We start from the raw sequence: 57,177 nt of genomic DNA on the forward strand, positions 1-57,177 counted from the left end.
CGCGGACGACGAGCGTCTTGCCTTCGCCCAGGTGCACGGTCGCCTTCTCGAACAGCGGCGAGCCGAGCGCGTAACGCGGGCTCCCGACGGCCAGGGGGTAGAAGCCGAGCGCGCTGAACAGCCACCACGCGGACATCTCGCCGTTGTCCTCGTCGCCGGGGTAGCCCTGCCCCAGTTCGCTGCCGAGGTAGAGGCGCCGGAGGACTTCGCGCACGACGCGCTGGGCTTTCGCGGACGCGCCGGCGTAGTTGTAGATGTACGGGATGTGGTGCGAGGGCTGGTTGGAGTGGCCGTACTGGCCCATGCGGACGTCGCGGGCTTCGGTCATCTCGTGGATCAGGCCGCCGTACGCGCCGGGGCGCCGGCCGGTCTCCGGGGTCGCGAAGAACTCGTCGAGCTTGGCTTCGAGGCCGGCGTTGCCGCCGTGCAGGGCCGCGAGGCCGGGACCGTCGTGGGGTGCGGTGAAGGCGGTGTTCCACGCGTTGGTCTCGACGAAGTCGCCGCCCCACGCGGCCGGGTCGTAGCCCTCGGGGGCGAACTTGCGGCTGCCGTCGCGGTTGCGGCCCTGGAAGAAGCCGATCTTCGGGTCGAAGTGGTGGACGTAGTGCTTCGCGCGCTCGCGGAAGTAGGCGGCGTAGTCCGCGTACATCCGGGCGCGCCGGCCGGAGCTTTCACGTGAAAGCTCCGCGGAGAGGTTGGCGAGGCCGAAGTCGTTGATGCAGCCTTCGAGCGCCCAGGACAGTCCTTCGTGGACCGACGTCGGGGTGTAGCCGAGGAAGATCGACCGGTCGAGACCCTTGCGGCCGACCGAGCGGTGCGGCGGGGTGACGGTGGCGTTCTTCAGCGCCGCGTCGTAGGCGGCCTCGACGTCGAAGTTCCGGACGCCCTTGAGGTAGGCGTCGGCGAAGGCGACGTCGGAGCTGGTGCCGGTCATCAGGTCCGCGTAGCCGGGGGAGGACCAGCGGGAGATCCAGCCGCCTTCGCGGTACTGCTGGACGAACCCGTCGACCATCCGGCCGCAGTGCGCCGGGCTGAGCAGCGCGTAGGCGGGCCAGGTGGTGCGGTAGGTGTCCCAGAAGCCGTTGTTGACGTACAGCTCGCCGTCGATGACTTTCGCGCCGGTCCGCCGGCGGGTGCTCGGCCACCGCCGGCGCACCACGGGGCTCGCGTGCCGGATGCCCTTCGGGGTGTTCTCGTGCGCGACGTTCGGGTACAGGAACAACCGGTACAGGTTCGAGTAGAGCGTGGTGCGCTGGTCCTCGGTGGCGCCTTCGACCTCGACCCGGCCCAGCTGCTCCTGCCAGTGCTCCCGCGCCTGGTCGCGGACCTGCTCGAACGTCGTCCCGGCCGGGATCTCCAGCTCGAGGTTGCGCTTGGCCTGCGCGAGGCTGATCAGCGACGTCGCGATCCGCAGCGTCGCTTCGGGACCGTCGAACTCGAAGTAGCCCGAGACGCGCCGCCACGGCGGGAACCGGACCTTGGCGCCGCGGGTGGCCGGAGCGTCGGTGACGCCGTAGACGAACATGCGTCGCGCGCCGGCCGAAAGGCGGCTGCGGACCCGCGTGTACCCGCTGATCACGCCGGTGTCGGCGTTCAGGCGGAGACGGCCGCGGTTGGCGGCGTTGTCGAACAGCAGCCAGCCGTGCTTGTCGGGAAAGGTGAACCGCATGATCGCGGCGTGGGACGTCGGCGCGAGGTCGGCGGTCATGCCGTTGGCGAACCGGACGCCGTAGTGGTGCGGCGAGTCGGTCTCGTCGTCGTGGGAGAAGGCCAGCGCGCGCTTGCGGCGGTCGCGCTCGACCGGGCCCGTGCCGGGCATGACGTGGAAGGTGTGCCGGTCGCCCATCCACGGGCTCGGCTGGTGGCTCAAGGCGAGGGCCTGCAGCGCCGGGCGGTTCTCGGCGTTGTTGTGGCGGTGGTAGGAGTAGATCCAATTGGTGACGCCGGCGTCGGTGACCGGGGTCCAGAAGTTGAACCCGTGCGGCACCGCCGTCGCGGGGAAGTTGTTGCCGCGGGAGTAGTCGCCGCTGGAGTGCGTGCCGCGGGTCGTGCGGACGAAGTCGACCGGGTCCCGGGGCGGCTCGGGGCGATCGGCGACGCGGACGTCGTCGATCCAGCCGGTGATCTCGCCCTCCGGAGACGCGGTCAGTAGCACGATCCGGCTGATCCGGCGGCCGGCGAACGCCCCGAGCGGGCGGCGGACGAGGTTCCACTGGTCCACCCAGAGCGTCTTGTCGTCGATCGGGTCCAGCCCGGCCGTGGTGCCGTCGGCGAACTCGACGTCGAGGCTGACCCAGGTGGCGTGGTAGGCGGGGATCTCGCCGTCGGCTTGCGGGAAGACCACATAGGACAGCTCGGTGGCCCCGGTGACGGGCGCGTCGAGTTCGAACAGGACGCTGCGCGGGCGGGCCGTGTAGCGCAGGGCCCTGGCCCCGGTGAAGCCGACGCCGGTCTTGGCCGTGGGGGAGCGGCCCGGGCCGCTGTCGACCGTCAGGGCGGGGTCCGCCGGCTGCGGGTCACCGGTTTCGAACGACGAGAAGAACACGGCGTCGGGCATGCGCCCACCGTATCGGCCGAACGGCGTAGCGTGTGCTCGACGCGGGGGGAGGTGGCCGGTGAGCACGCACACCGTCCGGCACGAGGGTGCCGAGCTGCGTTACGAGCTGCGGGGCGACGGGCCGCTCCTGCTGCTGATCGCCGGCCGCGGCGGCCACAGCGCGCGGTACTCCGGGCTCGCGCAGCGGCTCGCCGGCACCTACGCGGTGCTCACCTACGACCGGCGCGGCCCGGGCACCGACTTCGACATGGGCCAGCAGGCCCGCGACGCGGCCGCGGTCATCCGCGCCGCCCGCCCGGCCCGTCCGCGGGCGGCGGTGTTCGGCCAGGGCGCGGGCGGCTCGGTCGCGTTCGAGCTCGCCGCGCAGGTTCCCGACGTGGTGACCGAGCTGGTGGTCCACGAAGCCCCGGCGATCACGCTCCTGCCGGACGCGCCGAAGTGGCTGGCGATCGCCCGCCGGGTCCGCGCCACGCACGAGAGCGAGGGCCTCGGCGCGGCGCTGGCGCTGGCCGGGCTGAGCTCGACGGACTTCCCGGATCCGGCGGCCGCGGCGCTGTTCCTGGCGCGGGAGTTCCCGGCGGTGGTGCTGCACACCCCGGACCTCGACGCCGTCCGCCGCACCGGGATCCCGGTGGTCACGGCGGCGGGCGAGACCAGCCGCGACACGTGCCTGGAGCAGTCGGCGCGGATCCAGGCGGAGCACCTGGCGTGCCGGTACGCCCGGTTCCCGGGCGGCCACCACGGCTTCGAGTCCGACGTGGACGCCTTCGCCCCGGCGCTGTGCACGACACTGGCGAGACTCCGCCGCCTCTGACCGGACGGGTCGCCAGACCCAGCCGACCGCCCAGGTCGCGAATGACTCATTGGAGACCTCTGACGTCCCGAATGGGTCATTCGCGACACTGCCGCCCGGCCCCGAACGCCGTGAAGGCCTCCTTGCCGGCCATAAGAGCCGGTAAGGAGGCCTTCACGGACCTACCGGTGGGCTAGATCTTCGCGCACTGTCCGGCGGACGGGCCGCGGACGGTGTTCGGCAGGTCGTAGTCCGTCGGGACCGGCGAGTTGGCCGCGCAGGCCAGCGGGCCGCCGATGGTGCTCGACGTCAGCACCGGCCCGTGGTTGGCGGTCAGCGCGACCGGGCCACCGACCGTCGTCAGCTCGATCGACACCTGGCCGGTCGCCCCGGTGATCGCCACCGGGCCGCCGACCTTCGTGCGGTTGAGCACGACCTGACCCGCGCCCGTGGCGGCGAGCGGGCCCTTGATCTCCCCGCCCCGCACGATCAGCGACGCGCCGGGCGAGACGGTCACCGGGCCCGACACCGTCGCGTCCTGCAGGCACACCGTGCCGGACGAGACCGTGAGCGGCCCGGACGACGCGCCCGTGATCGTCTTCGTGCAGGCGGCGTCCGGCTTGCCCAGCAGCTCGAACTCGGCCAGCTGCGCCGGGGCGCCGGCGCTGGTCGCGGTGACTTCGAGCTTGTAGTAGGCGTAGTGCGCCGGGTTGGTCACCTTGAACGCGCGGGTCTGCTGCCGCCAGCTGAACGCCTGGTTCGTCTGCTGGTCGGCCACCGCCCAGGTCTTGCCGTCGTAGGAGCCCTTCAGCGTCCAGCTCTTCGGGTCACCCGCACCGGTCTGGGACGTCAGCGTGTAGTCCGTGACGGCCTCGTCGGTGTTGTTCAGCTGGTACTGCACGGCCCCGGTGACGGCGGCCTGGGTGCGCGAGGTGTTGTCGAGCAGCGCACCGGCGTCGGAACCGTCCGAAGTGGACAGCGTGCCCTTGCCGGCCCCGGTCTCGTCGTGCAGCGGCGCCGGGACGGCGTCGCCCTGGGTGATCGACTTCGGTGCGTCGTTCGGACCGGTACCCCAGTTGGAGGGGTTCGGGCCCATGTCGAAGTCGATGACCCCACCGCGCGCGATGACGTCCTGCGGCAGCGACGTCGAGGAGTACGCCTTGCCGTTGACCTTCACACCCTGGACGTAGACGTTCTTCGCGTTGTTCTTCGGCGCGTTGATCACCAGGTCCTTGCCGCCGGCCAGGTGGATCGTGGCCTTCTTGAACAGCGGCGACCCGATCGCGTAGTTCGGGCTGCCCATCTGCAGCGGGTAGAAGCCCAGCGCGCTGAAGGTCCACCAGGCCGACTGCTCGCCGTTGTCCTCGTCGCCCGCGTAGCCCTGCCCGATCTCACTGCCGGTGTAGAGCCGCGAGAGCGCCTCGCGGACCTTCGCCTGCGTCTTCGACGGCTGACCGGCGTAGTCGTACATGTAGAGCGTGTGGTGCGAGGCCTGGTTGGAGTGGCCGAGCTGGCCCATCCGCACGTCCCGCGCCTCCCGCATCTCGTGGATCACGCCACCGTAGGAGCCCGGGAAGTTCGCGGTCTCCTGGTCGGCGAAGAACCCGTCCAGCTTCTTCGCCAGGCCCGCCTTGCCGCCGTAGAGGTTGGCCAGGCCCTGACCGTCCTGCGGCACGGAGAACGCCATGCCCCAGCCGTCGGTCTCGGTGTAGTCGATGCCCCACACCCGCGGGTCGTATTCCTGCGGGGTGCGGCCGAACTTGCCGGCGGCGTCGCGGCCCTGGAAGAACCCGACGCTCGGGTCGAACACGTTCACGTACTGCTGGGCCCGGCTGGTGAAGTACTCGTAGTTGGCCTGGTACTCCTGCTTGCGCGGGTCGCTCGCGGGAGCTTCGTCGTAGAGCTTCTTCGACAGGTTCGCGATGCCGAAGTCGTTGACGTAACCCTCGATCGACCAGGAGAACCCGTGCTCGGCGGTGTTCGGGGAATAGCCGAGGAAGATGCCCTGGTCGAGACCCTTGCGGCCGACGGCGTTGTTCGGCGGGGTCACCGTCGCGTCCTTCAGCGCCGCGTCGTAGAACGACTTGACGTCGAAGTTCTTCACGCCCTTGAGGTAGGCGTCGGCGAACGCGACGTCCGCGCTGGTGCCGGTCATCAGGTCCGCGTACCCCGGCGACGACCACCGGGAGATCCAGCCGCCGTCCCGGTACTGCTGGACGAAGCCGTCGATCATCTTCCCGGCCATGTCGGGGGTCAGCAGCGAGTACGCCGGCCACGTGGTGCGGTAGGTGTCCCAGAACCCGTTGTTGACGTAGATCTGGCCGTCGACCACCTTCGACCCCGTCTGGGTCACGGTGTCCTGTCCGGTCTTCGGCGACACCGGGCTCGCGTACTTGTAGACCGGCTTGCCGGCGGTGCCGGTGTTCTCGAACGCGGAGTTCGGGTACAGGAACAGCCGGTACAGGTTCGAGTAGAGCGTCGTGAGCTGGTCCTTCGACGCGCCCTCGACCTCGATCACCTTCAGCTGGTCGTCCCACGCCTTCTGCGCGGCGTCACGCACGGAGTCGAAGGTCGCGGCCGGGGCGATCTCCTGCGCGAGGTTCTTTTTCGCCTGCTCGAGGCTGATCAGCGACGTCGCGATCCGCATGTTCACGGTCTTGTCGGCGCCGGCGGCGAACCGCAGGTAACCGGTGACGTTGTCGCGGCCCTGCCCGGTGAGCTTGCCGCCCGCGGTGACCGGCTTGTCGAACGTCGCGTAGACGAACATCCGGCCCGCCCCGGCGTACACGTTGGTCTCGGTGTAGCCCGAGAGCGTGCCGGTGGCCGGGTCGAGCGTCAGCCCGGCCGAGTTGTTGACGCTGTCGAAGATCAGGCTCGAGTCCGCCCCCGGGAAGGAGAACTTCATCATCGCCGCGTGGTCGGTCGGCGCGATCTCGGTCTTGATGCCGTTCTCGAACTGCACGCCGTAGTAGTGCGCGCGGGCGGTTTCGTTGTCGTGCTTGAACGCCAGGGCCCGGTTGGCGCGGTTGGCGTCGGGCACCCCGGTGGCCGCGGACGGCATCACCTGGAAGGACTCCCGGTCGCCCATCCACGGGCTCGGCTCGTGGCTCACGCTGAACGCCTGCAGCTGCGGGAGGTTCTGCGCGTTGTTGTTGGTGCTGTAGTTGTAGAGCCAGCTGCTCGACCCGGCGTCGGTCACCGGGGTCCAGAAGTTGAACCCGTGCGGCACCGCCGTGGCCGGGAAGTTGTTGCCCCGGGAGAACGTGCTGTTGGCCATCGTGCCCCGCGTGGTGAGCACGTTGTCGCTCGGGCGGGTGCTCGACGGCGGCGTCGGCGTGGCCGAGACCTTCACGTCGTCCAGCCAGCCCTGCAGCGAGCCGGGGCCGTCCGGGTTGTCGTAGCCGACGAGGATCCGGTCGATCGTCTTGCCCTTGGCGACCGTGCCGATCGCCGAGCGCACGAGGTTCCACTGGTTGGTGTAGAGGACCTTGCTCTTGCCCTGGCCGTCCGGCGTCAGCGGGAAGCCGTACTGGTCGGTCGCGCCGAGGTTGCGCAGGTAGGTGCCGTCGGTGAAGGCGAGGTCGATCGCGACGTTCGTGCTCTGGTACTTCAGGTCGCCGGTGATGAACTGCGGCTGCACCTTGTAGGAGAGCTCGGTCGAGGCGACGACGGGCACGTCGACGTCGAAGACCTTGTTGTAGGACCAGCCGTGGCCGGCGACGGTCTGGCTGCCGGAGTAGCGGAACGCCTTGAGCCCGGTGTAGCCGACGCGGTTCTTGTTCGTGTAGCCGCTGGTCGGGCCGGAGTCGGTGAAGCTGCGCATGTTCGGCAGCGGCGGCGGGGCCGGGTCGTCGTTGGCCAGCAGCAGCTCCGAGAGCTGCAGGATCGGGCCGCCGTTGTTGGCCGTGATGTCCAGCCGGTAGTACTTGTAGGCCGCGGTCGGCGCGGCCAGCTTGTAGTCCTTCTGCTGGAACCGCGCGGTGAACGCCTGGCCGGTCTGCTTGTCCAGATCGGTCCACGCGCTCGCGTCGTTCGAGCCCTGCAGCGTCCAGTCCTTCGGGTCGCGCTCGTCGAAGTCGTTGGCCGAGGAGAGCGCGTAGTGCGTGATCGAGGTGGCCTCCGACAGCGTGACCTGCGCCGACGCCGTCGGATCCCAGGACAGCCACTTCGTGTCCGTGGTGCCGTCGAAGAGGTTCGAGACCACTTCGCCGCCGTCGGTGTTCTCGCTGCTGCCGCTGCTCTCGGTGACCTTGCCGCGGATGTCGCCGGGGATCGCGGTGCCGTTGGCGCCGTTGATGCCGAACGCCCACGGCTTGCCCGCCGCGTCGGTGTCGACGGTGTCGGTCCACGTCGGCTGGACGTCACCGGCCTCGAAGGAGGACGAGAAATCGGCCGGCAAGGCTTCTTCGGCCGCGGACGCCGTCGCGGGGAGGGCGGCGACCAGGCCGGCGGCGACCACGGCGGCGGTCACCAGGAAAGCGACCGGCGGTCTGGCGCTTCGGGGCATCGTTGCTCCAAGCTCTGGAGGGTGAACTAGGGGACCGACGGACGGGGACCGGCGGTGCCCAGAGAGCGAAACGCGCGGGTGACATCGATGTCAAGACCGGCCGCCAAACCTGGCCAGAACTGGACAACCGAGGGGAAGGGCCCCGATGAGAACAGTCCGGATCTTCACCGCCGTCGTCACACTCACACTCGCCACCGCCGGGTTCACGCCGGTGGCCGCCACCGCCGCGACGGAGTCCCCCGTCCGGCCGATCACCGCCTGCGGCGACCTGGTCCGCGGGTTCGCCCTCCCGGGCGCCACCACCCACGTCACCTCGGCGGCCGTCGTCGCCGCGACCGGCACCGATCCCGAGTACTGCGGGGTGCGGGGCTACGTCGAGCCCGCCGTCCGCTTCGAGCTGCGGCTGCCCACCCGGACCTACGCCGGCCGCTACCTGCAGTACGGCTGCGGCGGCTTCTGCGGCCTGATCACCCCGCCCGCCTTCGCCGACTGCGACCTGCCCCACGGCGGTGACGTCGCGGTCGCGGCCACCGACGACGGGCACGTCGGCACCACCCCCGCCGTCGTCGACGACGGCAGCTGGGGCGCCAACGACCAGGCCGCCCGCAACGACTTCGAGTTCCGCGCACCCCACGTCGTCGCGCGCGCCTCGAAGGCGATCATCCAGGCGTTCTACGGCTCGCCGCCGAAGAAGTCGTACTTCACCGGCTGCTCCGACGGCGGCCGCGAAGGCCTCCAGCTGGCTCAGCGCTACCCGGCCGACTTCGACGGCATCGTCGCCGGCGCCCCCGCCGGCTACTGGGGGCCGTTGCTCGGCGAGTACCAGACGTGGCTCGCGCGGGTGAACACCGCCGCCGACGGCAGCCCGATCCTCACCGCCGCGAAGCTGCCCGCCCTCCACGACGCCGTCCTCGCCGCCTGCGACCGCCTCGACGGGCTCGCCGACGGCCCACGCGCGTGCCGCTTCGACCCGGCGAAACTGACCTGCGCCGGCGCGGACACCCCGGCGTGCCTCACGCGAGCGCAGGTCACCGCGACCCGCAAGCTCTACTCGCCGCCCACCGACGCCCACGGCACGCTGCTCTACCCGGGTGGCCAGCTGCGCGGGTCGGAACTGTCCTGGGCCGGGTGGATCATCGGTGTCCCCGAGACCGGCGGCGTCGCCTTCGCGCGCAGCCTCGCCGACAACTACCTGAAGTACCTCGGCTACCCGATCGGCGCCCCGGCGTCGAAGGTCGATGACTTCGCCTTCACCCGTCGCGAGTTCGACCGGCTCACCCCGGTCGGCGTCCGGTACAACGCGATGAGCCTCGACCTGTCGGCCTTCCAGCGCCGCGGCGGCAAGCTCGTGCTGTGGCACGGCTGGGCCGACGAGGCCATCCCGCCGGCCGGCACGCTCGACTACTACCAGCGCCTCACCCACGGCCGGCCCCAGGATTGGGCGCGGCTGTTCATGGTCCCGTCGCTCTACCACTGCGGCGGCGGCACCACGCTCACCGAGTTCGACCCGCTGCGCGAGCTGGTCGCCTGGGTCGAACGCGGCACCGCGCCCACGAAGGTGACCGCGACCGGCCGCGACGCCACCGGCGCCGTCACCCGTACCCGGCCGGTGTTCACCTACCCGCAGCGCGCGGTCTACGACGGCACCGGCAGCGTCGACGACGCGGCCAACTTCCGCCCGGCACCGCCGTCCTCGCCGCCGCACGACGTCGTCGGCTGGGCCGGCGACCGGCTGTACGCGATCCCCGGCCCGGTCGCCCGGTAAAAGCGGTCACGCGGGCCCGGCGTCGTCGCTAAGGTCACGATCATGACGACGCCGGACCCCGCTGACCGAGTCCTCGCCCGCGCCTCCCTCGCCGAGGGCAACCCGACCGGGTGGTTCGAGCAGCTCTACACCGCCGCCGAACGCGGCGAGGCCGAGGTGCCGTGGACCCGCGGCGCACCCACCGCGGACCTGGCCGCCTGGGTCACCCCCGGGAACGGCCGTCGAGCGCTGGTCGTCGGCAGTGCGCTGGGCGACGACTCGGAACTGCTGGCGTCGGCGGGCTGGACGGTGACGGGCTTCGACGTCGCCCCGACCGCGGTGGCGGCCGCCCGCGCCCGGTTCCCGGAGTCCACAGTGGACTACGTGGTGGCGGACCTGCTGAATCCGCCGGGGGAGTGGCACCAGGCGTTCGACCTGGTCGTGGAGATTATGAACATCCAGGCGATGCCGCGCGACTTCCGGCCCGCCGCGCTGACGTCGCTGGCCGGGTTCCTCGCCCCGGGCGGCACGCTGATCGTGTCCGAGGTCGCGGAGGAGCACTTCGACATGGCGACGTGGCAGAGCCCGCCGTGGCCGTTCTGCCGCGCGGAAGTCGAGTCGGTCGCCCAGGACGGCGTCGAGCCGGTGAGCCTGGAGCGCATCCGGGACGGCGCCCGCCACTGGGCGACGTTCACCCGGTAACGGCGGCCCTCGCGCGGCCGACTCAGAGGGCATGTGGGCCGTTATCGGAGTCTGGGACATCGCGCCGGAGAAGCTCGACGAGCTGCGCGCCCAGGTGCCGCTCATGGCCTCGAGCAAGGTCGGCACGCCGGGTTTCGTCCACGGGACCTGGACCCTCGACGGCCACATGATCCAGGTCTACGCCGACGAGGCCAACGCCCGTCGCTACCACCAGGAGATGCTCGACGGCGGGTTCACCGAGCAGCCCGGCGTGCGGTGCGTCGTCTGGGACGTGGCCGAGGTCGGCGCCGAGTCGCAGGTCTAGCAGTCCGCGAGGAACCTCGACAGCACCCGCGTCCCGAAGTGCAGGCCCTCCACCGGGACCCGCTCGTCCACCCCGTGCGCCATCGCCCGGTACGGGAAGCCCTTGGGCAGCCACAGCGGCGCGAACCCGTAGTTCGCGATCCCCAATTGGGCGAACGCCTTCGCGTCCGTCCCGCCGCCCAGGCAGTACGGCACCACCACGGCCTCCGGGTCCTCCGCGCGCAGCGCGCCGGCCATCGCGGAGAACCACGGCGAGTCCACCGGGGCCTGCACCGGCGGCTGGTGCGCCACGAACTCCCGCGTCACCCCGTCGCCGAGCAGCTCGTCCAAAGCACCGAACAACGACTCCTCGGTGCCCGGCAGCACCCGCACGTCCACCTGCGCGGTCGCCGTCGACGGGATCACGTTCACCTTGTAGCCCGCGTCGAGCATCGTCGGGGTCGTGCTGGTGCGGACCGTCGGCGCCACCAGCCCGCCCGCCGGGCCCAGCGCCGCCACCGCCGCGTCCACCCCGTCCGAAGAGGACAGATCGACCGGCACGCCCAGCGCGGCGCCGGTCCGCTCCAGGAACGCCCGCACCGCCGGGGTCAGCGTCACCGGCCAGCGGTGCGCGGCGATCCGGTGCAGCGCGCCCACCAACCGGGTGACGGCGTTCTCGTCGTTGGGCCGTGACCCGTGCCCGGCGCGGCCGCGCGCGGTCAGGCGCAGGTGCGCCGTCCCGCGCTCGGCCGTCCCGATCGGGTACAGGTGCACGTCACGGCCGTCCGCGGCGGGCACGTGGTAGGTGTAGCCGCCCGACTCGCTGATCGCCGCCTCGCAGCCTTCGAACAGCTCGGGATGCGTGGCCACCAGCCAGTGCGCGCCCCACTCGCCGCGGTCCTCCTCGTCGGCGACGAACGCCAGCACCAGCTCGCGCCGCGGCCGCACCCCGCCGGCCAGCGCGGCGAGCACCATCGCCACGAAGTCCTTCATGTCGGTGGCGCCGCGGCCCCACAGGTAGCCGTCGCGGACCTCGCCGGAGAACGGGTCCACCGACCAGTCCGCGGCATCGGCCGGCACGACGTCGAGGTGCCCCTGCACCAGCAGCGCGGGCAGCGACGGATCGGTGCCGGGCACGCGGGCGATCACGCTGGCCCGGCCGGGCGCGGCTTCCAGGATCTTCGACGGGATGCCGAGGGAGTCCAGGAACGCCGCCACGTACTCCGCGGCCGGCCGCTCGGGAGAAGCGTCGTTGTTCCCGCGGTTGGTCGTGTCGAACCGGATCAGGTCCGCGCACAGCTCGACAGCGTCAGCCCCGTCAGCCCGGTCAGCCATAGATACCCTGCACCGCCCCCGCCGCGATCGCCGTGACGACCTTGAACGCCTTCATCGCCTCGGTCATGTTCACCGCGTCGAAACCGACGCGGCGGGTACCGATCTGCTCCACCGTCGGGATCACCGCCGTCGCCTGCGCCAGGTGGCTCGCGTCGAACTCGACCTCGATCCGGTGCGCCCCGACCTGCCGCTCTTCCCGGCCGGCCCGCGCCATCGCCTCGGCCGCCGCGGCGGTCAGCAGGTCCGCCGTGCGCGCCGGCGGCAGGCAGATCGCCGCGTACCGGCTCACGCACTCCTTCACCTGGACCAGCTCGGCCTCCGGAGCGTAGTCGCGGGCGTCGTCACACGTTTTGTCGTCACCCGAAACGAGCAGGACGGGGACGCCGTACTCCGCGGCCATCGCCGCGTTGAGCCGGCCTTCGCTCGCCGGGACGTCGTCCAGCCACACCCCGGTGATCTGGTTCTCCAGGTAGGTGTGGGAAAGCACCCCGTCGAACCCGGCACCGGCGTGGTAGCCCAGGAACACCACACCGTCCACACCGGAGTCGACGCCCTGCATCATCGACAGCGGCTTGTGCCGCCCGGTCAGCATCCGCGCCCGCGGGTCGAGGTCCTCCAGCAGCAGGTTCCGCTGCGACGAATGCGCCTCGTTGACCAGGACATCACTGGCTCCGGCCTCGTGCAGCCCGGCCAGCACCGCGTTGACGTCGCCGGTGAACAGCCGCCGGAAGCGGTCCCACTGCGGCGAACCGGGCACGACGTCGTCGGTCCAGGTGACGCCGGTGGCGCCCTCCATGTCCGCCGAGACCATGATGCGCATGCCCGGCACTCTAGCCAGGCCGCCGCGGCCCGGGGCACGGCTCCCCGGTGACGGTGGGTCACCGAAGCCGATCGATAACGATCGGACACCTGCCGAGGCGGCAACATATTGCGCGGTTGTCCGGGTATGTGGTTACTTCTCGTCCTTGGGGAGGCTCACAGCGAGAACGATGGGGTGGTTTTTGGTGCATTTCCAACGCAGAATCGGGCGCTTCGGCCGCGTGGGCGCGGTCGTCGCGGCCGCGACGATGGCGGCGCTCCCGCTCGCCGCGCCCGCCCAGGCCCAGCAGGGCAAGGTGCTGCGGGTCGCGCTGACCACCGGCATCGACCACCTGAACCCGTTCACCGCCGTGCTCGCCGCCTCGACGCAGATCGGCCGGTTCACCTACGAGTTCCTCACCGTCCCGAACGCGGAGAAGGCCGAGGCTTCGCCCGCCCTCGCCGAGTCCTGGACCCCGTCACCCGACAAGCTGACCTGGACGTTCAAGATCCGCGGCGGCGTCAAGTGGAGCGACGGGCAGCCGGTGACCGCCAAGGACGCGGCGTTCACCTTCAACCGGATGCTCACCGACGAGAACGCCCGCACCGCCAACGGCAACTACGTGGCCAACTTCGAGACGGTCACCGCGCCCGACGACACCACGCTCGTCATCAAGACCAAGACCGTCCAGGTCAACATGAACCTGCTCGACGTCCCGATCGTGCCGCAGCACATCTGGGAGCCGGTCAAGGACCTCAAGGACCCGAAGACCGACGAACTGGCCATCGCCGGCGTCGCCGACGGTCCGTACCAGGTCACCGAGTACAAGCAGAACGAGTACGTCAAGCTCAAGGCCAACAAGGAGTACTGGCGCGGGGCGCCGAAGGTCGACGAGCTGCAGCTGCTGCAGTTCAAGGACACCGAGGCCGCGGTCAACGCCCTCAAGCAGGGCGAAGTCGACGTCATCAACCGGCTCAACCCCAACCAGTTCGCCGCGCTGCAGGGCCAGGACGGCATCACCACCAACGCCGCCCCCGGCCGCCGCTACGACGAGCTCGCGTTCAACTTCGGCGTCACCGACAGCTCGAACAACCCCATCGGTGACGGCAACCCGGTGCTCAAGGACATCAACGTCCGCAAGGCCATCACCCAGGCCGTCGACACGCAGTCGCTGGTCGACAAGGTGCTCAAGGGCCTCGGCCAGGTCGGCGGCGGCGTCGTGCCGCCGGTCTACAGCGCCTACCACTGGGACCCCAGCGACACCGAGAAGGTCAAGTTCGACCTCGCCGCCGCCAACACGACCCTCGAGCAGGCCGGCTACAAGAAGGGCCCGGACGGCGTCCGCACCGCTCCCGGCGGCGCGAAGCTGGAGCTGCGCCTGACCGGGCACTCCAACCGCAGCTACGACCAGGGCGTCGCCCAGTACGTGTCCGGCTGGCTCAAGGACATCGGCATCACCGTCAAGCAGGACCTGGTCTCCGACGACGAGCTGTCCGACCGCACCTCCACCGGCAAGTACGACCTCGCCATCGGCGGCTACGGCACCAACCCGGACCCGGACTACGCGCTCTCGCTGCACACCTGCGCCGCACGTCCCAGCGCGGACGGCAAGGGCGGCAGCACCGACACGTTCTTCTGCGACGCCCAGTACGACGAGCTCTACAAGAAGCAGCTCACCGAGACCGACGACGCGAAGCGCGCCGGCTACGTCAAGCAGGCCCAGGCCCGGCTCTACGGCCAGTTTCCGACGATCGTGCTCGACTACCAGAACGCGCTCGAGGCCTACCGCTCCGACAAGTTCTCCGGCTTCACGACCCAGCCGCAGCCCAAGGGCGCGATCCTCGAGCAGACCGGCTACTGGGGCGTCTACGGTGCCACCCCGGCCGGCACCGAGGCCACGTCGGCCGACTCCGGCAGCAGCGGCACCGTCGTGTGGATCGTCGTCGGCGCGATCGTCGTGGTGATCATCGTCGTCGGCGGAGTCGTCATCAGCCGCCGGAACAAGGCCTCGGAAGACCGCGAGTAAGAATGACCGCCCCCGAACAAGCCGCGGTGCTCGTCGATCCCGACGAGCGCCGCGGCGGGACCGGCACCGCCCGGTTCGTGCTCAAGAAGATCCTCGAAGCGGTCATCAGCGTCGTGCTGGTGGTCGTGCTGTTCTTCTTCCTCTTCCGCATGCTGCCCGGCGACCCGGTCGCCGCGATGACCCGCGACCGCGTCACCAGCCCCCAGCAGATCGCCGAGCTGCGCGAGAAGATGGGCGTCGACAAGCCCGTCTTCGTCCAGTTCGGCCAGTACTTCTGGAACCTGCTGCACGGTGACCTCGGTGAGTCCCGGCTGCTCAACAACGGCCGCCCGGTCGCCGACATGATCGGCGAGCGGCTCTGGCCGACCATCCTGCTCGTCGGCAGCGCCACCATCCTGGCCGTCGTCATCGGCCTGTGGCTGGGCATCCGCGCCGCCTGGCGCCGCGACAGCCTCTTCGACCGCACCCAGACCGGGATCGCGCTGACCCTCTGGTCGGTCCCGCAGTTCTGGCTCGGCCTGATGCTGCTCGTCGTGACCAACGGCCTGTTCCCCAGCCGCGGCATGCACTCCCCGGACGCCGCGCCCGACGTCCTCTCCCAGACCCTCGACGTCCTGCACCACCTGGTGCTGCCGTGCGTGACGCTGCTGGCGGTGTTCTACGCCCAGTACATGCTGATCATGCGGTCGTCGCTGCTGGGGGAGATGAACGCCGACTACCTCACGACCGCCCGCGCCAAGGGCCTGCGCGAGGACCTCGTGCGTCGCCGCCACGCCGTCCCGAACGCCCTGCTGCCGACCACCACGCTGGTGTTCATGCAGTTCGGCATGGTTGTCTCCGGCGCGGTCACCGTCGAGGCCGTGTTCAGCTGGCCCGGGCTCGGCCAGCTCACCTACGACGCGCTGCACGGACCCGACCTGCCGGTGCTCCAAGGCGTGTTCACCGTGCTGGCGAGCGCGGTGGTGCTGATGAACCTGCTCGCGGAGCTGCTCTACCGCGTGCTCGACCCGAGGGTGCGTACCTCATGACCACCGCCGAGACCCCCCGGCAGATCGCCTGGAGCCGCCGGCGCGCGTCGATCGCCCGGACCTGGCAGGAGTTCGCCGGGCAGCGCGCCGCGCTGGTCGGGCTGATCCTGCTCGGCGCCACCGTCGTCGTCGCGCTGCTGCTGCCGCTGATCAGCGACGAGAGCGGCCTCGACGTCACCAAGGCGACCGGCGAGCCGCTGTCGCCGCCCACCGGCGACTTCTGGCTCGGCACCGACAACTTCGGCCGGTCGGTGCTGCTGATGACCGTCTGGGGCAGCCGGATCTCGCTGCTCGTCGGGTTCTCCGCGGCGCTGCTGTCGGTCGTCATCGGCACCGTCATCGGGATCACCGCCGCGCACTTCGGCGGCTGGGTGTCGGCGACGCTCCTGCGGTTCACCGACTTCTTCCTGGTCCTGCCGTCGCTGATCCTCGCGATCGCCCTCTCGGCGGTGCTGCCCAAGGGCGTCGGCACGATCATCGTCGCCATCGGGCTCACCGCCTGGCCGAGCACCGCCCGGCTCGTCCGGGCACAGACGCTGACCATCGAGAGCCGCCCCTACATCGAGCGGTCCCACGCCCTCGGCGGCGGCCACCTGCACGTCATCGGCAAGCACGTCCTGCCCGGCGTCATGCCCCTGGTCCTGGCCAACACCACGCTCGTGGTCGGCAACGCGGTCATCGCCGACGCGACCCTGTCGTTCCTCGGCGTCGGCGACCCCAACTCCGTCACCTGGGGCCTGGTGCTGGAAAGCGCGCTCAACAACGGCGCCATCAGCCGCGGCGCGTGGTGGAACGTGCTCCCGCCGGGCATCGCGATCGTCCTCGTCGTCCTCTTCTTCACCCTGGTCGGCCGGGGACTGGAGACCGTGCTCAACCCGAGGTTGAAGAAGTGACCACCCCGCTGCTGCAGCTCAAGGACCTCAACGTCACCTACGCGGTCGGCGAGCAGGAGGTACCCGCCGTCCGCGGCGTCGACCTCACCCTCGACCCCGGCGGCACCCTCGGCGTGGCGGGGGAGTCCGGCTCGGGCAAGTCCACCGTCGCGATGAGCGTCCTGCGGCTGCTGCCCTCCACGGCGACGATCACCGGTGAGATCGTCCTCGACGGCGAAGACGTCACCGCCATGAAGTGGGGCCGCCTGCGCGCGGTCCGCTGGGCCGAGGCGTCGGTGGTGTTCCAGGGCGCCATGCACGCCCTCAACCCGGTCCGCAAGATCGGCGACCAGATCGCCGAGCCCCTGCGGCTGCACCCGCCCTCCGGGAAGTCCCTCACCGACGCCGAAGTCGATGCCCGCGTCGCCGAGCTGCTCACCCAGGTCGACCTGCCCCCGGGCCGGGCCGGCGCCTACCCCCACGAGCTCTCGGGCGGGCAGAAGCAGCGCGTCATGATCGCGATGGCCCTGGCCTGCTCGCCCCGGCTGATCATCGCCGACGAGCCCACCACCGCCCTCGACGTCATCGTCCAGGCCCAGGTCCTCGACCTGCTCTCCCGCCTGGTCGCCGAGCAGGACATCGGCCTGATCATGATCAGCCACGACCTCTCGGTCCTCGCCGCCACCTGCAAGCGCATCGCCGTGATGTACGACGGGCAGATCGTCGAAGAAGGCCCCAGCGCCGAGGTCATGGGCTCACCGAAGCACGAGCACACCCGGGCGCTCGCGGCCGCGTTCCCGACGGTCGGCGACCCGGTGTCGCGCTTCGCCCCGGCCACCAGCAACCCCCTGCCGCCCGAGCCTTCGGAAAGGGTGGTGGGGGAGCCGCTGCTGGCCGCGGAGAACCTGCGGGTGTCCTTTCGCGACCGCACCGGCAAGCGGATCGACGCCGTCGCCGGGGTCGACCTCACGGTGTCGCGCGACGAGATCGTCGCGCTGGTCGGCCAGTCCGGCTCCGGCAAGACGACCCTCGCCCGCACCCTGCTCGGCCTGCAGAAACCCGACTCCGGCGTGGTCCGCTACGCCGGGAACCCGGTTCCCTCCGGCGGCGCCGGGCTCAAGGCCTACCGCCGGCAGGTCCAGCTCGTCCTGCAGGACCCGACCAGTGCGCTGAACCCGGCCCACACGGTCTACGAGGCCGTCGCCGAGGGACCACGGATCCACAAGCTGGCCGACGAGCGCGCGGTCGTCCACCGGGCCCTGGAAGCCGCGGAACTGCGGCCGGCGGAGAAGTACGCCGACCGGCTCCCGCACCAGCTCTCCGGCGGCCAGCGCCAGCGCGTCGTGATCGCCGGCGCGCTGGCGCTCGAGCCGTCGGTCGTGGTGGCCGACGAGCCGGTCGCGTCGCTGGACGCGTCCGTGCGCGGCGAGATCCTCGGGCTGCTGCTGCGGCTGCGCCGCGAGCTCGGGCTGGCGGCTCTGGTGATCACCCACGACCTGGGGCTGGCCTGGAACATCGCCGACCGCGTCGCCGTGATGTACCGCGGCGAGCTCGTCGAAACCGGGACGGTGGAACAGGTCCTGCTCGACCCGCGGCACGAGTACACGAAGTCCCTGCTGGCCGCCCTGCCCGGCGGCACCGCCCAGCGCCGCACCGTCCCGAACTGACCCCGCGGTGCCACTCGTCCCGCCCCGCCGCGTCTGCCGGCTGTGGTACCCCGAAACCTGACACTGCGGGAACCTCCCTCGAGCGCAGTGTGTAACCTCCGAACGGAAATGGCGACCACCACCGACCCCGCGCAGAAGCCCTCGACCGGACTGGCCGAGCGGCTCCTCACGCCTTCGCGATTCCCGTACCGCACGATCGCGATGGGCACGGTCGGGAGCACCCTGCTCATGCTCGCCGCCTTCGGCGCCGGCGGCATCCTGATCAAGGACCCCGTGCTCGGCCACGGCCCGCTCTCGTGGATCCGCTACGGCCACGGTCGCATGCTCGCCAACGCCGTCCTCTACACCGGCTTCGGCCTCGTGGTGTGGGCCTGGGTCCGCCTCGGCCGCTACGTCCTGCTCGGCCGCGTCGGCAGCCGCCCGATCCTGATCGCCGCCGGCTGCTGGATGGCGCCGCTGCTCATCTCGCCGCCGCTGTTCACCCGCGACGTCTTCTCCTACCTCGGCCAGGGCGCCCAGCTGCTCTACGGGCTCGACCCGTACGCCAACGGCCCCGCCGAGCTCGACGTGCTGCCGAACGTCGTGCAGAACGTCCACCCGCTCTGGCAGACCACCCCGGCGCCCTACGGGCCGCTGTTCCTGCTGATCTCCAAGGGCGTTGTCGCCACCACCGGCGACAACATGATCCTCGGCGTCATCCTCATGCGCGTCGTGCTGCTCGTCGGCCTGGCCGGGACGCTGTGGGCGCTGCCGCGGCTGGTCAAGCACCTCGGCGGCAAGCTCCCGGTCGCGCTGTGGCTCGCGGTGGCCAGCCCGATGATGGTGATCCACCTCTTCGGCGGCCCGCACAACGACCTGATGATGCTCGCGTTCCTCACCATCGGCGTCCTCGCCGCCCTGGAGCGCAAGCACGTCGCCGCGGTCGTCCTCGTCACGATCGGCATGCTGATCAAGCCCACGGCGGCGATCGCGCTGCCGTTCATCGTCTGGATCTGGGCCAACCACCTCGAGGGCGAGTCGAAGGTCCGCAACTTCCTGCGCGCCGGCGCCGCGTCGGTCGGGCTGTTCCTGCCGGTGTTCGTCGCCGGCACGTGGATCTCGCTCGGCTCGCTCAACATGGGCTGGTGGTCCGGGCTCAAGGCCCCACAGCTCATCGCGAACTGGCTGAACATCCCCACCGGCATCGGCGAGGTGTTCTACAACCTGGTCCACCTGGTCGTGGACGTCCAGGTCTCGCCGTTCGTGACGGTCGCCCGCGCGGCGGGCATGCTCCTGCTGATCGGCATCGGCATCCGCCAGTGGTGGCTCGGCCGCGGCGGCGGCACCGAGGCGGTGTACCGGGCCGGGATCTCGCTGCTCGCGGTGGCGATCCTCATGCCGCCGACCCTGCCGTGGTACCTGACCTGGGGTTTCGTGCTCCTGTCGGCGTTCAAGTGGCAGCCACGCCACTTGGCGCTGGTGGTGGCGGTGTCGGTCTTCGTGACGCTGGTGTACTACCCGACGGGCGAGCAGGCCCTGTACGACTGGTGGTTCATCGCCCTGGTCGTCGTGGCGAGCCTCTACTCGGCGGCGTCGCTGCTGCGCCCGGACCCGCTGGGCCTGATCGACGCGTGGCGGCGCCCGGAGAAGTTCATCCGCGACTGAGTTGGTCTGCTGTCCAGCCGCGCCAGGTGTGGATCTCCGTCGCGACCACCGCGTGCTCCGGCGGCCGCTCGTCGTACTGCTCGTACTTCGCCACCAGCCACGACACCGGCTCGGCGCGCTCGGCGTCGGACAGCACCCGCGCGGAGCCGTCCGCGCGAGCCCACCACAGTTCCGACCAGTCCTCGGCGTAGCCGTCGGCCAGGAAGCACACCGCCGGGTTCTCCGCGATGTTGCGCAGCCGCCGCAACGACGTCGTCGACTTCGGTTTGTGGTCCACCGCGAACACCACCGTGTCGCCGCGCACCGCGAACGTCACCGGCACCAGGTGCGGCACCCCGGAATCCGACACCGTGGCCAGCCGAGCCACCCGCGCCGCGGCGAACCGTTCCCGAGCCTCTTCCGGAGTCATGACAGCGCGGGGGAGTCGAACGTCAGCGTCCCCAGGTCCGCGTCCAGCGCAACCGGCACGCCCAGCGGCAACGTCGGCGACGACGCCACGTGCCCGAACCCGAACTCCGCCACCATCGGCACCCCCAGCGGACCCAGCCGCTCCAGCATCAGCGCCCGCACCTCCGAAGGATCGCCGCACGCCGCCCACGAACCCAGCACGATCCCGCGAACCCCGGCGAACCAGCCGCTGCGCAGCAGCTGCGTCAGCATCCGGTCGAGCCGGTACACGCTCTCGGTGACGTCCTCCAGCAGCACCACCGAATCCCGCGCCGAACCCTGCTCCGGCGTCCCGATCCCCGCCGCCAGCAACGACAGGTTCCCGCCGGTCAACGTCCCCGAAGCCCGGCCCGGTACCAGCGCCGAACCGCCGCGCACCACCAGGTTCCGCTCCGGGTCGAACAGCGAACGCCGCAGGTGCTCCACCGCGAAGTCGTCGAACAGCACGCTCGCCGGCATCGGGGAGAACAAACTGGACAGTCCCAAGTGGACGTCCACCGCCCGGTGCAACGCCGTGATGTCCGAAGACCCGGCCAGCACCTTCGGGCCCGCCTCCCGCAACGCCGCCCAGTCCACCAGGTCCAGCATCCGCTGCACGCCGTAGCCGCCCCGCGCGGCCAGCACGCACCGCACGCCCGGGTCCAGCCACGCCTCGGTGAACTCCGCCGCCCGCGCGGCGTCCGAAGCGGACAGATACGGCGGCGACCCCGGCTCGGCCCGCACGCACGGCCCGATCCGCAGCTCGACACCCCAGCCGCGCAACACCGGGATCGCCTTCTCCAGCAGGTCCGCCGGCACCGGTCCGGCCGGTGCGACCACCGCGATCGTGTCGCCCGCCCGCAGGCGCGGCGGCCTCACTTCGACAGCTCCAGCCGCGCCACGCCCGGCGTGTCGAACCCGAGCACCTGACCGTAGAACGACAGCTCCGCCTCCAGCGCCGCCACGATCGTCGCCGCCTGCCGGAACCCGTGCTGCTCCCCGGGGAACCGCTGGTAGGCGTACGGGATCCCGCGCCCTTCCAGCCCGGCCACGAACCGGTCCGCCTGCTCCGGCGGGCAGATCCGGTCCTCCAGTCCCTGCTGGAACAGCACCGGCCCGGCCAGCGACGCCGAGTTCGCCAGCGGCGAGCGCTCGACGTAGCGCTGCCTCGCCGAGGGCAGCGGGCCGACCAGCCCGTCCAGGTACCGCGACTCGAAGTCGTGCGTGTCGCCCTCGGTGCCGGTCCACCCGGCCAGGTCCAGCACCGGGTACATCACCGTGCCCGCCCGGTAGGTCTTCGTCGTGGTCAGCGACGCCGCCGCGGTGAACCCGCCCGCGCTGCCGCCGCGCACCGCCAGCCGGTCGCCGTCGGCCAGCCCGGCCGCCACCAGCGCCTCGGCCACCGCGACGCAGTCCGCGACGTCCACCACGCCCCACTGCTCGCGCAGCCGTTCTCGGTAAGCCCGGCCGAAGCCGGTCGACCCGCCGTAGTTCACCGCCGCCACCGCGATGCCCCGGCTGGTGAAGTAGGCCAGCTCCAGGTCCAGCATCGGCAGGTACTGCCCGGTCGGCCCGCCGTGGACGTGCACCAGCAGCGGCGGACGCTCGTCCTCCGGCGCCGCGAAGTCCGGGTTCGCCGGCCGGTACAGCACCACCGGCACGGTCTCGCCGTCCGCCGTCGTGAACACCCGCTCTTCGGGCACCGGCAGGAACGCCGCCGGCAGCTCCGGCTGCGGCGTCAGATCCGTCACCGCGCCATCGAGGGCGACGCGCACCACGGCGGACTCGCGCACCGGGCTGCCGGCGACCCCGACGACGCCGTCCCCGGAGACCGCGAGCCCCGTCGACGACCACGCCGTCTGCTCCTCGCCGACCGCGGTCACCGAGCCGTCCGCTTCGTCGAGCACGGCCAGCCGCCCCGACGCCAGCACCGCGTGCCGCCCGCCGCCGAGCGGGACGAACCACCGCGATCCGGCCTTCCACAGCGGCCCGCCCAGCTCCCGCTCGACCGGCGCGAGGTTCGTCAGCGACCCGTCGAGCCCGACCCGGTGCAGGTTCCACCAGCCGTCCGGGTCGAGCAGCGCCAGCAGCGTCGCCGGCGTCTCCCACTCGACCTGGCACACCGAGACGTCCGCACCGCCGGCCAGCACCCGGTGCGGCTCGAAGGATCCGTCTTCGGCGATGGGAGCCACGCACAGCTCGGTCCCGTCCCACGGCATCGCCGGGTGGTCCCAGCCGAACCACGCCGCGTGCCGCCCGTCCGGCGACAGCTTCGGCACGGTCAGGAAGTGGTGGCTCGCGGCGAGCACCCGCTCCGGGCCGCCGTCGAGAGGAATCGCCACGAGCTCCCGCTCGACGTCGGTCGGCCGCGGCCCGACACCGCGTTCGCGGACCGCGAACACCTCGCCCGGCCGGCCGGGCCGCAAGTCGCCGTACCGGACGCTCTGGGGCTCCGGGGGAGCAGGTGTCAGCGGCACCACACCGGTTTCGCTCACCGCGTAAACCCGCTGATCGGCCCAGTGCGTGAACACCACCACGCCATCGGCGACCGCCCACGGCCGTCCGCCGTACTCGTGCAGCCGGTTGCGGACGTTCCACGGCGCCGGCAGCACGTCCTCCGTCCCGCCCGGCACCGCCCGGACCAGGGCGACCCGCCCCTGCTCACCGGGCCGCGCCTCGGCCCACCACACCTCGTCCCCGACGACGTCGAGCCACTGCGGGCCGCCACCGGCGGCGGCCACCTCGGCGGCGGTGATGGGCGAGGACCAGGTTCCGTACGGGGAGATCCGAGACACCCCCAGAGGCTAGCGGCCCGCGAAGGTGGGGCGGCGGATGCCGATCATGCGCCCGTGGCCTAGGGTCGACAGTGCTATGTCTCGCGTAATCCACGTCTTCCGCCAGCCGGATCGGTTCGTCACCGGCACCGTCGGCGAGCCCGGCGATCGCACGTTCTACCTCCAGGCCTCCGAGGACGTGCGCACCATCAGCGTCGCCATCGAAAAACAGCAGGTCGTCGTCCTCGCCGAGCGCCTCAGCTCACTGCTCGAGGAAGTCGCCAGCCGCTTCGGTGCCGACGTGCCCGACGACGTCCCCGACGACCAGCTCGACGTCGACCCCCTCACCGTCCCGGTCGAGGAGGAGTTCCGCGTCGGGACCATGGGTCTCGGCTGGGACGCCGACAGCAGCGCCGTCGTCATCGAGCTGCTCGCCATCACCGAAGGCGAGGTCGACGAGACGGTCGTGCTCGACGACACCGAGGAGGGCCCGGACGCCGTCCGCGTCTTCCTCACCCCGGTCGCCGCCCGCGCCTTCGCCGAGCGGACCGACCGCGTCGTCAACGCCGGCCGCAAGCCGTGCCCGCTGTGCGGCGAGCCGCTCGACCCGGCCGGGCACATCTGCCCCCGGCAGAACGGCTACCGGCGCGAGACCGACGCGGACGAAGACTGACCATGGCCGACACGCCGGCAGTACCGCCGGATCCGGCCGACCCGGCGTCCCGCGAACTCGTCACGCACGGCCGCATCGACGTCGAAGGCCGCCTCGTCGACGCCTCCAACGTCACGCTCTTCTGCGCCATCGAGCTCGACGGCGTCACCGGCCGCGTCGTGTACAAGCCGGTGTCGGGGGAGCGGCCCCTGTGGGACTTCCCCGACGGCACCCTCGCCGGCCGCGAAGTCGCCACCGCGATCATCAGCGAGGCCGCCGGCATCGGTGCGATCCCGCCGACCGTGCTGCGCGACGGGCCGTTCGGCCCCGGCATGGTCCAGCTGTGGATCGAGACCACCGAAGAGGACGTCGTCGAGGTCCTCCCGCCCGACGAAGTACCCGAAGGCTGGCGGGTCGTGCTGCACGCCCACGACCGGCTCGGCGAGCCCGCGGTGCTGGCCCACGCCGACCACCCCGGGCTGCGCGACCTCGCCGTCCTCGACATCGTCGTCAACAACACCGACCGCAAGGGCGGGCACCTGCTGCCCGGCCTCGACGGCCGCGTCTACGGCGTCGACCACGGCATCTGCCTGCACACCGACCCCAAGCTGCGGACCGTGCTCTGGGGCTGGATCGGCGAGCCGGTGCCGCCGGACACCGTCGAGAAGCTCGAGAAGCTGCGCTCGGAGATCGACGGCGGCCTCGGCAAGACGCTGGCCGAGCACATCACCAAGTTCGAGATCCGGGCCCTGGCCGAACGCACCGACCTGCTGCTGGCCGAAGGCATCTTCCCCGAACCCGGCGACGACTGGCGCGCCATCCCGTGGCCGCTGTTCTGATCGATGCGGCCGCCCGCGCGCGGCTGGCCGACCGCTTCGGCGCGGAGCTGGCCGAGCCTTGGTGCGACGCGCTCCCGGACCTGGTCGCCCATTTGACTGCGCGGTGGGGGCTGACCGTCCGCGAAGCCCGGCCCGGCAACACCGGCCGCACCCTGCTGTGCACGGGTCCTCGCGGTGACCTGCGCGTGCTCAAACTGACCCCGGATCCCGAGGTCGCCCGGCTCGAGGCGACCGGGCTGCGGGCCTGGGCGGGCTGCTCCCGCGTCGTCCAGGTGCTCGACGCCGACCTCGACGCCAACGCGATCCTCCTCGAAGGCCTGGTCCCGGGCACGCAGCTGGACGGCGACGTCCCGTGGGCCGAGATCGGCGAAATGCTCGACCAGCTGCACTCCGTTCAACCGGTCGGTGACTTCGGGCGGCTGGCCGACGGCATCGAGTTCATCTTCACCCTCTCCGAACGCCGCCGCCGCGACTCCCCGGTCGCCGCCGAGCACCTGAGCGCCGAAACCCTGCACAAGGGCCGCGAGCGGGCCATGGAGCTGGCCACCAGCGGACCGGTCACGCTGATCCACGGCGACCTCCACCCGGCGAACGTCCTCGACGCCGGACCCGGCCGCGGCGCCGTCGCCATCGACCCGCGCCCCGGCATCGGCGACCCCTCGCTCGACGCCATCGACTGGATGTTCGTCCCGATGGCCAAGGGCGGCACGATCGACGACGGCCTCGCCGCGCTCGCCCCGCACGTGGCGGGCTTCGACGCCGAGCGCGTCCGCGCCTGGTGCGTCGCGATGGCCCCGCTGGTCGCATTGTCGCCTTTGCGCCGCGGCGAGCGGTCACCGTTCACCGACGCCGTGCTGGAGTTGGCGCGCTGACCGGCGTGGCATCACCCGGCCGGGCCTTTCCGGCCACTAGCGTGCCGGGTCGTGCGCTCCCATTCCTATGACGACGTGCTGGCCGGCCGGCGCCGCAAGAAGGTGCCCGAAGTCCCGGCCGAGCCCGGTCTCGTCGTCGAAGACCCGGCCAGCGGCTACTGCGGCGCGGTGGTGAAGATCGAGTACGGCAACGTCGTGCTCGAGGACGCCAAGGGCCGCCACCGCGTCTTCCCGCTCGAACCCGCCGGCTTCCTGCTGGAGGGCAAACCGGTCACGCTGGTGCCGGTCAAGACGGTGAAGGCGCCGGTCAAGCAGGCCTCCGCGTCCGGGTCGGTGAAGGTGCAGGGCCTGCAGGCCCGCGTCGCCCGCGACTCGCGCATCTGGGTCGAAGGCAAGCACGACGCCGAGCTCGTCGAACGCGTCTGGGGCCACGACCTGCGCGTCGAAGGCGTCGTCGTGGAGCCCCTGGACGGTGTCGACGTCCTTTCCGACCGGGTCGCCGAGTTCGGCACCGGTCCCGGTCGGCGGCTCGGCGTGCTCGTCGACCACCTCGTGCCCGGCAGCAAGGAGTCCCGGCTCGTCGAGGCGGTCCACGACGAGAACGTGCTGGTCACCGGGCATCCGTACATCGACGTCTGGGAGGCCGTGCGGCCCGAGGCGGTCGGGATCAGCGCGTGGCCGAAGATCCCGCGCGGCACCGAGTGGAAGCAGGGGATCTGCGACGCGCTCGGCTGGGGGCAACCTTACGAAGGCTGGCAACGTGTCCTGAGCGGGGTGAGCAGTTTCCGTGACCTCGAGACCCCGCTCATCGGGGCCGTGGAGCGGCTCATCGACTTCGTCACCGAGCCGGCAGAAGAGGGCTGAATGTCCGAATTGTCCAAGGTCACGCGTAGGTCACGTCACGTTATCGATCCGGCCAAAGGCAGGCCGGCCCCCAAACGGCACGTAAGCGCTGCTCCGAAGCCATCCGGCCGTGACCGTGGTCGGATTGATAACAACCGGCACAGCACTCTGCCGGTGCGAACCGGCACGATCTGAGAGCATGAAGCCATGGCATGGGCAGTGGTCTGGTTGATCGTCGGCATCGCCCTGATGATCGCGGAAGTCCTCTCCGGGGACTTCGTGCTGATCATGCTGGGCGTCGGCGCGCTGTTCGGCGCCGGAGCCGACGTGCTCACCGGGAACGTCTTCATCGACGTCGCCGTGTTCGCCGTCGCCTCGGTCGGGATGCTCGTGCTGGTCCGGCCCGCGCTGAAGCGGCGCTTCCTCGCCGGTACCGGCCACCGCACCGGCATCGAGGCCCTCATCGGCGCCCGCGCCGTCGTCGTGTCCACAGTGGACTTCGAAGCCGGGCAGGTGAAGCTGGCCGGCGACGTCTGGTCCGCGCGCAGCCTCTCGGAGCACCACGAACCGATCGAGCCCGGCACGTCCGTCACGGTCGTCGAGATCTCGGGCGCCACCGCCGTCGTGTCGGCCGAGCCGTGAGCCTGGGGCTCGTCGTCGTCCCCGAAGGCCGGGCCGCGGTGATCGAACGCGGCGGGCGGTTCCGCGCCGTGCTCGGCCCCGGCCGCCACTTCGTGGTGCCGTTCGCCGACCGCGTCCGGGCGCGCGTCGACCTCGGTGAGCAGATCCTGTCGGCGCCGCCCCGGGCCGTGGAGGCCGGCGACGGACGGGAAGTCCACATCGGATTCGAGGTCATTTTTGCCGTCACCGACCCGAAGCTGGCGACGTACGAAATCAGCAATCCGGCGCTCGCGATCGAACAGCTGACCCGCACGGCGTTGCGGCAGGAAGCGAGCCTGACGACGGCCGAGCGCGCCGTCACCGCACCGGGGGACCTGCACCGTACAGTGTGGACGGTCCTGCACGACACCACGGGCCGCTGGGGCATCGCCGCGAAGGAGCTGAAGCTCGCGGTGACCCCGCCCGCGGCGCCCGGAACACCGTCAACCGCGCAAGAATGGTACTAGGTAAGGGGAAGATCTCTTGACCACCACAGTAGCGATCGTCGTGGTCGTCTTACTGGCTCTCTTCGTGATCATCACGGTAGCCAAGGCGATCATGGTCGTGCCGCAGGCGCAGTCGGCGGTGATCGAGCGGCTGGGCCGGTTCCGCACCGTGGCGTCGCCGGGCCTGACCTTCCTGGTGCCGTTCCTGGACAAGGTGCGCGCCCGGATCGACCTGCGCGAGCAGGTCGTCTCGTTCCCGCCGCAGCCGGTCATCACCGAGGACAACCTGACGGTGTCGATCGACACCGTCGTGTACTTCCAGGTCACCGACTCCCGCGCCGCGGTGTACGAGATCTCGAACTACATCGTCGGTGTCGAGCAGCTGACCACCACCACGCTCCGCAACGTGGTCGGTGGCATGAGCCTCGAGCAGACGCTGACCTCGCGCGACTCGATCAACACGCAGCTGCGCGGCGTGCTCGACGAGGCGACCGGCCGCTGGGGCATCCGCGTCGGCCGCGTCGAGCTGAAGGCGATCGACCCGCCGCCCTCCATCCAGGACTCGATGGAGAAGCAGATGCGTGCCGACCGTGAGAAGCGCGCCATGATCCTCACCGCGGAAGGTCAGCGGGAGTCCGCGATCAAGACCGCGGAAGGCCAGAAGCAGAGCCAGATCCTCTTAGCCGAAGGTGGCCGCCAGGCCACCATCCTCGGCGCCGAGGCCGAGCGGCAGTCCCGCATCCTGCGGGCCCAGGGTGAACGCGCCGCGCGGTACCTGCAGGCGCAGGGCCAGGCGAAGGCGATCGAGAAGGTGTTCGCCGCGATCAAGGCCGGTCGCCCGACGCCGGAGGTGCTGGCCTACCAGTACCTGCAGACACTGCCGCAGATGGCGCAGGGCGACGCGAACAAGGTCTGGATGATCCCGAGCGACTACGGCAAGGCCCTCGAAGGCTTCGCCCGCGCGCTCGGCGCCCCCGGCGACGACGGCGTCTTCCGCTACGAGCCGCCGAAGGAGGACGACGTCCCGGCCAAGCCCGAACTCGAGGACGAAGAGGTCGCGAGCTGGTTCGAGACGAAGATCGACCCGAAGGTCGCCGAGGCCGTGGCGGCCGCGGAAGCCGTGGCGCGCCAGGAGGTCCCGGCCCTCGGGACGCCGTCGGCCCCGCCCGCGCGGCCGGCGATCCCGCGTCCGGTCCAGCAGCAGCCGGAGCTGGAGCCGGCGGACGAGGAGCGGGGCACCGAGGTCACGCCCGCACCGCAGCAGCCGCCGACGCCGCAGAGCGGCCAGCCCCTGCCGCAGCCGCAGTCCCCGGCCGGCCAGCCGCCCGTCGGCGGCCAGTACCAGGGCCAGCCGCCGCAGTCCCCGCCGCCGGGCCAGTTCGGCGGCCCGCAGAACCCGGGCAGCGGGCCGTTCCCGCAGCAGCCCCCGTTCGGCGGACCCCAGGGCGGCCCGCGCCGCTGACCCGCAAGCCCGTGAAGGCCCCCTTACCGGCTCTTATGGCCGGTAAGGGGGCCTTCACGGCGTTCGGCACGGGTGTGTCGACCCTTCAGACACGCGTGTCGTCCGTTTCCGCACACCGGCTCGGCAATCCGGTCGCGCGCTGGCCGGTGTCGGCTCAGCTTCGCTGGTAAACCGTCACGTCGTCGATGTCGGCCTTCGAGCGGTCCTTCAGGAAGATCACGCACAGCACCGTGACCACCGCCGACAGGATGATGTAGCCCGAGATCGAGTACGGCGTCCCGGTCTGGTGCAGCAGCCACGTCGCCAGCAGCGGTGCCGGGCCGCCCGCGAACACCGACGCCAGCTGGTAACCCAGCCCCGCGCCGCCGTAGCGCAGATGCGTCGGGAAGCTCTCGCCGATCAACGCCGCCTGCGGGCCGTACTGCAGCGCGTGCGGGATGAACGACACCACCACCGCGACGAACACCAGCGCGTGGTTGCCGTGCGCCAGGATCGTGAAGTACGGGAACGCGATCACGCCGGTGAACACCGCCCCGGCCAGATACACCCGCTTCCGGCCGACGCGGTCAGACAGCGCCGAGAAGAACGGGATCATCGCCAGTTCGCACGCGGCGCCGACGAGGACCGCGTTGAGCACGAACGTCTTTGTGAACTCGTGCCGCGAGACGACGTAGACCAGCACGTAGCTGGTGAAGAGGTAGAACGGCATCTGCTCGCTGAACCGCACGCCGGCCGAGAGCAGGATCTCGCGCCAGTGGTGCCGGATCGCGTCGAGCACCGGGGTCCGCGCGGTCTGCTGATTCTTGATCAGCTTGGCGAACATCGGCGTCTCGAGGATCTTCAGCCGGATCACCAGGCCGACCGCGACCAGGATCAAGCTGGCCAGGAACGGCAGCCGCCAGCCCCACGAGTCGAAGTCCTCAGGGGAGAGGGTCGCCGACAGCAGCGTCATGCCGCCGGTGCCGAGCACCAGTCCGACCGGGACGCCGATCTGCGCGAAACTGCCCAGCAGCCCGCGTTTCTTCTGGTCGCCCCACTCCATCGCGAGCAGCACCGAGCCACTCCACTCACCGCCGATCGCGAGGCCCTGGATCAGCCGCAGCAGCACCAGGAGCAGCGGCGCGGCGAACCCGATGGCCGCGGTCCCGGGCAGCATCCCGACGATGCCGGACGAGATGCCCATCAGCAGCAGCGTGACGATCAGCGTGGCCTTGCGGCCGATCCGGTCGCCCCAGTGCCCGAAGATCGCGGCGCCGACCGGGCGGGCGGCGAACCCGACCGCGTAGGTCGCGAACGACTGCATGGCTCCGGCGTAGGCGCTGGACGCGGGGAAGAACAGGTGGGGGAAGACCAAGGCCGCCGCGGTGTTGTAGAGGAAGAAGTCGTACCACTCGATGGTCGTGCCGATCGCGCTCGCCAGCGCCGCACGCCGTACCTGAACCTTCCCGGACTTGCTGTCCGGTTCCACCTTGTGAGTGACTCCGTTGTCGCCCAAGACCATCTCTCAACACCTCCGGTGACTGATGTCACACAACAGTGTGACGCCCGTCGACGGTTTCGGCGATCGATGGCCGATATCTGGTCCGGTCGATGATGAACAAAGTGCAGATTCAGCAAGTTTGCAGAATCTGCAAGTTCCGCTATGGTGGGCTCATGGACGCCAACGGGCTGCGTGAGCGCAGGAAGCACGAGACGCGCATCGCGCTGAGCTGGGCGGCCATCCGGCTGACCGTCGAACGCGGCTACGCCAACGTCCGGATCGAGGACATCGCCGCCGAAGCCGGGGTGTCCACCCGGACCTTCAGCAACTACTTCGGCACCAAGGGCGAGGCCATCGTGGCCCGCCACCGTGACCGGGCCCGCGCGATCGCCGCCGCCCTGCGGGAACGCCCCGCGGGCGAGCCGATCTGGGCGGCCATCACCGCGGCTGTGCTGGCCGGGTTCGCCCTCGGCGAGCCGATCACCGAAGGCCGGGTCCCCGACCGGTCGTGGCTCGCCGGGATCCGGCTGATGGTCGCGGAACCCGCCCTGCAGAGCGAGTTCCACAAGGCCGGCGCGGCGGGCGAAGCCGAGATCGCCCGGGTCGTCGCCGAACGCACCGGCACCGACGCCGAGACGGACGTCTACCCGGCGCTCGTCGCGGGCGTCGTCGCCGCCGCGCTCAACGTCGTCACGCGGCAGTTGCTCGGGACCGAGCCGCCTCGGCCGATGGAAGACCTGATCCGGGACGTGTTCGGCCGGCTCGCCGCCGGTCTGCCCGAACCGCGCTGATTCCCACCGCTCCACGCCCGGCAGGGTCGCCGGGTTTCTTCGCCATGCCCTCTCACCGCAAGGAGTTCCGCCATGGAAGACGTCGTCATCGCGGGTGCCGGACCCAACGGCCTCATGCTCGCCTGCGAACTCGCCCTCGCCGGCATCCGCCCGCTCGTGCTGGAACGGCTGCCCGAACCGACCGAGGAGAACCGCGCCAACGGCTTGGTCGGCCAGGTCGTGCGCCTGCTCGACCGCCGCGGGCTGCACGACCGCCTCGCCGGCCCGATCGCCCCGCCCGTCCCCGCGTTCGTCTTCGGGGGGATGCGCCTGGACCTCACCCTGGCCGAGCACAACTCGCTGAACGTCCTGGGCGTGCCGCAACGGCGCGTCGCGGCGATGCTCACCGAACGAGCGGGCGAACTCGGCGTCGAGATCCGCTGGGGCCACGAGCTCACCGGCCTGACCCAGGACGCCGACGCGGTCACCCTCGACTTCACCGGCCCGGCCGGCCCGGGCCGGCTCACCACCCGCTACCTCGTCGGCGCCGACGGCGGACGCAGCATCACGCGCAAGCTCGCCGGCATCGGTTTCCCCGGCGTGACCGAGGATCGCACCCTCTCGCTGACCGCGAACGCCACCGTCGCCGCGGAGTTCGTCGACACCGCGTCGGGCGGGCTGACCGTGCCCGGCCACGGCGTCATCCCGCCGTTCTTCCACTACCGCACCGAAACCGGCCTGTTCGTCCACGCGCCGTTTCCCGGCCGGCCCCTCGTCACGACGATGGAGTGGACCGACGAGGAGGAGCGCGCCGACGAGCCCCCGATGACCCTCGACGACCAGCGCGCGAGCATCGAGCGCGTGCTCGGCTTCGCCCTGCCGATCGGGCCGCCGGAAGGCGACGGACCGCATCTGCTGCGGCGGCTTCGCGGCCGCAACACCCGGCTGGCCGACCGCTTCCGCGACGGCCGCGTGCTGCTGGTCGGCGACGCGGCGCACGTCCACTCCGCGATCGGCGGGCCGGGCCTGAACCTCGGGTTGCAGGACGCCGTCGCCCTCGGCTGGAAGCTCGCCGCCGACCTGCACGGCTGGGCGCCCGCCGGCCTGCTCGACACCTACGAGAGTGAACGCCGCCCGATCGCCGAGCGCGTCGTCATGCACACCCAGGCCCAGTCCGCGCTGATCGCGCCGGGCCGCGACGTCACCGCACTGCGGCAGCTCTTCGGCGAGCTGCTGCGGCAACCCGGCACCGTGCAGCACATCGCCGACCTGATGTCCGGCGCGGACGTCCGGTACGAGCCGGGCACCGACCACCCGCTCGACGGCCGGTGGGCCCCGGATCTCGTGCTGGACGACGGAACCCGGCTCGCCGAGCTGACCCGCACGGCCCGGCCGCTGCTGCTGGACCTGACCCCGAGCGGTTCGCTCGGCGACGAGCTGCGCGGCTGGACCGGCCGCGTCGACCTGGTCGCGGGCGCGGCGGACGTCGACGCGACCGCGTTGCTCATCCGGCCGGACGGGTACGTCGCCTGGGCGACCAGCTCGACCGAGCCCGACGACGCCGAGCGGAAGGCACTGCGCTCGGCGCTAGAACGGTGGTTCGGCAGCCCCGTTGACATGTAGGAGAACCCCTACGTATTGTCGCGGGCATGACGATCACCCACGTGCAGTTCCTGACCCTGCCCGTTGCCGACCACGCCCGCGCGCGGGACTTCTACGTCGGCAAGCTCGGCTTCACGGCGCTCGTCGACCGCCGCACGCCCGAGGGCGGCCGGTTCGTGATGGTCGCTCCGCAGGGTGCGCAGACGGGTGTGGTGCTCACCGACCAGCAGGTCACCGGGATCGAGCCGGGCCCGCGGCACTTCCAGCTGCAGACCACCGACCTCGACGCCGACGTCGCCGCGCTGCGGGCCGGCGGCGTCGAGGTGGCCGACCCGGAGGAGCGGCTGTGGGGGCGCGCGACGTCCTTCAAGGACCTCGACGGCCACACCCTCGGCCTGCTCCAGCCGTCGGACTTCGGCAACGTACCCCACTGATGCCGGTCAACGACGACGTCTTCGCCGCGCTGGCCAGCCCGGCGCGGCGGGAGGTCCTGCGGCTGCTGCTGGACGGTCCGATGGCGGCCGGTTCGATCGCCGAGCGGTTCGAGATGGCCCGGCCCAGCCTGTCGGAACACCTTCGGGTGCTTCGGGAGGCCGGCCTGGTCAGCGAACAGCGGCAGGGCCGCAACCGCGTCTACCGTCTCGACGCGGCTCCACTCGAAGAGGTCGCGGACTGGCTCACGCCGTACGAGCGGTTCTGGCGGAGCAAGCTCGCGAACCTGCGTGACCTGCTCGACGAGGAGGACGACCTGTGACCGACGACGACCCGGCCGCGATCCACGTCGACCAGTTCCTCGCCCACCCGGCGCGCAAGGTCTGGCGCGCGCTGACCGAACCGGACCTGCTCGAACGCTGGATCGCCATGCCCAACGACATCAAACCCGTGGTGGGGCACCGGTTCCAGCTGCTCGCCGAGCCGGTGCCCGCGGCGGGGTTCGCCGGCGGTCCGGTGGCGTGCGAGGTCCTGGAGGTCGAGCCCGAGCGCAAGCTCAGCATCCGCTGGGGTCCGCGGTGGACGGTCACCTGGCGGCTGGAGCCGGAGGGCACCGGCACCCGGCTCTTCCTCAGCCACACCGGCTTCGACCCGGACGACGAGTTCGAGCGCGTCTCGCGGCGGATCATGGGCGGCGGCTGGCGCTCCCACGTGCCGCGGGCGCTGGCCCGGTTGCTGGACGCCCTGGACGACCCGGCCCCGTTACGATCGAGTGGTGACCCCCGCCGCTGATCCCGCCGAGCCGAAACCCCTGCGCGCCGACGCCCGGCGCAACCGGGCGCGCGTGCTGGAAGCGGCCGAGAGCGTGTTCGCCGCCAAGGGCACCGGGGCGCCGACCGAAGAGGTCGCCCGCGCCGCCGGCGTCGGCATCGGCACGGTGTTCCGGCACTTCCCGACGAAGGAGGCCCTCCTCGAGGCCGTGCTGGTCGCCCGGTTGCACCGGTTCGCCGACGAGGCCGAAGCCGTCGTGGCGGCCGATTCCGCGGATCCGGGCGGGGCGTTCTTCACCTTCCTCGCCGGCTGGATCGAGATGTCCAGCGCCAAGAACGCCTACTTCGAGGCGCTCACGGCGGCCGGCGTGAGCGTGCCGCACGCCAAGTCGGACATCGGTGCCCGGCTGCTCCGCGCGCTCGGGGTGCTGCTGTCCCGCGCCCAGGCCGCGGGTGCGGTCCGCGAGGACCTCGTCCCGGGTGAGCTGATCACGATCATCATCGGTGTGGCGAAGGCCGCCGAGTACGCCGGCCCGGACGCGCGCCTGCGCGACCGGGCCGTGACGATCCTCTTCGACGGGCTTCGCCCGCAGGGGTCAGCGGGGGAGCGGCGCTGAGCCGACCGGCTCCAGCGTCGGGCGCTTCGCCGCCAGGGTGTCCCCGGACGATTCGCCTCTCACGCGCCGCCGCACCCACGGCAGCGCGTGCTCCCGTGCCCACTGCAGGTTCTGGCTGCGGCGCGCGGCCGGGCTCAGCACCGCACGCGGCGCCAGTTCCGGGGTGAGCAGCGGGTGCTCGACCCCGAGGACCCGCAGCACCTCGATGGCGACCTCGGTGTGCCCGAGCGCGTTGAGGTGCAAGCGGTCCGGCGCCCAGAACCGGCGGTCGCACAGCTGCCGCATCGACCACAGGTCCACCAGCAGCGCGCCGTGGCGGGCCGCGATCCCGCGCACGAGCTCGTTGTAGATCGCCACCCGGCCGCGGATCGCGCGGAACAGCGGGTCTTCGACGCCGTCGACCCCGGTGAACAGGATCAGGCGGGCGCCGGTCGCCCGGATCCGGGCGACGGCGGTTTCGTAGCCGGTGAGCAGCGCGTCGATGTCGACCTTGGGCCGCATGAGGTCGTTCCCGCCGGCGTAGAGGGAGACGAGGTCGGGTTCCATCGCCAGCCCTGGCTCGAGCTGCTCGCCCAGCACCTGCGGCAGCAGCTTGCCGCGGATGGCGAGGTTGGCGTAGCGGAAGCCACGCTCGCGCGCGGCGAGCTGCTCGGCGACGCGGTCGGCCCAGCCGCGCACGCCGTTCGGGGCGGCCGGATCGTCGTCCCCGACGCCTTCGGTGAACGAGTCCCCCATGGCCACTAAGCGCTTGCTCATGTCGTCAGTCTAGGCAGCGGCACGGTGTCCCGGCCGCTCGGTGCCCTTTCGGGCGGGATCGGCCGTTCGCGGAGTTTCGGGGTAACGCGGTCGGTGATCGAGGCGACTCATCGAGTTGCCGTGGGCTAGCCCGAAAGATCCAGCGGGAGTACGCCCTTTCGGAAGATCGACGCTGCCCTTTCGGCCTCGCGTTCGGGTGCCGTCGAACCGCCCGACGGCGGGATGATGCAGGTCGGGAGTTCGGGGAAGGGGCACCGGTGACGAACACTGCTCGGCTGCGCATGCTCGACGGGTTCGCTCTCGACTGCGGACCCGGCCCCGTGGAGGTGCCGAAGGCGTTGCAGCGCCTGATCGCCTTCGTCGGGTTGCGGCGGGAGGTCACGCGGACGCACGTCGTCGGTGCGCTGTGGCCGGAGTCGGCGGAACCCAAGGCGTTCGGCAGGCTCCGCACCGCGCTGTGGCGGTTGCAGCAGCTCGACGCGCCCGTGGTGGCCGCGCACGGGGAAACGCTGAGCCTGCACGCGTGGGTGCGGGTCGACGTCGACGAGCTCGTGCACAGCGCCCGCGGCGAAGACGCCGGCGACGACCGCGCGCTGCGCGGCGGTGGCCTGCACGAGCTGCTGCCCGGCTGGTACGAGGACTGGGTGCTGGTCGAGCGCGAACGCCTGCGGCAGCTGTACCTGCACACGGTCGAGAAGCTCGCGGCGCGCGAGCTGCGCGCGGGCAACTTCGGCGACGCGCTGGAGGCCGTGCACGGGGCGCTGCGCGCGGAGCCGCTGAGGGAGAGCCCGCACCGGCTGCTGCTGGAGATCCACCTCGCGGAGGGCAACTACAGCGAGGCGATCAACACCTACCACGCCTACCGGATGCTGCTGCGGCGCGAGCTCGGGGTGAACCCTTCGCCGGGCATGCGCCGCCTCCTCGACGCGGCCACGGAACCGGCCGGCGCCCCCGAGGTGGCCGGCGCGGTCCGGCGCTGACACCCACCCGGGGCGCCGCGTCTTGAATGAGTCATTCAGTCTTGCGAAGACTGAATGACTCATTCAAGACCTTTGCCGGGCCGATCCGCCCTATCCGGTCGTCTTCCTCCGCCCGGCCGTCGTCTTCGGCTTCGGTTCCTCGCGCACCGGTGCCGAGCCCTCCGTGAGCGGGACGAACGTCTTGCGCAGGGTCGCGTCGACCGTGTCGCCGGTCACATAGGCGAGCGGAGCGTAGTGGTACTCCACGCCGTTCGGGGGCCGGAACTCGTTCTTCGGCCACAGGACGTCACCGTTGGCCGTGCGGGCCGGGATGAGCCAGTAGTCGCCGCGGCGGTACGTGCCGGTGCTCCTCCCGTCGCCCTCGCCGTCGGGGGGCGCCGGGGGCCCTTCGAAGAACACCTGGACGCCGTCTTCCAGCTCGTGCCACCGGCCCTCGATCAGCGGGAGCGCCCCGTCCTCGGCGATGTCCGGCGTGCCCGGCCCGGGCAGGTGGTCCCAGCGGCGCAGGAACGGGTTCGCGCCGAGGCCGCAATCGTCGTCGCCCTCCTGGCTGTCGAGCGTCACCCGCAGGTCGGCCGCGTCGATCGCGACGACCGTGCGGAGCCGGGACGCGGCGACCGGGTACTCGGCCGCGGCGACGTCGTCGGCCACCCGGCCGGCGGTCGCGTCGTCGACCAGCTCGACCCGGTCGCCGACCTCCAGGCCCAGCTTCCCGTCGCGACCCGGCGACCCGAGCGTCGCGACCGCCCCGGAGAGCGACACCACCGGGAACACCACGGACGCGTTCTCGCGGGACCACTTGAAGGTGGCGCCGGAGAGCACGGCCGACCGGCGCGCCGTGTCGGTGGAACCGTTCGCCCACCAGGCCTGGCCGCCGGTGTGCACCTCGACGCGGTAGAGCTGGTTCTCGTGGCCGCGGAAGAGGTTGTCCGGCGGCAGGTGGCACGCGTCTTCGGCGGCCAAGGGCGGCCGCTTCGCCTGCGCCGTGAGCAACCCGGTCGGCCGGAAGCCGACGAGCTTCTCGGCGAACTCCTGTTCCGCGGCACCGACTTCGGTGGCGGCCACCGCCAGGGCGGCGACCTGCCAGACCGTCTTCGCCCGCGCGGACGTGTCCGGCCCGGGGTCGCCGAGCGCGATCTCGCGGATCGCCGGGTCCTGCAGCGCGGTCACCAGCCGCTCCCACACCCGCAGGTACACCACGAACGCCCCCTCGGGCGGCAGCTCGTCGGCGTCGGGTTCGAGGCGCAGGTCGGGCTGGGTCCAGTAGGTGGCGCCGGGCAGGTCGTTCTCCACCAGGAGACCGTCGACGTAGATCCGGCCCCGGGAGATCGCCAGGTCCTCCCGCACCGGTGTCGTCGTTCCGTCCGTGGTGACCTGCGTGATCTCGAAGCCCCCGCCGCCGGCCGGCGCCCGGGCCGGGCCGACGAGGTCGGCGACGACCGTGCGCAGCTGCCGCAGCAGGATCGCCGCCTGCTCGTTGAAGTCGGCGTCGAGCTGCACGCGGCCCTGCTGGGCCAGCACCGCCGAGTAGTGCTTCAGCGGATCGAACGTCGTCCGCGAGAAGTCGCCCTGCATGATTCCCTCCGGTCTTCTCAGGTCACGATCACGAGGCCGGCGTCGCAACCGGCGGGAACGTACTCGTCGAGGCGCAGCCGCAGGTTGTCCTCGCGCTGCGGCTGGAACAGGTCGTGGAACGCGCCGAGCTCCGAGCCGTCGTCGGCGCCCCGGCGGATCTCCGCCGGGCACGACGGCGCGAGCTGGGCGTACCCCGGCGTGCCGTAACGGGTGCTGGTGAACCGCGGCACGACCCGCCGCGCCGTACCGGGCGGCGGGTCGGCGGGCAGGCAGTGGAACCGCCGCGGTGTCCGCGAGCCCGGCCCGAGCCAGCAAAACCGGACACAGCCGTGCTGACGCCGTTCCACCCGCAGGCAACCGTCCACAATGGAGTTTTCGACCAAGCCGGCCGCGTGGGTCAGCACTTCGCCGAACACGGTCGTGCGCCGGGCGTTGAACGTCGCGTGCGCCGGCCGCCCGTCCGGGGCCGAAAGCGCGGCCAGTCCCCGGCCCGCGGCATCGAGAACGCTGTCGGAGAGCCAGATCGGGTTCGGCTCCCCGCGCACCTCGTCGACGTCGACCACGATCGAGCCGAGGATGCTGCGCTCGACCTCGAGACACGCCGGGGTGTTCGCGAGCTCGACGCTCGCCTCTTCCTCGTGCTCGGGACGGCAGTGCTCGTCCAGCGACCAGCCCGGCACCAGCGTGCAGTGCCGCACGACGACCTGGCCTACTTCGCCGGACACCCGGATCCCGCGCCCGGCGACGAGCAGTCCGTCGAGCACGAGCCGTGGCTTTGCTTCGCATTCTTTCGCGCGCCGCGGCCCGGTGACCTCCAGGGAGTCGGCGCGGTTGCTGTAGCGGTCCAGCACCCGCACCACCGGCCGCTTGCCCTGCGCTGCCCGCACGGTGAGCCGGTCACCGTGGTCCAGCTCGATGACGAGCTTCTCGTGGTAGTCGCCCGCGTCGGTGATTTCGATGACGGCTTCGCGCTTCTCCGGGTCCTTCTCCTTCTCCGTCCGCCACCGCCGCAGAGCCCCGCCGATCTCGGGGAAGTCGTTCCCCTTCGCCGTGCCGACCGTGTAGAACGCCGGGGGACGCTCGCGGCCCAGCGGGCGGAGGTACTCGCCGCCGCCGATGTCGTCGGAGAAGCCGTAGTGGTAGTCGACCCAGACCCCCTCGGCGGGCGCGTGCCGCACGGGGAAGGCGATCCGGCCGAGCACCGGGTCGACCGCCACCTGGTCGTTCTTCGGGTGGTAGCGCCAGTGCGTCAGGTCGGCGGGCACGATCCGCCGCAGCGGCACCGGTTCGCCGCCGACGTGGACGCACAGGCTCTTGCCCGGCCCGTAGTACTGCGCGGTCCGCTCGGCGAACGCGAGCCGCCGGATGAACGCCGGCACGTTCGTCTCGTCGGCGAGGTGCGCCGGCGCCGGCTCGTCGACCGGCTTCGCGATCAGCGGCGCGGTGTTGCCGAGCACGCTGAACGTGAAGTGCGTGCGCGCGCGGTCGTCGCAGTGGGCCGGCGCCCGGGTCACCGGGTACGGCTTGAGCCGCCACAGGAACAGCCCCGCCGCGGGGATGTTGGCGCGACCCGGGGTGCGCACCGAACTCATCCGGCGGACGTCGACCGTGTGCGCCACCGCGTCGAACGGGCCGTCGAGGCGATCGAGCGCGTCGGCGTGACGCAGGTCCGCCGTGCGCCCGCGGGTCAGCCGCCGCCGGTCCGCGCGGGGATCGCGCCCGTGCAGCCGCACCGACTGCGTGACGCCGAGCAGCGTGCGGAACTCGACCGCGCGCGCCGGCCACCCCGCGACGTCCTTCGCCAGCTCTTCCAGCAGTGCGAGGGTGCCCTTCCGGCGCCGGTGGCCGACGGTGTGCGCGACGTCGCGGCGGCCGGCGACGGCGTCGAGCAGCCGCCGGCCCGCTTCGGTTCCGACCGCCAGCGCCTCGGCGGATCCGGGGAGCACCCGGTAACCGACGAGGTCGCCCAGGTACGGCACGACCCAGTCCCGGCAGGTCTCGGCGAACCAGTCGGCGTAGAGCTGCTCGATGTCGGCCTCGACGATGTCGGCCTGTTCTTGGACGACGGCGAGCAGCGCCTGCAGCGGCCGGCCCGCTTCGGCGTCGCGACGCCGGTGCACGGCGGGCAGGAGCTCGTAGAGACGGTCGGCGGTCATGGGATCCTCCGCAGGGTCAGCGCTTCCGGCACGTCGTCCGGGAGCGCGGCGAGCTGGGCCGGGCGGACGCCGCGGAACACCGTGAGCACCTGTGGCGGCGCCAGATCCGTCCCGTTCAGCTTCGGGTTGAGCGTCACCAGGTCGTCGAGGTGCAGGCCGAAGCGCTGCGTCACCGACGTCAGCGTGTCGCCGTACTCGACGTCGTAGGTGCGCTCCTCGAAATGCGCCCCGACGGCCGGAACGCACGGCTCGGCCGTGTGCAGGTCGTCCGCGAGCCCGGCCAGCCGGATGGGCGTGACGTTCCCGTCGACGCTGCCGAACACGTCGACGTCGACGTAGTCCACGCCGTCGACGCCCTGGATCGCCGCGATCGCCTCGCTGAGGTAGGCGGGCCGGCCCAGCGTGCGTGATCCGAAGCCGAACTCGGCGGCCAGCGCGGCGCGCACGGCGGGCTGCACGAGGTCCCACGAGTGATCCGGCAGCACCTTGACCCCGGCGTCGAGCACGATCAGGCGTAGTTCCCGCTCGGCCACCCGCACCGGCACGCCGAGGTCGCCGAAGTCCACCAGGGACTGCTCGAGCGCGGCGACGAGGCCGGACAACGAGTCGATCGGCGCGTCGGCGACGCCGGCGATCGTGACGTGCACGACCTCGCGGACGCCGTCGAACAGCTTGACCGCACTCGCCTTCCCGATACCCGCCCGGGCACGCGTGAAGTCCTCGTAGTCCCGCACGGACACCAGCCGGTCGAGCGCCTGCATCCGCAGCGGTGTGCCGGCCCGCGCGTCCCCGGGACCGTCGCCGTCGGCGCCGCCGGTGGCCGGCAGCGGGTTCGTCACCCCGCCCACCCCGAGCGCCCGGGCGCTGAGCTGGGTGATCGTGCCCGTGGGGACGTTGCCGGAGCGGCCGGCGCCGGTGCGGTAGGTCGCGGTGACGTTCTCGCTGCCCGTCGGCAGCCGGGCGCCGCGCACGCCGTCGCCGAACACCACCGACTCGCCACCGCCGGGTTCGGTGCGCAGGACGTAGCTGTGGTCGTTCGGCCCCGACAGCGCCAAGGCGTCGGTTTCGTGCCAGGCGACGCCGTCGACGCGGGTGGTCAGGGTGGTCTCCGCCCCGAGCGGATTGTCGGCCGCGGTCCAGGTCAGCGGGGTCTGCTTGGCCACCAGGTGCAGCGGCATGACCTGGCCGGCCTGCCCGGCGTCGCCGTGGCCGAGGACGTCCTGGCGCGTCTCGCCCTGGGTCGCCGCGACGACGTTGCCGTAGAGCTGCACCGTCGAGCGGCGGTAGGTGTAGGCGAGTTCGTTCGCCAGCAGCAGCCGCGTCTGCGGCCCCTGGCCGCTCTGCAGGACCGGCCGGCCGCCGACGATCCGGTCGAGCCGCTGGCTCACCCCGGCGACCATCGCCAGCTCGGCGGCCGGTACGCCGCTGGTGTAAGGCACGTCGGTGCGCTCGCCGGCCACGATCACCCAGCGGCCCGGCTTGAGCCCGTCGTAGAAGCGGGCCAGGTCGATCGCGTCCTGTCCGACGTCCTCGAGGATCGGGGCACCGACCGGCGTGAGCGGCTCGCCCTGCCCCCACAGCGGCGTTCCCTTCGGGACCTGGTCCGCATCCAGCGCGACGTCGAACTCGAGGCTGGTCACGGTCACCGTGCCGACGGTGACGTCGTTTCCCCCGGTGTCCTTGGCGGTGATGGGCAGCTGCGCCGGGACGACCCGCTCGGGCACCCGCACCACGGTGCCGGAACCGTCGTCGGCCCCGATCAGCACGGGCTTGCCGGGCAGGATCGTGTCGTGGACCGCGTCGAGCAGCAGCCGGTTGACCGAGTCGGCCAGCTGGTCCCCGCCGCCGATCGGGGGGACGCCGCCGACGTGATCGGCGGCGGTGATGGTGGCCTGTACCCGCAGCACCTCGACTCCCGCCAGCGGCGGCGGGGGCGTGATCTCCTGCCGCCGCCACGCGCCGGGCAGGGCGGCCAGCCGCCGGTCGGCCGCGGCGAGCAGCCGCGGGTGCACGTCGGAGTCGGCGCGGAACAGGTCCGCCACCGGGGTGGCGAGCTGACGAGCGTTGGCCGGCGGCCGGGACGGGTCGCGGCGCAACGCGGGCACGACCGGGGTGAGCCCGACCAAGCCGGTGGCCTGGTACGGATCCCGGCACGCCGGGTGTCCGCAGCCGGACTCGTCGCCGCACGCCAGGAACTGGGCGAGCCGGCGCAGCTGCTCCATCTCGGGGGTGCTGCGCCCGGTGAGCCGGACGGCCACGGCGATCAGGTCCCGGCCGGCGTTCTCGACGTCGCCGAGGTCGTCGCGCAGCCAGTCGCGCAGGGCGCAATCGGCGTCCCGCGCGGCCAGCGCCGCCGCTTCCGGCAGCCGCGCGAGGTACCAGGCCACGGTGCCGGTCGAGCCGGGATCGCCCAGTGCCTCGCCCGGCGTCAGGGTGTCGGTCAGCAGCGCTTTCACCGGGTCGAGGAACTGGGTCGAGAGGTCCTTCGCCCGGCCTTTCGGTGCTTCGCCGGTGGCCGTCTCCACCTTCGTCTTCAGGTCGCCGACCGCCGCGGTGAACGCCTCCTCCGGCGTCGCCGAGGACACCAGCGTCACCTCGGTCCGCCCGGTCAGGAAGTCCACAGTGGACTCCGCGACGGTCCGGGCGTGCACCTGCGGATCGGCGGCGTCCCCGGCGAAGGCGAACAGCAGCCGGTCGCCCTTCTTGAGGTTCGCCGCCGTGCCGTCTACCGCGAAGTCCGCCAGCACGTCGTCGACGGTGTCCAGAGTGATGTCCGGCGGGTCGGCCTGCCGGACTGCGAGGGTGTTCCACTCTTCGCGCGCCACCAGTTCTTCGCTGGTCTCGAACGTCTGCGGCAGGCCGCCCGCGGGCACGTTCTTGACGCCCGACCCGGCCGGGATGACGCTCTTCGCGCCCGGGTCCAGCGAGTACGCCAGGTAGGTGCTCGACCCCAGCGGCGGCCGCGGGCGGTACCTGACGAGCTCCCCGAGCCGGGCGATCGACTCGGCCTCGACGGCCGTGCGCAGGTAGCCCTCGTTCGCGATCCGCTCCTGGTAGAAGGTCAATACGTCACCGACGACGGCCCAGCAGTCGAGCAGCGCGATCGCCGGGTCGTCCGGCTCGCGCGTGGTGAGCGGGTCGAGCTCGCGGCGGCTCGAAAGCCGGGCGAGCATCGACTCGCGGAACGTCGCGTGCGTGCCGGCCCGGTAGGCCAGCGCGGTCAGGCCGGGCCGGTTGAAGATCGGCGTCGGCGTGATCGCTTCCACGCCGGCGCAGCAGCCGCATCGACAGTTCATCGGCCACCTTCCAGGGTCAGGGTGAGCAGGCCGTTCTCCGGCCGGGACGGGTCGTTGTCCAGCTGCGCGACTTCCAGCGGGCCGATCGGCAGGACGCCGGTGGTCAGCGCGTCGCCCGGCGGGCCGGACAGGCGGGCCAGCGTGGTCACCTCGGCGTGGCGGACGCCGTCGGTCGCGACCGCGGCGGCGACCAGCCGGCTCGCCCGGATCGGCGTTCCGAAGGTCAGCGCGTCCGGCGCGAACAGCGCCGCGAACACCTTCCGCAGCGCGGCCCGCACGTGCCCGGCGACGTGGTCGGGGTCGACCCGCACGCGCAGCTCGACCTGCAGCGGCACCAGCGTGGCGCTGAACCCGGCGAGGTCGTGGCCGATCCGGCGGTACCGGAACAGCGACTCGCGCACCTCGTCGAGGAGCCGGTCCGGGGCGACCTCGGCGCCGAGCGCGTCGACGGCGACCTGCGCCTCGTACCAGCTCCCGGTCCACCTCAGGTCCGCCGCGGCGCGCTGCACCTCAGGCAGGCCACCGGCGAGCGCCGCGTAGTCGTCGGCGGTGATCGCACGCAGCAACCGGTGCGTGACGTCCTGGGGCGCCAGCCGGCGGACGTCGCCGACCGCCTCGGGGTCGACGCCGCCGGCGGCGGGCAGCGGGTTGCGGACCAGCCGGATGCCGGTCACGTGGGTCGAGCAGCACACGATCCGGCTGATCGCCTCGGCGCCGACGTTGCCGGTCACCCCGTTGCCGACGCGGTACCGCACGGTCAGGTTCTTGCCGGGCTCGTCGGCCAAGGGGAACGCGGCGCCGGTGCGGCCGTCGCCGAAGCGCAGCGACAGCACGCCGTCGTCGTCCACCTCGCCGACGAAGTCCCGGTCGGCGGGGCCGCTCGCGAGGAGGTCGCGGCGCGGCCGCCACGGCAGGCCGTACTGGTCGGTCGCGCGGACGGCGGGCAGCGCGGCCCGCGGGTCCGGGCGGGTGGCGGCCGACGCCGGGCCCCGGAAGACCGGGCTGGTCTCGCGAAGCCGGTCGCGTTCGGGTTCGCCCCAGCTCTGGCCGATCTCCCAGCCTTCGGCGTCGAAGCGCAGCACGTACCCGGCGCGGGCGCGGCGGACCAGCTCGGCCCACCGGTGCAGCTTGACTTCCAGCAGCTCGTCGAACCGGGCGAGGACCGTGCGCAGCGCGCGCCGGGGATGGTGGTCGGCGTCGAGCCGGCGCACCGTCGCCGGACCGAACAGCGTGTCCAGGTAGGCCCGGTCGCCGGGGGACAGGTGGTCGTGGTGGTGCAGCCGCCGCCAGATCGCGGTGAGCCGGCGGCGGGCGCGTTCCGGCAGGCCGCGCAGCCGTTTCGCCTGCGCCGCGGCGATCGTCTCGGTCGACGGGACCGGCGCGGTCTGCGTGACCGGGCCGAACCGCAACGCGGGGGAGAACCGGACCGGCACCGGCGGGTACGGCGGCCGGCTGCCGGTGGTCGAGGCGTCCGGGCAGCCGAAGCCGGCCGGTTCCGGGCAGCCGGGCTCGTTCGCCGGTTCGACGGGCACCTCGATCAGCTCGGGCGGCCGGTCGCACCAGTCCAGGCTCCGGCCGTGTTCGACCAGCACCGCGTTGCCGCGGGCGACGCCGACTTCCAGGTCGGTGCACTGCGGACCGCCCTTGGCGCGCACACAGAACGGGAAGGCGAGCGCGTCTTCCCGGCCCCAGGCGACCTCCAGCACCGGTTGGCCGTAAAGCTCGTCGAAGCCCTCGGTCACCGAAACGAGCCGGACGGCCTGGCGGTGCGAACGGTCGGCGTCGGCCGCGGCACCGGTTTTCGCGCCGAGGACCTCCTCGAACACCAGGACGTCGCCGGGGCACAGGCTCAGCACCCGCTCCGGCCGGGCGCCCTCTTCGCACGGGGCGGCCGGGTCGCTGTCGGCGAACGTGGCCGACGTCGTCCCGGGCGGCAGGCAGCATTCGGCGTCCCCCCACGTCCACAGGTGGATCTCGCCGTGGTGCTTCCGGAGCCGGACGGCTTCCTCGTGCACCGGCTCGAACACCTCGTACGGCGGCACGCCCCGCCGGTCGAGATCGGCCGGCCGCACCGCCGCGCCGAGGTCGGGCAGGACCGTGGTGGGCAGGGTGGCGAACCGGAAGTCGCCGGCGGCCAGGTCGGCGTCCTCGCCGGTGTCGAGGCACACCCACGCGCGGGCCGCGCAGCCGTCGTGCATCGCGTAGTCGACCAGCCGGGCGTGCCGCCGCACGGACACCCGCCGCCGGGCCGTGCCGAGGTAGGCCTCGGTGGCGACGGCGTCCTGGCGGTAGCTCAGCCGGTCGCCCTCGGCGGCGAGCAGTTCCACCAGGGTGACGCCGAGGTCGGGCACGTGCCGTTCGGTCCACGCGGGCAGGGTGAGGCTGAGCCGGTCCAGCAGCAGCTGCCGGAAGCTCGCGTAGTCCTTGCTGAGGTAGTCGATCTCCGGCGCCGTGGGCGTCGCGTCCGGACACTCGTCGACGACGGCGCAGTCCAGGTCGGCGCACTCGGGCCGGAAGGTGAAGCCGGCCGAGGCGTACCGCGGGTCGAAGCCGGGGTGGGGCTCGGTGCCGGGGCCGCCGTGCGGACCGGTCTCGACCACGCTGAGCCGGTACTCCGAGAGGTCACCCTGCCGGTCGACGCTCAGCCGTACCCGGTCTTCGAGCTCCCGGTCCTCGTCGGCGCGGACGTGGACGCGTTCGACCACGATGCCGGTGACCCGGCGCCCGCCGTCGACGCGGAAGTTGGCCGGACGCAACCCTTCCGGGGCCTTCCCGAAGAAGATGACGGTCAGCTCGAGCCCCGAGCCGGACACGTCGACGCTGTCGACGCCGTTGAACCCCCGCTTGCGGGCTTCGGCCCGCCGCCGGTCGTCCGTGCAGGTCATCGCGTCACGCTCCCCTCGATGACGTCGGTGCGGACCTCGCCGGTCGCGATGATCAGGTACCTCAGCTCGATCCGGAGCGTGCTCTCTTCGGCGGTCACCTCGAGCGAGTCGACCACGATCAGGTCGCCGAGCCACCGCTGCAGCGCGCCTTCCGCCGACACGCGCAGCGCCGCGGCGAGCTCGACGCTGTTGGGCTCGAAGACCAGGTCGAGCAGCCCGCAGCCGAAGTCGGGACGGTTGACGCGTTCGCCGGGGGTCGTGAACAGCAGCTGCTCGACCAGGTCCAGGACGTGGCCGGCGTAGTCCGTGCCGGCCGTCCGCCCGTGAGCGCCGGCGTGGAACGGGAAGTCGATGTCCATCTCACCGTCCCGTCACGAGCAGTTGCATGGCGCTGATCAGCGGCGGGCCGGGGGCCGCGGAGCCGGCGCACACCCCGCCGCCGGGCGTCGGCCCGGCCGGCGGGGTCGACTGCGTCAGCACCGGCGAGCCGTTGACCAGGACGGTGGACACGGTGGCCCACTGCACCTTCACGCACGGCGTGGGCTGCGCCGGGCAGCCGACGACGACGATCTGGTCCGCCGCGGTCGCGACCGGCATCCCGTTGACCTTCGGGCCCAGCGGGTCGGCCGGCACGACGGTCGCCGTGCCGCCGTGCGGGCAGGTCATGGTCATTCCACTGTGGACGAACAGGCCGGGCATAGGTTCCCCCTCACTTCGGAACGACCAAGGAGCCCTCGTTGATGATCACCGAGGTGCCGAAGAGCCGGACGGTCGCCAGGCCCGGGCCACAGGACAGCTCGATGCCGGCTTCGCTCATCTTGATGTAGGGCCCGATGGGCCCGTTGGGGCCGCGGACCTGCAGCCGGATGCCGCCGGTCGGCTCGGTGCCGTCGGTGAGCAAGATGAAGTTCTGCGCCGGGGTGGACAGCACCACCTGCGGGACTCCCGGTGGAATCGTCGCCGACACCGGCGGCTGCTCGATCGTGCCGCCGCGCCAGAACCCGGTCCACACCGCGCGGTTGATGTCGCCGTCCTCGAACTTGACCCAGACGCCGGTCTGCACAGCCGGCACCACGTGCATGCCCGCGGTGGAGTACTGCGGCACGGCCCAGATGCACGGGTCGTTGCCGAGCACGTCGTCGACCCGGACCAGGATCCGGTTCTGCTGCATCGGGTCGAAGTTGGTCACCACGACGCCCCGGTAGAGGTCCCGGAAGTCGGGCTGCTCATTGCCATTCGGTGCCGTCATGGGCTCACCCGATCGGAGAAGGGGACGAAGCCGTCCCGGGCCAGGCTGAAACTCTGCGTGTACTCGCCGCGCTTGATCTCGTGGGTGACGCTCTTGACGTAGTAGAGGCCGTCGTAGTTCAGGCCCGCGCCGCGCACGCCGACGATGCCGCGGGACTTGAGCACCTGCCCGTACCGCAGGACGTCGAGCTTGCCCTGTCCGGTCACCGCGTCGGCGGCCTTGGACGTCACGCTGATCGCGCGCAGCATCGCCTCGGTGATCGACCGGTCGGTGAGCTTGACGATCGGCTCTTCCTTGAGCGTGGTCGCCGGGCGGGCCGCCAGCGGTGGTTTCAGCAGGCTGAGGCTGGGAAGCGGGACCGAGACGCCGATCTTGGTGTTCGGCTCGGTGATCCGCACGGTGTACTGCTTGCGTGACAAGCCGTCGAAGCTGAACGACAGCGAGTCGACGTTGTCCGCCGCGCCCGAGTTGGTGGTCAGCGCGGGCTGCGGCACGCCGATCCGGATCTCCGGGCCCCAGTAGGCGACGCTGGCGCCGGGCACCGGTCCCGGCACGAGGTAGAAGGTGTACCCGACCTCCTCGCCGAGGCTGGTCAGGTACTCCAGGTCGGTGCTGGACTGGATCGGGATCCGGTCGATCGGGTTCGGGATGGTGGGGATGACCGGCGGGATCGCCAGCGGGATCACGCCGTACATGGCGTACTTCAGCAGCACGAGCGTTGCGCGGGCGTGGTGCGGCAGGGCCGGGTACCACGCGTGCTCGGTGCGCAGGTCCATCAGCAGGCTCAGGTCTTCGCCGGTCACGGTCAGCGTGCCGGCGCCGGGGTTGAGCTCGTGCCGGGTGATGACGCCGTCCATCAGGACTTCGGTGCTGCCGCCGACGACCGCGGCGATGACCACCCTGGCGGGCGGGTCGAGCAGCCCGGCCGGCAGCAACGCCGTGGTGATCACGGACTTCTTGCTCACCGCGAAGGTGAGCTGGAACCCGCTGCGCGCCCCGGCGCTCGAGGTGACCTGCACCGACTGGAGCGCGTCCATCAGCGCCTGCGGCGCGGGGAGGGTCACGACGTTGCCGATGCGCAGCAGCAACTGCACGCTCTTACCCATGGACGGCTCCGGGCAGCAGGGTCGCGGCCGGCCCGGCGGCGGCGGGCAGGGTGATCCGCAGCTTCCGCCCGGCGACGGCGAGCTCACCGGGATCGAAGGCCCGGTTGGCGTCGGCGACCTGCCAGGCCAGCTCGGCGTCACCCAGCTCCCCGAAGGCGACGGCGTCGATCCGCTCGCCCGCGACGACGACGTGCTCGCGGAGCAGCGTCAGGTCCTCGGGCCGGGGCACGAACCGCCGCCGGACGTAGGTCACCGCGCGCCCGTCCGGCAGCCGGTGCGTCGCGGTCGGCAGGCCCTGGTGGCGGCTGGTGATGGCGAACATGGCTTCCTCTCAGACCTTCGGGGTGCCGACATCGGAGATCGGGTTGCGGACGGACTGCGCGAAGCCCTCTTTGCGTCCCTGGTAGGTGAGGTAGAGGACGCCACCGTGGTGCTGGTGCCCGAGGTCGTCGACGGTGAGCACCCGAACCCCGATCCCGACCTTCGCCCGCACCGGGTTGAGCGCGCCGTCGAAGAGCTCCTCGGTGACGCTGAACTCGGTGATCCGCACGGGAACAACCCGTTTCGGCCCCAGCACGAGCACCAGCAGCGGCGACTCCAAGGGGGCGACTTCGATCTGCCCGTTGCGCGCGAGCGTGTCTTCGTGCTGCAGCTGCCGCACGGTGGGGTAGATGCTGAGCTCCAGCGCGGAGAGCACGGGATGCAGCCCATCGGGATACTTGTCCGGCGCGGCGGCGGCATCGAACTCGGCGTCGAACTTGAACTGCTCCTGCGCGGGGCCTTTGAGCCGCAGGGCTTCCAGCCGGTCACCGGGTTCTTTTCCGATGCCTTGGGGCTGGAGGGTGCGGGTGAGGGTGTCGGGGTTGTACTGGAAGGGGATGGTCCGCAGCGCGGTCCCACGGTCGGGGTCGACGAGCACGAACCCGCCGCGGACCGGGTGCAGGGCTTCGGGGAAGGTGCTCATCCGGCCACCTCGATCCTGAGGAGCGCCAAGCCGTCCCCGTCCGACAGGTACTCTCCCGGATCCGCGCCGAGCACCGTTTCCACCGCGGCGACTACCTCGGTGAGCCTCACCGATCGGGACCACGCCTCCTCGTACTCGTGCTCGATGTCCGAGATCGCCTCACTGAGGATCGCGGTGACGTCCGCCGCGACCGGGGAATCGTTCCGGCCGGCCACGACGTCCGGCCGCGCTTCGGCGTGGGCGACCAGGGGCTGGGGATCCTCACCGCTGCCCAGCGCCACGGCCAGCGCCGCGAGCACCTCGGCGAGCCGCGGCTTCGGCCGGGCGGCCGCGGTCCGTTGGCGCGCGAGGGCCGAGAAGGCCCGGCCCAGCGTGTCGAGCGGGTCGTCGCCCAGCACGTCGTCTCCACCGATATCCCACCAGGACACCGGACATCACCTCCTTACGGGCAGTAGCCCTCGGCTTGCACCTTCGGGTCGTCCACAATGCGTCGCCGGATCTCCTCGGTCCGGGTCACCATTTCCTCTCTGCGGTTCACGATCTGGTTTCCCTTGGCCTGCTCGAGGTCGATGTTGTGCTGTTCGGACCAGATGGCGGTGTCCTTGGTCAGCCCGGACAGCTGCGGCTCGAGGTTGACCTTGGCCATGAACTCGAAGAAATCGCGAAGCTTCTTCGTGAGTGGCCGGCCTTGCTTGTCGAGCCCGGTCCGCAGCGCCTGGGCCGCGTCGGACCGGTGTTGCCCTCGGCGGCGCAGGATGTCGTCGGTCCGGCCGACGTACACCTCGCCCGGGCGGTCCGGATTCGTGCCGATGTAGAGAAATTGGTCGCCGCCGAGGCCGACGTTGAACGGACCTTCGTTGTGCACCAGCACACCCGGTCCGACGAAGTAGTGCGGCGTGCTCTCCACCGTCAGGTTCCAGGTGACCGCCTCGGTTTCCGGAAGCCGCCGTACGGAGTCGATCGCCACGAGCGCGCCGTCCACCCGCCGCAGTTTCATGCCGGGCCGGAGTTCGGCGGCCGTCACCCACCGGCGCGCCTCCTCGACCCAGAACCGGTGACGTCCCGTGGCCCGCACGGCGACACCGGCCGCGGTGATCTCGTGGAAGCGGGTAGTCCGGTTCCGGAGCACTTGGAGCACCCGGTGGACGACGACCTCACGGGAGTACAGGTCGAACGACAGGATCGGCGTCCCGGCCCGAAGGCTGTCGATCCGCCGGGTTCCGGCCGGAGTCCAGACCTCGGTGTCGCCGGAGAAGCACGGCAGGGCCAAGCGGCTGCCCAGTGGGTCGGCCTCGAGCTGGGCGCGGGCGTGTGCCTGTTCCGCCGCGCCGAGTTTCTCCTGCACCGTACGGCGTTCCGCGTCGAGGTCGTTCGCCTTGTCCTCGACCCGCTCCAGCTCGGCAGCCTCCGCGTCCGCTTTCGCTGGGTCCCGGGCGCGGTTTTTTTCCGCTGCCTCGGCCCGGATCCGCGCGCGGCGCCGTTCCGGTTCCAGCGCCCGTAGCTTGTCGTTCGCTTCCCGCAGGCTGTCTTGGAGCTCGGAGACCCGGCTCCGTGCGCTCGCCAGCTTCTGCTGGGCTTCCGGCTTGACCGGCGGCACCTTGCTCTTCCCCGGGGTTGCGGCCGGCGCCTTCTCCGCTGGCGCCGGAGCGCTTTTCTCCGCCGGAGCGGATGGCGTGGTGTCCGCCGGTCGGGCCGCCTCCTTCGCGGCCGCCGCCTCGGTGAGCCGCTTCGCCACGACGGACTGCGCTGCGGCCTGCTGCTCCTGACCGGCGGTCTTGGCGCCGAGATCGGTTTCGCCCGCGTCGACGGCGGCTTTGAGCTCTTCCGGGGTCCGCGCCTGTTCGACGGCTTTGACCGTTTCGTCGACGTGCTGGTGAAACCGGTCGACCTGTCCCTTCGCCTCGGCCGGGGCGTCGCGGAGCGCTTCCAGGGTGCCCGCCTTGACCTGGTCGGAAGCGGGGCTGCCGGTGCCGGTGGCCGCGTCCATCGCGAGCACCTTCTTCGCGGCCTCCGGGGTGAGGCCGGTGCATTCGGCGAGGGCGGAGTCGCCGGCCGCGACCGCCTCGACCACCTGCCGCCCGGTCATGCCCTGCATCCGTTTCGATGCGGCCTGAAGCGGCGCGTTCTGAGCTTGGAGGCCTTCGAGGAGGCCGGGCTTGGCCGCGCGCAACCGGCTCAGCAGTGAGGCTCGGACGTTCTCCAGGGCCGCGCCGGCTCCGGTGACCTTGAGCAGCTGCGTTCGCGCCGTGCCCAGCGCGTGACCGACGGTCTGGTACCGCTGGCCGAGCGGAATCCGGGCCACCAGTTTGGCGGCCAGGTGCAGCGCGAGCAGCGCGGCCTGGACGATCACGTTCACCGTCGCTGCCGACGACTTGGCCACGTCCGACTGGTACCGGGTGGGATCGGTTTCCCGGGCGGCGGACTGGATCCGCAGCTCCGCTTCGGTGGCCGAGGCGGCCAGCGCCAGCTCGCCGGCGAGCATGCCGACGAGGGCCAGCTCGGCGACGTTCACTCCCGGCACGAACAGCAGGGCGACGAACAGGACGCCCGCCACACCCGCGACGTAACCTTCGTATTTGCCGACCGCCCCGGCGATCGCCGCGGAGCGCGCATACGGGTTGCGGCTGCCGTCCGCCGCTTCCTTGACGTCGTCGACGATGCCGGCCGCCACCTTGTCCGGTCGCACCACGCCTTCGACCATCCCGGTCGCGAGCTCGCCCGGATGCGTGGCCATGTGCCGCAGGTGGACTGCGGTCTGCCGGTCCGCCACCTCCCGCGCGATGGCCTCCCGTTCGTCCTGGCTCTTCGCGGACAGGTCGCCGAGGTCCACGCCATGCCAGGTCTGGTCGAGCTGGTCGGACAGGGTGGGTGCGGCGGCCTTCTTCTCCTGCCGGCGGCGTTCCATTTCCCGCTGGATCTCGCCCTTGACCACGAGGAACCGGTCGAGTGACCGTTCGAACTCCGTGATGTCGCCGGTGAGGCGGGTCGCCAGCTCCCGGTACATCTGCAGTTCGGCGGGCGTGAGCCGCTTGAGCTTTCCGACGATGCGGGCGAGCTGCTCCGGGTCGGCGTTCTTGGCGGCGACGCCGCGTCCCAGGATCTCCCGGATTTCGGGCGGAAGGTCTTCGGGGGCGTTGGTGGCGTTCTTCGCGGGGTCGCCCGCGCTGGGACCTTGTCCGGTCCCGGGAGTTTCCGGTTTTTTGGGGCCGTGCCCGCCGTTGCCCGGGCCGCTCGGGTGCCGTGGGGAGCCGCCCGCCGTCGCCGGCTCGGCGATCACGACGTCGATCACGGCAGCCTGCACCCGGGCGCCGAACTCCGCCGACTTCGAACTCCAGGCGATCACATAGCCCTCGCTGTTCGCGATGCCGCCCACCGGCTCGGTGTAATGGCCGGCCGGCAGCCCCAGGAAGGTCAGCGGAAGCTCGGTCAGCAGCTTGCCGTCCGCCGTGTACAGCCGCACGCTGCCGGCCACGTTGCGGCCGAGCGGCTCACCCCGGACTCCGTCGCGTGCGGTGGCCCGCACTTCCAGCCTGGTGACGCGGGCCGCGAGCGGAGTTTGCCGCTGCGCGCGCACGACCAACGCAGTGTCCCGGCGTGCCTGGACCGTGTGTGTGAGCTCGTGCGCGAGCAGGTGCCGCCCGGCGGCGGTCGTGGTGCCGAAGCGGCCTGGGCCGAAGAAGATGTCGTTGCCCGCGGTGAATGCCTCCGCGCCGAGCGCCCCGGTCAGCTGCTGTGCCCCGGCGCCGGTGTGGATGCAGACCCGGGAGACATCGGCGAACCCGTTCGCGCCGACCGATTCGGCGGCCGCGGGCGGGAGCGCCATCCCCTTTCCGAGGAGGTCGTGCAGCCGGGTGCCGAACGAGTCGGGCAGGGCGGTGGTCGCCGGCCCGTCCGGGATGCCGGGAGAAGTGACCGGGCCGCCGGCCAGGGCCATGTCGCCGGCGGCGTCCGCCGCGGCCTCCTGCCCGTGGTCGTGCCGCAGGAGCCGGGCTCGCCCGCGCACGGGCAGCCGCGCGAAGTCGGGTCCGAGGCGATGCCCGGGCACGAGATAGGACTCGTCGGTCTGGTCATGGCCGGCCGTGGCCGGCGGGCGCCGGGTTTCGGCCACGACCGGGACGGCGTTGACGGCGGCGCGCTCGGTCATCGGGGCCCTCCATGAGGAGCCCGCGGCGCGAAGCTCCCGAACACCGAACCCGCGATGTCTCGGCCCAGCGCCGAAGTGGGGCCAGCGGGCACGTCTGTCGCCTCGATGTGTGGTGCCCGGCGTGCCCGCCATCCGGCTCGCGGCGCGGCGGCCACCAGCCGCGTCAATTCGGTGTGCAGAGCCTCTCGGATGGCCGCCGCCTGGTGGGGCTCCGCGACGCCGTCCAAGACCACTCGTTCGATGTGCAGTTCGATCCTCACGCCGGTGCTCCTTCCCACGCGAAGTCGCGCTCCGGCATCGGGAGCTCCAGCTTGCGGAACTCCGTCCGGGCCGCCGCCAGCACGTGCCGCATGGTGATCGGCGTCTCCGCTCCCGCCGCCAGGAATGCCGCGTTCAACGCGATGTTGCGGATCATTCCGCCGCTGGCCTGGAGGCGGCTCAGGCGGTCGAAGTCCAGGTCGGCGTGCGGGGCGGCCGGGGGGAACGCCTTCTCCCAGATCGCCCGGCGCTGGGCCGCCGCCGGGAACTCGAACTCGACGATGAACCGCAGCCGCCGCAGGAACGCGGTGTCCAGGGCCGACCTCAGGTTCGTCGCCAGCACCGCCAGCCCGCGGTAGGCCTCCATGCGCTGCAGCAGATAATTGACTTCGATGTTGGCGTAGCGGTCGTGGGAGTCCTTCACTTCGCTGCGCTTGCCGAACAACGAGTCGGCTTCGTCGAAGAACAGGATCGAACCGCCGCCCTCGGCCGCGTCGAAGAGGCGGCGCAGGTTCTTCTCCGTCTCGCCGATGTACTTGCTCACTACCGCCGACAGGTCGATCCGGTACAGGTCGAGCCGCAGGTGGTTGGCCAGCACCTCGGCCGCCATCGTCTTGCCGGCGCCGCTGGGCCCGGCGAACAGCGCGCTCAACCCGAGCCCGCGCGTGACGCGGTCGCCGAACCCCCACGTTTCGTACACCGTCGTCCGGTGCGCCACCTGGTCGGCGATCTGGGTCAGCGTCCGCTGGCCTTCGTCGGTCAGCACGATGTCGGCCCAGGTCACCTTCGTTTCCAGCCGCTGCGCGAGCGCGTCGAGCCGGGGCCGGGTGCGCACGCGGCAGGCGCGCCAGGCCGCGGCCGGGTCTCCGCCGGCGACGGCCGCGACCTCGCGGATGGCCGGCAGCTCCAGGCCGAACTGCGCGGCGAGCGAACCGGTGCCGGCGTCGGGGCCGTACACCGCGCGCCAGGCTTCGGCCCGCTCGGCCGGGGTGGGCGGGGCGACGTCGAGCACCAGCGACGGGCGGCCGAGCTCCGGCCAGCTCTCCCGGCAGGCGAACACCGTCTTCCCACCGAGCCGGGCGAGGAACCGGCCTGGCTTCAGCTCGCCCGCGTCGGCGTCTTCGACGTCGAGGTAGAGCGCGAGCGGCAGGAGCGTCGATTCGCGCTCCCACAAGCGCGCCAGGTTGTCGGCCTCGGCCGGCTCCCGGGGCAGCGACGACGCCGCGAGGCGGCACCCGACCAGCCCGGCGGCCGTCGCGGCGCGCGCGGCCACCAGGCGCTTGCCCGGCTCGTCGGGGCCGACCAGCTGGACGATCGGCGCGGCCGCGTCCGTCCGCCGCCAGGTGCCGGTGATCTCCTCGGCCACGGCCCGCTGGGACGGCGGCAGGTCCGCTTCCGGCACCGGCTCGAGCCGTTCGATCAGCGGCGAGAGCCGGTCGTCGACGTAGTTCATGCCCTTGAGGTGGTTGACGATCCGCTCGTCCGCGCGCAGGGCGGCGGCGATCAGGCCCTGCCCGTTGTGCCGGGTGATCTCGACGAGGCGCCAGTACCGCAGCCCACCCTGGGGCGACACCACCTCCCACGCCGGGTCGGGCAGCACGGCCAGCGCCAGCCCGAACGTCGGATACGTCATCCGCTCGTTGCCCTGCGCCTGCGCGCAGAGCCGCGTCATCGCCGGGTCGAGCTCCGTCGCGGCGCACAGCAGCAGGGTGTCCCGCTCGAAGCGGGACAGGCCGAGACGGGCCGCGAGGTCGGCCAGCGGCGGCGTGGCTGACGCCTCGGCGTCGCGCACGGCCCGTTCCGCGGCGGCGACCTGCTCGTCGGTGACCAGCTCGTCCACAATGGACGGGAGGGGGACCGTCGGGCGGGCGAACAGCCGGGAAAAGCCCGTTCGCTCGGGCGGGATCGGATCGGGCAGCGGCACCGCGGCGCCGCCGACGTGGTGGCGCAGCAGCAGCCGCAGCCAGTCCAGCGACGCGGCGAGGAACCGGCCGTTGGCTTCCTCGAGCGCTTGCGGGTCGGTAGTCATCACATCACCGTCACCGACTGGTCCGGGACGAACGCCGGCGTGCCGCCCGAGCGGTCGATCAGGACGCTGTCCACGCCGGCGACGCGCAGGCGGATCAGGTGCGGACCCTTCTCCGCCGCCGGCACGACGAACCGCGGGTGGCCCGCGGGGCGCGCCGTCGCCGGGTCGGGTCCGATCGCGCGCCCGTCGAAGATCAGCAGCACCGGCTGCCCGGCCAGCGCGGGCGGGGTGTAGGTGAGGTCGATGACCGCGGCGCCACCGGTCTGCGCGACCTGCGCCGGCAGCTGCGTGATCGTCGGCGCGACGGCCAGCGGCACCTCGTTGGTGACGCTGACGACGCGCCGGACGCCGGCGCCGTCGGGCACCTCGGTGGTCAGCGCGAGCCCGGCCGACCACAGCCCCGCCGGGAACTCACCCAGGGTCGCCGGATCGAGCGTGAACGACGCTTCGGTGCCGGCGAGGTCGCCCGGGGCGATCGGCACGCGCACGGGTTCCGGCTTCAGCGGATGGGTCAGCCGTGCCTCGGCGGACACCGCCGACAGCCCCCGCCCGCGCAGCGTGACCCGCTCGCCGAGCCGGGCCGCCTGCTGGCCCTCGGCAGGCACCGCGGCGGCCACCACAGGCAGCTCCAGCGGGAGGCTGCCCTGCGCGGTCGGACCTTCGCCGGCGCGGCCGCGCTTGAGCACCGGGACCGGGGTCCGCACGGCGCGATGGCTGTCGATGAGCACGGCCCGCACCTCGTAGGCCACGGACATGCGGTACGGGGTCTGGAACGCCGACCACAGCGAGTAGATGTCCTTCTCGCCGAACGGCTGCCAGCTGATCCGGATCCGGTCGAGCTGCTTCGCGACGTCGCTCTCCGGGGCGAACGCCGCCAGTTCCCCGCGCTGCAGGACGGGGTTGTCGTGCAGCACCCGGATCGCCCTGGCCAGCAGGCGGTGGGCCTCGAGGTCGGGGTCGTGCCGGACGAACGGCGTGATCAGGTAGTGCAGGACCAGCGGGAACGGCTGCTCCCCGGTCTCGCCGGCCGCGAGGTCGATCCGGTCGGTGTTGCGCAGCGAGCCGTCCACGTCGGCCTGGAACAGGTAGAGGTTGACCAGCTTGTCGCGGGTGCCGTCGGCCAGCTCGTTGAGCGGCTTGGTGTCGACCCCCGCGCCGCTGACGTCGTGCAGCGCGTC

The 57,177-nt window shown here is 72.0% G+C and carries 46 protein-coding genes (2 of these 46 running past the window's edge); 23 read left to right on the plus strand and 23 right to left on the minus strand.

The window, feature by feature from the left end:
- Nucleotides 1–2,557, minus strand: partial view of a GH92 family glycosyl hydrolase gene (locus AB0N03_RS05510; protein WP_364365831.1) — the 5' portion only. The gene continues 569 nt to the left of window position 1, outside the view; 2,557 of the gene's 3,126 nt are visible here — the first part of the coding sequence; its start codon is at nucleotides 2,555–2,557; its stop codon lies off the left edge, out of view.
- 58 nt (nucleotides 2,558–2,615) lie between these two features.
- Here AB0N03_RS05510 and AB0N03_RS05515 point away from each other — a divergent pair, with 58 nt between their 5' ends.
- Nucleotides 2,616–3,371, plus strand: coding sequence for an alpha/beta fold hydrolase (locus AB0N03_RS05515; RefSeq protein ID WP_364365834.1), 756 nt, complete (start codon nucleotides 2,616–2,618; stop codon nucleotides 3,369–3,371).
- A 172-nt stretch (nucleotides 3,372–3,543) separates the two neighbouring features.
- Here AB0N03_RS05515 and AB0N03_RS05520 read toward each other — a convergent pair whose 3' ends face one another.
- On the minus strand, nucleotides 3,544–7,857 hold the full coding sequence (locus tag AB0N03_RS05520) for a GH92 family glycosyl hydrolase (protein ID WP_364365837.1): 4,314 nt from the start codon (nucleotides 7,855–7,857) through the stop codon (nucleotides 3,544–3,546).
- Between the two features lie 145 nt (nucleotides 7,858–8,002).
- Between AB0N03_RS05520 and AB0N03_RS05525 the strand changes: the two genes are divergently transcribed.
- Genes AB0N03_RS05525 through AB0N03_RS05535 form a run of 3 tightly spaced genes read left to right on the plus strand, consistent with a single transcriptional unit; the run spans nucleotide 8,003 to nucleotide 10,607 of the window.
- A complete protein-coding gene (locus tag AB0N03_RS05525; protein ID WP_364365840.1) occupies nucleotides 8,003–9,622 on the plus strand; it encodes a tannase/feruloyl esterase family alpha/beta hydrolase in 1,620 nt (539 codons plus the stop codon).
- A gap of 42 nt (nucleotides 9,623–9,664) precedes the next feature.
- Nucleotides 9,665–10,303 (plus strand): class I SAM-dependent methyltransferase, encoded by a 639-nt coding sequence (locus AB0N03_RS05530; RefSeq protein WP_364365843.1) that lies wholly within the window; start codon nucleotides 9,665–9,667, stop codon nucleotides 10,301–10,303.
- Between the two features lie 31 nt (nucleotides 10,304–10,334).
- Nucleotides 10,335–10,607 carry a hypothetical protein gene (locus AB0N03_RS05535; RefSeq protein WP_364365846.1) on the plus strand — a complete coding sequence of 91 codons (273 nt, stop codon included), beginning with the start codon at nucleotides 10,335–10,337 and terminating at the stop codon, nucleotides 10,605–10,607.
- On the opposite strand, the gene AB0N03_RS05540 is transcribed toward AB0N03_RS05535, so the two are convergent.
- Nucleotides 10,604–11,920 (minus strand): M20/M25/M40 family metallo-hydrolase, encoded by a 1,317-nt coding sequence (locus tag AB0N03_RS05540; RefSeq protein ID WP_364365849.1) that lies wholly within the window; start codon nucleotides 11,918–11,920, stop codon nucleotides 10,604–10,606. The genes AB0N03_RS05535 and AB0N03_RS05540 overlap by 4 nt on opposite strands.
- Nucleotides 11,913–12,740, minus strand: a complete 828-nt coding sequence (locus tag AB0N03_RS05545) for a M55 family metallopeptidase (protein ID WP_364365852.1) — start codon at nucleotides 12,738–12,740, stop codon at nucleotides 11,913–11,915. Before AB0N03_RS05545 ends, AB0N03_RS05540 begins: the two co-directional genes overlap by 8 nt.
- Nucleotides 12,741–12,909: 169 nt before the next feature.
- Between AB0N03_RS05545 and AB0N03_RS05550 the strand changes: the two genes are divergently transcribed.
- The 5 genes from AB0N03_RS05550 to mptB all read left to right on the plus strand — a co-directional run bounded on the left by AB0N03_RS05550 (nucleotide 12,910) and on the right by mptB (nucleotide 19,956).
- Nucleotides 12,910–14,745 (plus strand): ABC transporter substrate-binding protein, encoded by a 1,836-nt coding sequence (locus AB0N03_RS05550; RefSeq protein ID WP_364365855.1) that lies wholly within the window; start codon nucleotides 12,910–12,912, stop codon nucleotides 14,743–14,745.
- 2 nt (nucleotides 14,746–14,747) lie between these two features.
- Nucleotides 14,748–15,773 (plus strand): ABC transporter permease, encoded by a 1,026-nt coding sequence (locus tag AB0N03_RS05555; protein WP_364365858.1) that lies wholly within the window; start codon nucleotides 14,748–14,750, stop codon nucleotides 15,771–15,773.
- A complete protein-coding gene (locus AB0N03_RS05560; protein WP_364365861.1) occupies nucleotides 15,770–16,666 on the plus strand; it encodes an ABC transporter permease in 897 nt (298 codons plus the stop codon). The genes AB0N03_RS05555 and AB0N03_RS05560 overlap by 4 nt, the downstream gene beginning before the upstream one ends.
- Entirely contained in the window at nucleotides 16,663–18,312 is a 1,650-nt protein-coding gene (locus AB0N03_RS05565) for an ABC transporter ATP-binding protein (RefSeq protein ID WP_364365864.1), read from the plus strand. The genes AB0N03_RS05560 and AB0N03_RS05565 overlap by 4 nt, the downstream gene beginning before the upstream one ends.
- A 108-nt stretch (nucleotides 18,313–18,420) precedes the next feature.
- Complete coding sequence (gene mptB, locus AB0N03_RS05570) at nucleotides 18,421–19,956, plus strand: polyprenol phosphomannose-dependent alpha 1,6 mannosyltransferase MptB (protein WP_364365867.1); 1,536 nt, start codon at nucleotides 18,421–18,423, stop codon at nucleotides 19,954–19,956.
- On the opposite strand, the gene AB0N03_RS05575 is transcribed toward mptB, so the two are convergent.
- The 3 genes from AB0N03_RS05575 to AB0N03_RS05585 are packed head-to-tail and all read right to left on the minus strand — an operon-like array spanning nucleotide 19,943 to nucleotide 23,177.
- Nucleotides 19,943–20,365, minus strand: a complete 423-nt coding sequence (locus AB0N03_RS05575) for a TIGR03668 family PPOX class F420-dependent oxidoreductase (protein ID WP_364365870.1) — start codon at nucleotides 20,363–20,365, stop codon at nucleotides 19,943–19,945. The two genes, mptB and AB0N03_RS05575, sit on opposite strands and share 14 nt — an antisense overlap.
- On the minus strand, nucleotides 20,362–21,261 hold the full coding sequence (locus AB0N03_RS05580) for an LD-carboxypeptidase (RefSeq protein WP_364365873.1): 900 nt from the start codon (nucleotides 21,259–21,261) through the stop codon (nucleotides 20,362–20,364). Before AB0N03_RS05580 ends, AB0N03_RS05575 begins: the two co-directional genes overlap by 4 nt.
- Nucleotides 21,258–23,177 (minus strand): prolyl oligopeptidase family serine peptidase, encoded by a 1,920-nt coding sequence (locus tag AB0N03_RS05585; protein ID WP_364365876.1) that lies wholly within the window; start codon nucleotides 23,175–23,177, stop codon nucleotides 21,258–21,260. The genes AB0N03_RS05580 and AB0N03_RS05585 overlap by 4 nt, the downstream gene beginning before the upstream one ends.
- 76 nt (nucleotides 23,178–23,253) lie before the next feature.
- Here AB0N03_RS05585 and AB0N03_RS05590 point away from each other — a divergent pair, with 76 nt between their 5' ends.
- From AB0N03_RS05590 to AB0N03_RS05620, 7 genes are all read left to right on the plus strand, one after another.
- Nucleotides 23,254–23,829: a DUF3090 domain-containing protein gene (locus AB0N03_RS05590; protein WP_364365879.1), complete on the plus strand. Its 576-nt coding sequence runs from the start codon at nucleotides 23,254–23,256 to the stop codon at nucleotides 23,827–23,829.
- Nucleotides 23,830–23,831: 2 nt separating this feature from the next.
- A complete protein-coding gene (locus tag AB0N03_RS05595; RefSeq protein WP_364365882.1) occupies nucleotides 23,832–24,647 on the plus strand; it encodes an SCO1664 family protein in 816 nt (271 codons plus the stop codon).
- Nucleotides 24,632–25,519, plus strand: a complete 888-nt coding sequence (locus AB0N03_RS05600) for an aminoglycoside phosphotransferase family protein (protein ID WP_364365884.1) — start codon at nucleotides 24,632–24,634, stop codon at nucleotides 25,517–25,519. The genes AB0N03_RS05595 and AB0N03_RS05600 overlap by 16 nt, the downstream gene beginning before the upstream one ends.
- Before the next feature lie 51 nt (nucleotides 25,520–25,570).
- Nucleotides 25,571–26,383 (plus strand): DUF3097 domain-containing protein, encoded by an 813-nt coding sequence (locus AB0N03_RS05605; protein ID WP_364365885.1) that lies wholly within the window; start codon nucleotides 25,571–25,573, stop codon nucleotides 26,381–26,383.
- 186 nt (nucleotides 26,384–26,569) lie between these two features.
- Complete coding sequence (locus tag AB0N03_RS05610) at nucleotides 26,570–27,004, plus strand: NfeD family protein (RefSeq protein ID WP_364365887.1); 435 nt, start codon at nucleotides 26,570–26,572, stop codon at nucleotides 27,002–27,004.
- Nucleotides 27,001–27,489, plus strand: a complete 489-nt coding sequence (locus AB0N03_RS05615; protein ID WP_364365889.1) for an SPFH domain-containing protein — start codon at nucleotides 27,001–27,003, stop codon at nucleotides 27,487–27,489. The genes AB0N03_RS05610 and AB0N03_RS05615 overlap by 4 nt, the downstream gene beginning before the upstream one ends.
- 91 nt (nucleotides 27,490–27,580) lie before the next feature.
- Nucleotides 27,581–28,930 (plus strand): SPFH domain-containing protein, encoded by a 1,350-nt coding sequence (locus AB0N03_RS05620; RefSeq protein WP_364366290.1) that lies wholly within the window; start codon nucleotides 27,581–27,583, stop codon nucleotides 28,928–28,930.
- Between the two features lie 154 nt (nucleotides 28,931–29,084).
- Here the strand turns inward: AB0N03_RS05620 and AB0N03_RS05625 are convergent, their stop codons facing one another.
- Complete coding sequence (locus AB0N03_RS05625; RefSeq protein ID WP_364365891.1) at nucleotides 29,085–30,431, minus strand: MFS transporter; 1,347 nt, start codon at nucleotides 30,429–30,431, stop codon at nucleotides 29,085–29,087.
- 152 nt (nucleotides 30,432–30,583) lie between these two features.
- Between AB0N03_RS05625 and AB0N03_RS05630 the strand changes: the two genes are divergently transcribed.
- The 6 genes from AB0N03_RS05630 (at nucleotide 30,584) to AB0N03_RS05655 (ending at nucleotide 34,601) form a co-directional block, all read left to right on the plus strand.
- Nucleotides 30,584–31,201, plus strand: coding sequence for a TetR family transcriptional regulator (locus AB0N03_RS05630; protein ID WP_364365893.1), 618 nt, complete (start codon nucleotides 30,584–30,586; stop codon nucleotides 31,199–31,201).
- A 72-nt stretch (nucleotides 31,202–31,273) separates the two neighbouring features.
- Nucleotides 31,274–32,803: an FAD-dependent monooxygenase gene (locus AB0N03_RS05635; RefSeq protein ID WP_364365895.1), complete on the plus strand. Its 1,530-nt coding sequence runs from the start codon at nucleotides 31,274–31,276 to the stop codon at nucleotides 32,801–32,803.
- A gap of 26 nt (nucleotides 32,804–32,829) precedes the next feature.
- Nucleotides 32,830–33,216 carry a VOC family protein gene (locus tag AB0N03_RS05640; RefSeq protein ID WP_364365898.1) on the plus strand — a complete coding sequence of 129 codons (387 nt, stop codon included), beginning with the start codon at nucleotides 32,830–32,832 and terminating at the stop codon, nucleotides 33,214–33,216.
- Nucleotides 33,216–33,536 (plus strand): metalloregulator ArsR/SmtB family transcription factor, encoded by a 321-nt coding sequence (locus AB0N03_RS05645; protein WP_284744830.1) that lies wholly within the window; start codon nucleotides 33,216–33,218, stop codon nucleotides 33,534–33,536. Before AB0N03_RS05640 ends, AB0N03_RS05645 begins: the two co-directional genes overlap by 1 nt.
- A complete protein-coding gene (locus tag AB0N03_RS05650; RefSeq protein WP_364365901.1) occupies nucleotides 33,533–34,006 on the plus strand; it encodes an SRPBCC domain-containing protein in 474 nt (157 codons plus the stop codon). The genes AB0N03_RS05645 and AB0N03_RS05650 overlap by 4 nt, the downstream gene beginning before the upstream one ends.
- Entirely contained in the window at nucleotides 33,990–34,601 is a 612-nt protein-coding gene (locus AB0N03_RS05655) for a TetR/AcrR family transcriptional regulator (protein ID WP_364365903.1), read from the plus strand. The genes AB0N03_RS05650 and AB0N03_RS05655 overlap by 17 nt, the downstream gene beginning before the upstream one ends.
- Here AB0N03_RS05655 and AB0N03_RS05660 read toward each other — a convergent pair.
- Nucleotides 34,581–35,357 (minus strand): SGNH/GDSL hydrolase family protein, encoded by a 777-nt coding sequence (locus tag AB0N03_RS05660; RefSeq protein ID WP_364365906.1) that lies wholly within the window; start codon nucleotides 35,355–35,357, stop codon nucleotides 34,581–34,583. The genes AB0N03_RS05655 and AB0N03_RS05660 overlap by 21 nt on opposite strands.
- A gap of 257 nt (nucleotides 35,358–35,614) precedes the next feature.
- On the opposite strand from AB0N03_RS05660, the gene AB0N03_RS05665 reads away from it, so the two are divergent.
- Entirely contained in the window at nucleotides 35,615–36,337 is a 723-nt protein-coding gene (locus AB0N03_RS05665; RefSeq protein ID WP_364365909.1) for a BTAD domain-containing putative transcriptional regulator, read from the plus strand.
- Between the two features lie 90 nt (nucleotides 36,338–36,427).
- On the opposite strand, the gene AB0N03_RS05670 is transcribed toward AB0N03_RS05665, so the two are convergent.
- From AB0N03_RS05670 to AB0N03_RS05735, 14 genes are all read right to left on the minus strand, one after another.
- Nucleotides 36,428–37,912 carry a DUF6519 domain-containing protein gene (locus AB0N03_RS05670; RefSeq protein ID WP_364365912.1) on the minus strand — a complete coding sequence of 495 codons (1,485 nt, stop codon included), beginning with the start codon at nucleotides 37,910–37,912 and terminating at the stop codon, nucleotides 36,428–36,430.
- Between the two features lie 17 nt (nucleotides 37,913–37,929).
- The gene (locus AB0N03_RS05675) at nucleotides 37,930–40,068 is read right to left on the minus strand and encodes a hypothetical protein (protein ID WP_364365915.1); all 2,139 of its coding nucleotides are present in this window, start codon (nucleotides 40,066–40,068) and stop codon (nucleotides 37,930–37,932) included.
- Nucleotides 40,065–43,364, minus strand: coding sequence for a putative baseplate assembly protein (locus AB0N03_RS05680; RefSeq protein ID WP_364365917.1), 3,300 nt, complete (start codon nucleotides 43,362–43,364; stop codon nucleotides 40,065–40,067). The genes AB0N03_RS05675 and AB0N03_RS05680 overlap by 4 nt, the downstream gene beginning before the upstream one ends.
- On the minus strand, nucleotides 43,361–46,249 hold the full coding sequence (locus AB0N03_RS05685) for a putative baseplate assembly protein (RefSeq protein ID WP_364365920.1): 2,889 nt from the start codon (nucleotides 46,247–46,249) through the stop codon (nucleotides 43,361–43,363). The genes AB0N03_RS05680 and AB0N03_RS05685 overlap by 4 nt, the downstream gene beginning before the upstream one ends.
- Complete coding sequence (locus AB0N03_RS05690) at nucleotides 46,246–46,608, minus strand: GPW/gp25 family protein (RefSeq protein ID WP_364365923.1); 363 nt, start codon at nucleotides 46,606–46,608, stop codon at nucleotides 46,246–46,248. Before AB0N03_RS05690 ends, AB0N03_RS05685 begins: the two co-directional genes overlap by 4 nt.
- 1 nt (nucleotide 46,609) lies before the next feature.
- Complete coding sequence (locus AB0N03_RS05695; protein WP_364365926.1) at nucleotides 46,610–46,948, minus strand: hypothetical protein; 339 nt, start codon at nucleotides 46,946–46,948, stop codon at nucleotides 46,610–46,612.
- 10 nt (nucleotides 46,949–46,958) lie between these two features.
- A complete protein-coding gene (locus AB0N03_RS05700) occupies nucleotides 46,959–47,498 on the minus strand; it encodes a phage baseplate assembly protein V (protein ID WP_364365929.1) in 540 nt (179 codons plus the stop codon).
- Nucleotides 47,495–48,604 (minus strand): hypothetical protein, encoded by a 1,110-nt coding sequence (locus AB0N03_RS05705; RefSeq protein WP_364365932.1) that lies wholly within the window; start codon nucleotides 48,602–48,604, stop codon nucleotides 47,495–47,497. The genes AB0N03_RS05700 and AB0N03_RS05705 overlap by 4 nt, the downstream gene beginning before the upstream one ends.
- Nucleotides 48,597–48,926, minus strand: a complete 330-nt coding sequence (locus AB0N03_RS05710) for a LysM domain-containing protein (RefSeq protein WP_364365934.1) — start codon at nucleotides 48,924–48,926, stop codon at nucleotides 48,597–48,599. Before AB0N03_RS05710 ends, AB0N03_RS05705 begins: the two co-directional genes overlap by 8 nt.
- Nucleotides 48,927–48,935: 9 nt before the next feature.
- Nucleotides 48,936–49,568 carry a hypothetical protein gene (locus tag AB0N03_RS05715; protein WP_364365937.1) on the minus strand — a complete coding sequence of 211 codons (633 nt, stop codon included), beginning with the start codon at nucleotides 49,566–49,568 and terminating at the stop codon, nucleotides 48,936–48,938.
- Nucleotides 49,565–49,996, minus strand: a complete 432-nt coding sequence (locus tag AB0N03_RS05720; RefSeq protein WP_364365939.1) for a hypothetical protein — start codon at nucleotides 49,994–49,996, stop codon at nucleotides 49,565–49,567. Before AB0N03_RS05720 ends, AB0N03_RS05715 begins: the two co-directional genes overlap by 4 nt.
- 14 nt (nucleotides 49,997–50,010) lie before the next feature.
- Nucleotides 50,011–53,712 carry a DUF4157 domain-containing protein gene (locus AB0N03_RS05725; protein ID WP_364365942.1) on the minus strand — a complete coding sequence of 1,234 codons (3,702 nt, stop codon included), beginning with the start codon at nucleotides 53,710–53,712 and terminating at the stop codon, nucleotides 50,011–50,013.
- 256 nt (nucleotides 53,713–53,968) lie between these two features.
- Nucleotides 53,969–55,999: an ATP-binding protein gene (locus tag AB0N03_RS05730; protein WP_364365944.1), complete on the minus strand. Its 2,031-nt coding sequence runs from the start codon at nucleotides 55,997–55,999 to the stop codon at nucleotides 53,969–53,971.
- Nucleotides 55,999–57,177: the 3' portion of a DUF4255 domain-containing protein gene (locus AB0N03_RS05735; protein WP_364365947.1), read on the minus strand. The gene runs 57 nt beyond the window's last position; only the last 1,179 of its 1,236 coding nucleotides appear in the window; its start codon lies off the right edge, out of view; it ends in the stop codon at nucleotides 55,999–56,001. Before AB0N03_RS05735 ends, AB0N03_RS05730 begins: the two co-directional genes overlap by 1 nt.

Source organism: Amycolatopsis sp. NPDC051061 (assembly GCF_040682935.1).
Lineage (GTDB): Bacteria > Actinomycetota > Actinomycetes > Mycobacteriales > Pseudonocardiaceae > Amycolatopsis.

Excerpts from the sequence above, each read along its gene's own strand:
- AB0N03_RS05555 (WP_364365858.1), top strand. The coding sequence starts at position 14,748 with ATGACCGCCCCCGAACAAGCCGCGGTGCTCGTCGATCCCGACGAGCGC.
- AB0N03_RS05625 (WP_364365891.1), bottom strand. The coding sequence starts at position 30,431 with ATGGTCTTGGGCGACAACGGAGTCACTCACAAGGTGGAACCGGACAGC.
- AB0N03_RS05535 (WP_364365846.1), top strand. The coding sequence starts at position 10,335 with ATGTGGGCCGTTATCGGAGTCTGGGACATCGCGCCGGAGAAGCTCGAC.
- AB0N03_RS05680 (WP_364365917.1), bottom strand. The coding sequence starts at position 43,364 with ATGAACTGTCGATGCGGCTGCTGCGCCGGCGTGGAAGCGATCACGCCG.
- AB0N03_RS05595 (WP_364365882.1), top strand. The coding sequence starts at position 23,832 with ATGGCCGACACGCCGGCAGTACCGCCGGATCCGGCCGACCCGGCGTCC.
- AB0N03_RS05630 (WP_364365893.1), top strand. The coding sequence starts at position 30,584 with ATGGACGCCAACGGGCTGCGTGAGCGCAGGAAGCACGAGACGCGCATC.
- AB0N03_RS05660 (WP_364365906.1), bottom strand. The coding sequence starts at position 35,357 with ATGAGCAAGCGCTTAGTGGCCATGGGGGACTCGTTCACCGAAGGCGTC.
- AB0N03_RS05710 (WP_364365934.1), bottom strand. The coding sequence starts at position 48,926 with ATGTTCGCCATCACCAGCCGCCACCAGGGCCTGCCGACCGCGACGCAC.
- AB0N03_RS05705 (WP_364365932.1), bottom strand. The coding sequence starts at position 48,604 with ATGGGTAAGAGCGTGCAGTTGCTGCTGCGCATCGGCAACGTCGTGACC.
- AB0N03_RS05670 (WP_364365912.1), bottom strand. The coding sequence starts at position 37,912 with ATGCAGGGCGACTTCTCGCGGACGACGTTCGATCCGCTGAAGCACTAC.
- AB0N03_RS05540 (WP_364365849.1), bottom strand. The coding sequence starts at position 11,920 with ATGGCTGACCGGGCTGACGGGGCTGACGCTGTCGAGCTGTGCGCGGAC.
- AB0N03_RS05685 (WP_364365920.1), bottom strand. The coding sequence starts at position 46,249 with ATGACCTGCACGGACGACCGGCGGCGGGCCGAAGCCCGCAAGCGGGGG.
- AB0N03_RS05635 (WP_364365895.1), top strand. The coding sequence starts at position 31,274 with ATGGAAGACGTCGTCATCGCGGGTGCCGGACCCAACGGCCTCATGCTC.
- AB0N03_RS05700 (WP_364365929.1), bottom strand. The coding sequence starts at position 47,498 with ATGACGGCACCGAATGGCAATGAGCAGCCCGACTTCCGGGACCTCTAC.
- AB0N03_RS05530 (WP_364365843.1), top strand. The coding sequence starts at position 9,665 with ATGACGACGCCGGACCCCGCTGACCGAGTCCTCGCCCGCGCCTCCCTC.
- AB0N03_RS05550 (WP_364365855.1), top strand. The coding sequence starts at position 12,910 with ATGGGGTGGTTTTTGGTGCATTTCCAACGCAGAATCGGGCGCTTCGGC.
- AB0N03_RS05690 (WP_364365923.1), bottom strand. The coding sequence starts at position 46,608 with ATGGACATCGACTTCCCGTTCCACGCCGGCGCTCACGGGCGGACGGCC.
- AB0N03_RS05525 (WP_364365840.1), top strand. The coding sequence starts at position 8,003 with ATGAGAACAGTCCGGATCTTCACCGCCGTCGTCACACTCACACTCGCC.
- AB0N03_RS05645 (WP_284744830.1), top strand. The coding sequence starts at position 33,216 with ATGCCGGTCAACGACGACGTCTTCGCCGCGCTGGCCAGCCCGGCGCGG.
- AB0N03_RS05725 (WP_364365942.1), bottom strand. The coding sequence starts at position 53,712 with ATGACCGAGCGCGCCGCCGTCAACGCCGTCCCGGTCGTGGCCGAAACC.
- AB0N03_RS05545 (WP_364365852.1), bottom strand. The coding sequence starts at position 12,740 with ATGCGCATCATGGTCTCGGCGGACATGGAGGGCGCCACCGGCGTCACC.
- mptB (WP_364365867.1), top strand. The coding sequence starts at position 18,421 with ATGGCGACCACCACCGACCCCGCGCAGAAGCCCTCGACCGGACTGGCC.
- AB0N03_RS05620 (WP_364366290.1), top strand. The coding sequence starts at position 27,581 with ATGGTCGTGCCGCAGGCGCAGTCGGCGGTGATCGAGCGGCTGGGCCGG.
- AB0N03_RS05730 (WP_364365944.1), bottom strand. The coding sequence starts at position 55,999 with ATGACTACCGACCCGCAAGCGCTCGAGGAAGCCAACGGCCGGTTCCTC.
- AB0N03_RS05695 (WP_364365926.1), bottom strand. The coding sequence starts at position 46,948 with ATGCCCGGCCTGTTCGTCCACAGTGGAATGACCATGACCTGCCCGCAC.
- AB0N03_RS05675 (WP_364365915.1), bottom strand. The coding sequence starts at position 40,068 with ATGACCGCCGACCGTCTCTACGAGCTCCTGCCCGCCGTGCACCGGCGT.
- AB0N03_RS05640 (WP_364365898.1), top strand. The coding sequence starts at position 32,830 with ATGACGATCACCCACGTGCAGTTCCTGACCCTGCCCGTTGCCGACCAC.
- AB0N03_RS05575 (WP_364365870.1), bottom strand. The coding sequence starts at position 20,365 with ATGACTCCGGAAGAGGCTCGGGAACGGTTCGCCGCGGCGCGGGTGGCT.
- AB0N03_RS05560 (WP_364365861.1), top strand. The coding sequence starts at position 15,770 with ATGACCACCGCCGAGACCCCCCGGCAGATCGCCTGGAGCCGCCGGCGC.
- AB0N03_RS05610 (WP_364365887.1), top strand. The coding sequence starts at position 26,570 with ATGGCATGGGCAGTGGTCTGGTTGATCGTCGGCATCGCCCTGATGATC.
- AB0N03_RS05590 (WP_364365879.1), top strand. The coding sequence starts at position 23,254 with ATGTCTCGCGTAATCCACGTCTTCCGCCAGCCGGATCGGTTCGTCACC.
- AB0N03_RS05520 (WP_364365837.1), bottom strand. The coding sequence starts at position 7,857 with ATGCCCCGAAGCGCCAGACCGCCGGTCGCTTTCCTGGTGACCGCCGCC.
- AB0N03_RS05715 (WP_364365937.1), bottom strand. The coding sequence starts at position 49,568 with ATGAGCACCTTCCCCGAAGCCCTGCACCCGGTCCGCGGCGGGTTCGTG.